Source organism: Pantoea sp. ACRSB (genome assembly GCF_022346905.1).
Classification (GTDB): domain Bacteria; phylum Pseudomonadota; class Gammaproteobacteria; order Enterobacterales; family Enterobacteriaceae; genus Pantoea; species Pantoea piersonii.
The window spans coordinates 287,620-343,951 of record NZ_JAKRNL010000003.1; the positions used below are offsets into that span (position 1 = coordinate 287,620).

A 56,332-nucleotide genomic window follows, 5' to 3' on the forward strand; every position below is an offset into this window, starting at 1 on the left:
GAGGATCGCCTCTCCGCTCGGCTTGTCGGCGACATATTTACGGATTAGCCAGGTGGCGGTTTGCGCCGCTTTCAGTTCGCAAACCAGATGGTCGGTCAGCAGCAGCGTCAGGTTTTCCGGTTTGCGCGCCTCGTCAATCCAGGCTTGCGGCGTGCGGCAGAGTAAAAACTGATAGATAGGCTCAAGCAGCGGTGCGTAGTTCATGTCGGTTCAAAAGGCAGAAGGCAGAAAGGCGGAGCGCGCGGCTCCGCCAGGGAAATCAGTGATGTACGCCGGTATCTTCGTCGCCGTCGATAATGTCGCCATCTTCGTCGTCATCTTCGTCTTCGGCGTCGGGATCTTCAAAGTAGGTGCCCCAGCCGTCGTAGTCGACGTTATATTTACCCACCAGATTAACCAGCTGCTCTACCTGCGCGTCGATCAGCTCAGGCTTCAGCGCCGACTCGCTCAGGATATCGACGCACATCACCGTGGTGCCATCCTCCAGCTCCAGCTCTTCCGGCTCGGTCACTTCATAACCCAGCTTGAACGCGTCGACCGCCGCTTTCTCCAGCGAGTCGAAGTTGTTGCAGGAGAGATGATGTTCAATGGTATAGAGCGCATCCGGATCGCTGCCGTCTTCCAGCAGCTCATCAATGATCAGGCGTGTCTCTTCACGCTGCTCTTCCAGCAATGCTTCATATGCCATGGCGAATTCCCCTCAGTGTTCGGCAATAAACAAGTATTTTCCCACACTGCCCAGCGCGCCACTACTCAAAACGGAAAGTTTCTTTACGCTGGGGTTGAAAATGAATATTCATACGTTTAAATTGAATTTTCATTCAACCGGAATGGATGCACTGGAGCCCGTTATGAGTCAGCTTTATCAACGCCACTTCCTTCGACTGCTGGATTTCACCCCGGCCGATATCACTTACCTGCTCGACCTCGCCGCTGAATTAAAACACGCTAAAAAAAACGGTAACGAAACGCCGCGCCTGAAAGGCAAAAACATCGCGCTCATCTTCGAAAAAGACTCGACCCGTACCCGATGCTCTTTCGAAGTTGCCGCATACGATCAGGGCGCTAACGTTACTTACCTTGGCCCGAGCGGCAGCCAGATCGGCCATAAGGAGTCGATGAAGGATACCGCGCGCGTGCTGGGCCGCATGTATGACGGCATCCAGTATCGCGGTTACGGCCAGGCGCTGGTGGAGACGCTGGCGGAATTTGCCGGGGTGCCGGTATGGAACGGCCTGACCACCGAGTTTCATCCTACTCAGCTGCTGGCCGACCTGCTCACGATGCGGGAGCACCTGCCGGGCAAAGCGCTGCAGGAGATGACGCTGGTCTACGTCGGCGACGCGCGCAACAACATGGGCAACAGCATGCTGGAAGCCGCGGCGGTAACTGGTCTGGATCTGCGTCTGGTCGCGCCAAAGGGCTGCTGGCCGGAGCAGGATCTGGTTGAGGCCTGCCGTCAGGCGGCGCAGAAAACCGGTGGTAAAATCACGCTGACCGAAGATATCGCCGAAGGCGTTAAGGGCGCGGACTTTATCTATACCGATGTCTGGGTCTCTATGGGCGAGGCGAAAGCGGTATGGGAAGAGCGCATCGCGCTGCTGCGCAGTTATCAGGTGAATCAGGCGATGCTGCAGCTGACCGGCAATCCGCAGGTGAAATTCCTGCACTGTCTGCCTGCGTTTCATGACGATCAGACCACGTTAGGCCGGCAGATGGCCGAACAGTACGGGCTGCACGACGGTATGGAAGTCAGCAACGAGGTCTTTGAATCAGAGCACAGCATCGTGTTCGACCAGGCGGAAAACCGTATGCACACCATTAAAGCGGTCATGGTGGCGACGCTTAGCCAGGCATAAGTCAGCAGGCGCTCCGCAAACGTTTTCCCTTGATGCAAAATGTCGGACGGGTATAATGCGCCCCAATTTGCCGGAGGAAGCATGCAACAGCGCAGCGTAAACATTCACGCGACATCACGCCTGAACGCAGGCGGCGCCCCTGTTTTTTCCGTCACCAACCCGATCGTAAAAAAAGCCCCTTAAGCAGGGGCTTTTTTTTGTCCGCAATTCGGTAGCGCAGAGGAGCGAGCTATGGCTAACCCGTTATATCGCAAGCATATTATTTCCATTAACGATCTCAGCCGCGACGAACTGGAGCTGGTGCTGCACACCGCCGCGCGGCTGAAAGCCAGTCCGCAGCCGGAGCTGCTAAAGCATAAGGTTATCGCCAGCTGCTTCTTTGAAGCCTCGACGCGTACGCGCCTGTCGTTTGAAACGGCTATTCATCGTCTTGGCGCGTCGGTGGTGGGTTTTGCCGACGGCAGCAATACCTCGCTCGGCAAGAAGGGCGAAACCCTGGCGGATACGATTTCCGTTATCGGCACCTACGTCGATGCCATCGTGATGCGTCATCCGCAGGAGGGCGCGGCGCGCCTCGCCACTGAATTTTCCGGCGGCGTGCCGATCCTCAACGCCGGGGACGGCGCCAACCAGCATCCGACGCAGACGCTGCTGGATCTCTTCACCATCCGCGAAACGCAGAGCCGCCTGGATAACCTGAGCATCGCCATGGTCGGCGACCTGAAATATGGCCGCACGGTGCACTCACTGACGCAGGCGCTGGCGAAGTTTGACGGCAATCGCTTCTACTTTATCGCGCCCGACGCGCTGGCGATGCCCGCCTATATCACCGACATGCTGGACGAGCGCGGCATCGTCTGGTCACGCCACGACAGCATCGAAGCGGTGATCCCGCACGCCGATATTCTCTATATGACCCGCGTGCAGAAAGAGCGTCTCGACCCGTCCGAATACGCCAACGTTAAGGCACAGTTTATCCTGCGCGCGGCGGATCTGGCTGGCGCGCGCGACAATATGAAAGTGCTGCATCCGCTGCCGCGCGTTGACGAGATCGCCACCGACGTGGATAAAACGCCCTACGCCTGGTATTTCCAGCAGGCGGGCAACGGCATCTTCGCGCGTCAGGCTCTGCTGGCGCTGGTACTCAACAGCGAACAGGATCTGTAAGGAGCAATCGCCATGACTCATGACAACAAACTGCAGGTAGAAGCGATCAAGCGCGGTACGGTCATTGACCATATTCCGGCGCAGGTCGGGTTTAAATTGCTGTCGCTGTTTCGCCTCACCGAAACCGACCAGCGCATCACTATCGGCCTCAACCTCCCTTCCGGCGAGATGGGCCGCAAGGATCTGATTAAGATTGAAAATACCTTTCTTACCGAGGATCAGATCAACCAGCTGGCGGTCTATGCGCCGCACGCAACGGTCAACCGTATCGACGACTACGAAGTGGTCGCAAAAATCGCGCCGACGCTGCCGGAGCGCATCGAGCGCGTGCTGACCTGTCCAAACGGCAACTGCATCAGCCGCAGCGAGCCGGTTTTCTCCAGCTTCGCGGTGAAAAAGCGCGACGACGAGGTGCAGCTGACCTGCAAATACTGCGAGAAAGCCTTTGCCCACCACGTGGTGCTCGGTCACTGGTAATCGCCCTGCCCGCCCCTATAATGGGGCGATGTTTCTCGCCAGCGGCGGCACGCCGCCGCTGCGTCACTCTTAAGGAGCAAGTATGTCTCGCGAAATCAGTACGGAAAAAGCGCCAGCGGCGATCGGGCCTTATGTGCAGGGCGTCGATCTGGGCAATATGATCATCACCTCCGGCCAGATCCCGGTCGATCCGGCGACCGGCGCGGTGCCGGAAGCGATCGACGCGCAGGCGCGTCAGTCGCTGGAAAATGTGAAAGCGATCGTCGAAGCAGCTGGCCTGCAGGTTGGCGACATCGTGAAAACCACGGTGTTCGTTAAAGACCTCAACGACTTCGCTACCGTTAACGCTACCTATGAAGCCTTCTTCACCGAGCATAACGCCAGCTTTCCGGCGCGTTCCTGCGTAGAAGTTGCCCGTCTGCCGAAAGACGTGAAGATCGAGATCGAAGCGATCGCCCTGCGCCGCTAACGATCGGCTGCGCGCGGCGACCGCAGCGCGCAGTTTGTTTGCCCCTCTCCTTTCCACCCTTTTGACGCAAATTTTCCTCTTCGCCTGGCTTTGCGCCGCGACCTTCTGTTCTTTGTTTCAGGTCAAAACAGCTGCGATTAAATTATCCCCATATCCATATGTAGTGATTAAAATCCAGCTAAGCACAACATATAGGGAATGGAGAGATCATGGCAAAGGTAGTGATGAAGCGCGACGGCTGTCGCTCGGCGTTTGACGCCGCGAGAATTGAGGCGGCAGTGTTGGCGGCGGCGCACGCGGCGCAGGTCGAAGATACGCAGTGGTGCGCCACGGTCGCCCGATGCGTCAGCGAGAAACTGGCCGACCGTGTTGAAGTCGATATTCGTGATATTCAGTTCGCGGTTGAAGAGACGCTGATGGGCGGCCCTTACCCTCAGCTGGCACGCGCCTATATCGAATACCGTCACGATCGCGACGTAGCGCGCGAGCAGCGCGGCAAGCTGCATCACGCCATTCGCGGCCTGGTCGATCAGACCAACGCGGCGCTGCTTAACGAGAACGCCAACAAAGACAGCAAAGTGATCCCAACGCAGCGCGACCTGCTGGCGGGGATCGTGGCGAAGCACTATGCGCAGCAGCAGCTTCTGCCGCGCGACGTGGTGCAGGCGCACGAGCGCGGTGAAATCCACTACCACGATCTCGACTATTCCCCCTTCTTTCCGATGTTCAACTGTATGCTGATCGATCTGAAAGGGATGCTGACCAACGGCTTTAAAATGGGCAATGCCGAGATCGAGCCACCGAAATCGATCGCCACCGCCACCGCGGTAACCGCGCAGATCATCGCGCAGGTCGCCAGCCATATTTACGGCGGCACCACCATCAACCGCATCGACGAGGTGCTGGAACCCTTTGTGCTGCTCAGCATGGAGAAGCATCGCGCCATCGCCGCCGAATGGCAGATTGCCGATGTGGATGCCTACGCGCGGACGCGCACCGAGAAAGAGTGCTACGACGCCTTCCAGTCGCTGGAGTATGAGGTCAACACGCTGCACACCGCCAACGGCCAGACGCCGTTCGTCACCTTCGGCTTCGGGCTCGGCACCAGCTGGGCGGCGCGGCTTATCCAGCAGTCGATCCTGCGCAACCGCATCGCCGGACTGGGCAAAAATCATAAAACCGCGGTCTTTCCCAAACTGGTATTCGCTATCCGCGAAGGGCTGAATCGCCGTCCGGGCGATATCAATTACGATATCAAGCAGCTGGCGCTGGAGTGCGCCAGCAAGCGCATGTATCCCGATATTCTTAACTATGACCAGGTGGTAAAAGTCACCGGCTCCTTTAAAACGCCGATGGGCTGCCGCAGCTTTCTTGGCGTCTATGAGGAGAATGGCGTCGAAATTCATGACGGCCGCAACAATCTGGGCGTGATCAGCCTCAATCTGCCGCGTATCGCGCTGGAGGCGCAGGGCGACGAGGCGCGATTCTGGACGCTGCTCGACGAGCGGCTGGCGCTGGCGAAGCGCGCGCTGATGACGCGTATCGCCAGGCTGGAGAAAACCAAAGCGCGCGTGGCGCCCATTCTCTATATGGAGGGCGCCTGCGGCATACGTCTCAATGCCGATGACGAGGTAGGGCCAATTTTCCGCAACGGCCGCGCCTCTCTTTCGCTGGGCTTTATCGGCCTGCATGAAACCCTTAACGCCCTGAGCGGCGGCGCGCGCCATCCTTATGACGATCCCGCGCTGCGCGCCAAAGGGATCGAGATTATCTCTCGTCTGCGCGCCGCGGCCGACGCCTGGAAAGCGGAAACCGGCTACGGCTTTAGCCTCTACAGCACGCCGAGCGAAAACCTTTGCGACCGCTTCTGCCGCCTCGATGCCGCACAGTTCGGCGTAGTGCCTGGCGTAACCGATAAAGGCTACTACACCAACAGCTTCCATCTCGACGTCGAGAAGAAAGTTAACCCCTATGAGAAGATCGACTTTGAAGCGCCCTATCCGCCGCTGACCAACGGCGGCTTCATCTGTTACGGCGAATACCCCAACGTGCAGCACAACCTCAAGGCGCTGGAGGATGTGTGGGACTACAGCTACGATCGTGTGCCCTATTACGGCACCAATACGCCGATAGACGAATGCTACGAGTGCGGCTTTACCGGCGAATTCAGCTGCACCAGCCGAGGCTTTACCTGCCCGAACTGCGGCAATCACGACCCGGCGCGCGTGTCGGTAACGCGCCGCGTCTGCGGCTATCTCGGCAGCCCCGACGCGCGACCGTTTAACGCGGGCAAGCAGGAAGAGGTGCAGCGGCGGGTCAAACATCTGGAGAGCGGGCCGCTGGGATGATGCGCTTTCATCGCTATTATGAGGTCGATATCGTTAACGGCCCCGGCACGCGCTGCACGCTGTTCGTGGCCGGATGTGAACACCAGTGTCGCGGCTGCTACAACCAGAGCACGTGGCGACTCGACTCCGGTGCCCCTTTTACGCTGGAGATGGAGGAGCGCCTGATCGCCGATCTTCAGGACACCCGCATTCCGCGTCAGGGACTCTCCCTGAGCGGCGGCGATCCGCTGCATCCGCATAACGTGCCCTATATCCGCCGGCTGGTGAAACGCGTGCGCGCAGAGTGTCCAGGTAAAGATATCTGGCTCTGGACCGGCTATCAGCGCGCCGAGTTAAGCGGTTCCCAGCGCGAGGTGCTGCACTATATCGATGTGCTGATCGACGGGCGCTTTGTAGAAGAGGAAAAAGACGCCACGCTGCTGTGGCGCGGCAGCCGCAATCAGGTTATCTGGGATCTGCGTAAAGAGCGCGGCTAGCGTGGGATTTGACCCGATTCGATAATCTCCACGCTGTCGCCGCCGGGCTGAAAGGCGCGCGCGAGCATGCACTCTGCCACCGCCTGCGCGGAGACCGAGCGCCAGTTGCCGGGCAATATCCCAAACAGCGGTGCCATCAGGCTTTCGCCGGTACGCTGGCGCGTGCGCTCGCCCAGCAGCAGAGAGGGACGAACCAGCGTCAGGCGAGGCCAGCCCTGATGGCGCAGCGCCGTCTCCATCTCGCCTTTTACCCGGTTATAGAAAAAAGGCGAATGGCGATTTGCGCCGTGGGCGCTGACGGCCACCATCTGTTTCGCGCCCAGCCGCAGCCCGTTCAGGCCAGTATCTACCACCAGCGTATAGTCAACGTGCAGAAACGCCTCTTTACTGCCCGCCTCTTTCCGCGTGGTGCCGAGACAGCAAAACACGCTGTCGATGGCGACGTTAAGCGGACGCAGCACGTCGGTCAGATCCGCCTCGACCAGATTTACCACTTTGTTCATTGGCGGCAGCTGACGACGCGTCGGCGCGATAATTTCGTCAACGCGCGTATCCGCCACCAGCAAACGCAGCAGATGCGCGCCCACCAGGCCCGTCGCGCCAGTCAGTAATACACGATGCATCTCGCCTCCCGCTAACCTGTTGCCATTACTCTGAAATATAGTCAGCTTTGGCCGCCCGGCTTGCATTTTCAGCACAAACAACCAGGCTTAACCTGTTCACCAGGAGAGCGCATCGTGCGCAAATCATCATGAGGAGGGGAAAATGAGCAAGAAGATTGCGGTACTGATTACCGATGAATTTGAAGACTCAGAATTTACCTCACCGGCTGACGCTTACAAGCAGGCGGGCTTTGAGGTGGTCACCATCGAGAAAGAGGCGGGTAAAACCGTTACCGGCAAACAGGGCGAAGCGCAGGTGAAGATTGACCGCGCCATTGATGAAGTAAGCCCGGCCGAATTTGACGCGCTGCTGCTGCCCGGTGGTCATTCGCCCGATTCGCTGCGCGGCGATGACCGTTTTGTCGCCTTTACCAAAGAGTTTGTTGCCAGCGGCAAGCCGATTTTTGCTATCTGCCACGGCCCGCAGCTGCTGATCAGCGCGAACGGCGTGCGCGGCCGCAAAATGACCTGCGTGAAGGCGATTGCTATCGACCTGCGCAACGCCGGCGCAGACTTCTATGATGAAGAGGTGATCGTGGATGACGATCGTCTCGTTACCAGCCGTACGCCGGACGATCTGCCCGCCTTTAATCGCGAGTCTCTGCGTATTCTGCAGGCGTCGTAACGCGCTGTTCCCTTTCCCTTAGGGGAAAGGGATTTCACTCTCTTCCCGCCGCCAGACGATTTTTTTACCAAATCCCAGCGCATTATCGGTCATCTTGATCTCATCCAGCCGGATCTCCCACAGCGGCGCAGAGACTTTGCGCGCCACAGGAAAACGTTTCTGATAGATCATTCGCGCCTGCGCTTCCGCTGCGTCCTCAAGCCGCGCGATTTTCCCGCGATACTGCACGCCTTTAATCAACAGCACAGTTTTCGGCTGACCATTTACGGTGCCCGCTACCTGCGGATTCGCCTGCAGCAGCGTGCCATGACGCGTATCAGGCTCGGTCATCAGCCAGAACGCCATGCTGGCTTCGTTAAAGACGTAAAAACAGTTGGCGCACCAGAGATCGCCGTCAGCCTGACAACAGAGAGAGAGCACATGCTGCTTTTTCAGGTAGCGCACCAGATGAGAATGGTCAGACACGTTCTATTGCTCCGTGCAAAAATCGCCGGATAGCCGCCGCGTCGCTGGCGCGCTACACTGCCCGGCAGTAAAGATTCAGGGATTCAGATTATGAATAAGGCGTGGCAGCTCTATATCGTCCAGACCGCGGCGGGCGTGCTCTACACCGGCATTACCACCGATGTGACGCGGCGCGTAGAGCAGCATGAAAGCGGACGCGGCGCGCGCGCGCTGCGCGGCAAAGGCCCGCTGGCGCTGGTCTATCGCTGCGACGCTGGCGACCGCGCCGCGGCGTCGCGGCTGGAATACCAGGTCAAACAGCTCAGCCGCCAGCAAAAGCTGCGGCTGGTGGCGCAACAGCCCGGCTGCCTCGCCAGCTGGCTTACGCAAGCCGGTTAAACGGCTCGGCAAAATCGATCTGACCTTCCGCGCCAACAAAAGCGTCATCGGCCAGTCGGTAGACCTGGAACGCCGCTTCGGCGCCCGGCCAGCGGCACTGCAGCCCGTGACGCGCCGCAGGTTCAAAGCCAAAGCGGTTGTAATAGGCGGGATCGCCTACCACCACCACCGCGCTGTAGCCGAACTCATTCAGCGTATCCAGCCCGGCGTAGATCAGCTGCTCGCCGATTTTCTGCCCGCGCACGCTCTCATCTACCGCCAGCGGCGCCAGGCCGACCCAGTTGCGGTCTTCGCCCTGCAAGGTCACCGGACTGAACGCGGCGTAGCCCAGCACCTGGCCTTCGTCGTCTGTCGCCACCACGCCCAGCGTCAATAATCCATCTTCCCGCAGCTGTTGAACCAGTTCCGCTTCCGCTTCGGTCTTGAAGCTGCGCCGTAACAAGCTGTCGATGCTTGCCGCATCCAACCCTATTTCTGTGCGAATTAACATACACTCTCCGCGCGCGCCTGTGCGGCCTTCGCGTCCTGTTTCATTCCCGCCTCAACAAACGCAGCCAGCTGCTGCAGTCCCGTGCGCAACGCCGTGGGCATGGCCTCAAGTTCCAGAGCATCCATCAGGTTTTTCACCTCCAGTCCCAGCTCCGTGTCGCCTTCGATCAGCAGACGACGTTGGAAAAACAACATATCCGGATCCGCTTTACGAGCGGCAACCAGCAGCAGATCGTTAGCATTGCCGCGAAACCAGACGTCCGCTTCTGCATGCTGTAAGACCTTTAGCTGGCCCTCTTCAATGGTGGTAATCCAGCGCAAACCCACATCCGCGATCTCAATACCCAGATGACGCGCCTGCAGAAAGTCTAACTCACCTTCCGCTAAAGCATGGCGAAATTGCCAGTTTAAGAGTTGTTGCAGAAAGGCCTTTTTTAACGGGAACGGTGTCAGAAAAATCGGTAAGGCGAGGAATCCTGGGCCTTTTTTCACTAACTCAGCACGTAACTGCTCGAACACGGGCGTCTCTCCCTTCAGAAAATTTCAGGTATATTGCCACATCCGCCGCCGCACGCCGCAGTCGAGATCAATAATTTCGCCGCTCCTTTAGGCGAATTTTCCGCTATCCCTCTTATCAACTGGCGATTCACTGCCTCAAATCAACATTTAGCGCCAGCCGTTTGCCTAGACTCGACGCCTTATCCTGTCGACGAGGGATCACTATGGAACTGCTGTGCCCGGCCGGTAATTTGCCCGCCGTACGTTCAGCGGTGGAGAATGGCGCCGATGCGGTGTATGTCGGACTGAAAGACGACACCAACGCGCGCCACTTCGCCGGGCTGAACTTCACCGATAAGAAGCTGGCGGAAGCGGCCCGCTATCTGCACCAGCATCGCCGTAAGTTACATGTCGCTATCAACACCTTCGCCCACCCTGACGGTATGGGCCGCTGGCGACGCGCCATCGACGTGGCGGCGCAGAACGGCGCGGACGCGCTGATCCTTGCCGATATCGCCACGCTGGAGTACGCCGCGCAGCGCTACCCTGAGATTGAGCGCCATCTGTCGGTGCAGGCTTCCGCCACCAATCTGGAAGCGGTGCGCTTTTACCATCGCCACTTCGCGCTCAGCCGCGTAGTGCTGCCGCGCGTGCTGTCGCTGCATCAGGTCAGGCAGCTGGCGCGCGAAACGCCGGTGCCGCTCGAGGTGTTCGCCTTTGGCAGCCTCTGCATTATGGCGGAAGGCCGCTGCTATCTCTCCTCCTGGCTGACCGGCGAGTCGCCCAACAGCGCGGGCGCCTGTTCGCCCGCGAAGTTTGTGCGCTGGCAGCAAACCCCCAAGGGTATGGAGTCCCGCCTGAATGACGTGCTGATCGACCGCTACGCGCCGGATGAGAGCGCAGGCTATCCCACGCTGTGTAAAGGACGCTATCAGGTGGACGGCCAGCGATATCACGTACTGGAAGAGCCCACCAGCCTTAACACCCTGACGCTGCTGCCGGATCTGCTGCGCGCTGGCGTCGCCTCGGTGAAGATTGAGGGACGTCAGCGCAGTCCCGCCTATGTGGCGCAGGTGGCGCGCGTATGGCGTCAGGCGATCGATCGCTGTAAGAGCGCGCCGGAAAACTTTGCGGTCAGCGACGCCTGGTCAGCAGCGCTGGATGAGCTTTCCGAAGGCTCGCAGACCACGCTTGGCGCTTACCACCGTGAATGGCAATAAGGAGAACAGGATGCAATACGCAATCGGTCCGGTGTTGTGGTACTGGCCGACAGAGCAGCTGGCGAGCTTTTATCAGCAGGCGGCGAACAGCAGCGCGGATATCGTCTATCTCGGCGAAGCGGTGTGCAGCAAACGGCGCGCAACCTCTTACCAGCGCTGGATGGAGCTGGCGCGCGAGCTGGCGGCCAGCGGCAAACAGGTGGTGCTGAGCACGCTGGCGCTGCTGCAGTCGCCTTCAGAGCTGAAAGAGCTGAAGCGCTACGTCGACAACGGCGAATTTCTGATTGAGGCGAACGACATCGGAACGGTGAATATGGCGGCCGAACGCAAACTGCCGTTTGTCGCCGGGCCTACGCTCAACGTCTATAACGTCGAGACCCTGCATCTGCTGGTAAAAGAGGGAATGACGCGCTGGTGTATGCCGGTGGAGATGTCGCGCGACTGGCTGCTGCAGCTGCTGCAGCAGAGCGAGGAGCGCGGTATTCGCGGCCAGTTTGAAGTAGAGGTGCTGGGCTATGGCTATCTGCCGCTGGCGCTGTCGGCGCGCTGCTTTACCGCCCGCGCCGAACATCGTGCCAAAGATGACTGCCAGACCTGCTGCATCAACTACCCTAACGGGCGACGCGTCCACTCACAGGAAGGGCAGCAGGTGTTTGTGCTGAACGGCATTCAGACCATGAGCGGCTACTGCTACAACCTCGGCAATGACTTAACCGGCATGCGCGGCTGGGTCGATATTCTGCGGCTGTCGCCGCAAAACAGCGCGACCCTGGACGAGATCGCCCGCTTCCGCGCCAACGAAGAGGGGCAGTCGCCGCTGATGATGGCGCAGGGTAACGATTGCAACGGCTACTGGCGTAAAGTCGCCGGCATGACGCTGATCTCCTCCTGAAAGGCACATACAGGCTAGTCGCCTGCCGTTGTTAGCAGTTTTAATATGGGCATTATTACGTAATACTGGTTGGTGCAGGTTAATCATCACCTGCGCCATACCCAACTGGAGTGCCCATGTCTGAGAAAAAACCCCTTCGTCTTTCTGTGCTGGATCTGGCACCGATTCCTCAGGGCTCAACCCCGCGCGATGCCTTTCACACATCGCTGGCGCTGGCGCGTCAGGCGGAAGCGTTGGGCTACGAGCGTTACTGGCTGGCCGAGCACCATAATATGACCGGCATCGCCAGCGCGGCGACATCGGTATTGATCGGCTATCTGGCGGCCAACACTACTACCCTGCATCTGGGATCGGGCGGCATTATGTTGCCTAACCATGCGCCGCTGGTGATCGCCGAGCAGTTCGGCACCCTGGCGTCTCTTTATCCCGGCCGTATCGATTTAGGTCTGGGCCGCGCGCCGGGTTCCGATCAGCGCACCATGATGGCGCTGCGCCGTCACCTCTCCAGCATCCATGCGGATACCTTCCCGGACGATGTGCAGGAGCTGATTAACTGGTTTGACGCCGACGAAGATGCGCAGCCGCCCGTTCAGCCGGTGCCCGGACTGGGCATGAAAATTCCGGTCTGGCTGCTTGGCTCCAGCCTCTACAGCGCCCAGCTGGCGGCGCAGCTCGGCCTGCCGTTCGCCTTTGCGTCACATTTTGCGCCCGATCTGCTGTTCCAGGCACTGCACCTGTATCGTGAAAAATTCCAGCCCTCGGCGCGTCTGGACAAGCCTTACGCGATGGTCTGCATCAACGTTGTCGCCGCTGACAGCGAGCGCGACGCACGCTTCCTTTTTACCTCGCAGCAGCAGCAGTTTATCAACCTGCGCCGCGGCAAGCCCGGCCCGCTGCCTGCGCCGGTGGAGAACATGGACAACCTGTGGTCACCGTCGGAACAGTATGGCGTGCAGCAGGCGCTGAGCATGTCGCTGGTCGGCGATACCGACAAGGTGCGCCATGGCCTTGCCGCGCTGATGCGCGAAACCCAGGCTGACGAGATCATGGTCAACGGTCAGATCTTTGATACCGAGGCGCGCCTGCGCTCCTTCGCTATTGCGATGGAAGCGGCCCGCTCGCTCTAGCGTGCGCGCGGTGGGCGCTACGCTTCAGGCCCCACCGCCAGCTGGCGAACGTCGCGTGCGGGAGACTGGCCGTAAAAACGGCTGTACTCACGGCTGAACTGCGACGCGCTCTGATACCCTACGCGATAACCCGCCGTTCCCGCATCCAGTTTATCCATCATCATCAGGCGGCGCGCTTCGTTAAGGCGAAGCTGCTTCTGATACTGCATCGGCGTCATTGCGGTTACCGCTTTGAAATGATGATGCAGCGAAGAGGGGCTCATGCCGACGCTGCTGGCGAGTCGTTCGATTTTCAGCGGCTGGTGAAAATTCTCACGCAGCCAGCGCGCCGCGCGCGCCACCTTGTTGCCGGGCCGCTCCGCCAGCGCCATATTGAGGATGCGGCCACCTTCCGGCCCGGTCAGCAGACGATAAAAGATCTCCTGTTCAATAAGCGGCGCCAGCGCGGCGATATCTTGCGGCTGATCCAGCAGGCGAATCAGACGGATCACCGCATCGACCAGCAGCGGCGAGACTTTGTGCGCGGCGATGCCGCGTTCGGTGCGCGCTTCCGCCAGCGATGAGGCCAGTGGAAAGCTGTCAAGATAGCGCATCAGGCGCGACTCGTTGATAGCGATGCCAATGCCGAGATTCGGCTTATCCGGCGTCGCGACGGTTACGCAGGAGCGCACCGGCATATCCATCGTTACCAGCAGCAGATCGCCAGGTCCGTAGTGAATCACCTCTTCCCCCATACGCAGCGCTTTTCCACCCTGTGCCACCAGCGCAAAGCTGGCCCACTGAGCATGGGAAGTTGGTTCGGTCGGTCTTGAGCTGCGGCCAAAAAAGAGAAAATCAATTGCGCTGTCGTGACGGCCATCTTCGACCGCATGACGGGCAATAAGCTGTGCCAGATGCTGTAGCTGCGCCGGTTCCGCCATATCCTCTCCTCTTTCTTCACGCGTGGGTTGTCGAGAATATGTTACCTGAACCATTCACAGACGCAGCCGTCTCTCCGCCAGATTTGCAGGATCGTGCAAGAGACTTGCAGGATTGCGCTACCGCCCGATCGGCGCAAAAGCGCATATTTTGCAAACGCGATATTCAGGTGGAGAGACAAGATGAAAGCACTTGATGGAAAAATTGCGCTGGTGACGGGCGCCTCGAAAGGCATCGGCGCAGCAATCGCCATGGCTTTTGCCGCGGCTGGCGCGCGCGTTGTCGTGAACTATCGTCAGGATGAGGTGGGCGCGGCCGATGTGGTCAGCGACATTCGCGCGCTGGGCAGCGAGGGGCTGGCGGTGCAGGCGGATATTTCCCGCCAGGCAGATGTCGAGCGTCTGTTCGAAACCGCAGAGGCGCACTTCGGCACGCCCGATATTGTGGTCAATAACGCTGGCCAGTTTCATCACGGCGAGTTTAGCGCCCTGAGCCTGCTGGAGATGCAGCAGCAGCTCAACGTAAATCTGATGGGCACGCTGCTGGTCTGTCAGCAGGCGGCGCGGCGCTTTCCAGCGCAGGGCGGCTGTATCATCAATCTGAGCGCGCTAAACAGCCAGCAGAGCACGCCGGGTTCAGTGCTCTGGGCAACGACAAAAGGCGCGATCGATACGCTGACGCAGGGGCTGGCGCGCGAGCTCGGCCCATGCAATATTCGCGTTAACGCGCTGGCGCCGGGCATCATTTTGACGGAAGGATTGCTGGCGGCGAAGAAGCTCAATCCACAGCTTAAAGCGCAGCTGCTGGCGGCGACGCCGCTCGGTCGTTTCGGGCTGCCGGAAGATGTGGCACAGGTGGCGCTGTTTCTCGCCTCTGAAGAAGCAGCCTACATTAGCGGCGAGCGCGTATTGATCGCTGGCGGCGCGTAAGGCAAAAAAAAGGCGCGTCACCATAACGCACCAGTAAAAAAGGGAAGCCCGGAGGCTTCCCTTTTTATTCATCAGCGAGGCTGATTATCAGAACTCACGACGACGCGGTGCTGCTGCTGCAGCGCCTTCTTCGCGACGTGGACCGCGACTGCCTTCACGGCTGAAGCTGCTGCGTCCGCCTTCACGACCGCCTTCGCGACGCTCGGAAGAGAAACGACGTCCGCCTTCACGACCACCCTCACGGTTGCCGCCACGACGCTCGCCGCCGAAGTCACGACCACCGCCACGACGTTCGCCGCGCGCATCGCTCTGCGGCTGCGCATCGCCCAGCAGCTGCATATTCATCGGCTTATTGAGAATACGCGTGCGGGTGAAGTGCTGCAGGATATCGCCCGGCATGCCTTTCGGCAGCTCGATAGTCGAGTGGGTGCCGAACAGCTTGATGTTGCCGATGTAGCGGCTGCTGATATCGCCTTCGTTAGCGATAGCGCCAACGATGTGACGAACTTCAACGCCGTCATCACGGCCAACTTCAATGCGGTACAGCTCCATTTCGCCAACGTCGCGACGTTCGCGACGCGGACGATCGCCGCCTTCGCGGTTGTCACGCGCTTCACGCGGGCTGCGGCGGTCGTCACGACGATCGTCACGATCGCGGAACTCACGACGCTGCGGACGCGGCGCATCCGGCTGCACGATCAGCGGACGTTCGCCCTGCGCCATTTTCAGCAGCGCAGCGGCCAGCGTTTCCATATCCAGATCGTCCTGCGGAGAAAGTTTCTCCAGCAGCGCGCGATACTGGTCCAGATCGCTGCTTTCCAGCTGCTGCTGTACGCGTCCGGCGAATTTCTCCAGACGACGGGTGCTCAGCAGTTCTGCGTTCGGCAGTTCCACTTCTGGAATAGTCAGCTTCATGGTGCGCTCAATGTTGCGCAGCAGACGACGCTCACGGTTCTCGACGAACAGAATCGCACGACCGGCGCGGCCCGCGCGGCCTGTACGACCGATACGGTGCACGTAAGACTCGGCATCCAGCGGGATGTCGTAGTTAACGACCAGGCTGATACGCTCAACGTCCAGACCACGCGCCGCAACGTCGGTTGCGATCAGAATATCGAGACGGCCATCTTTCAGACGTTCCAGCGTCTGCTCGCGCAGCGCCTGGTTCATGTCGCCGTTCAGCGCCGCACTGTTGTAACCGTTGCGCTCCAGCGCTTCGGCCACTTCCAGCGTTGCGTTTTTAGTACGCACGAAGATAATAGCGGCATCGAAATCTTCCGCTTCCAGGAAACGCACCAGCGCGTCGGTTTTACGACCGTACGCCGTCCAGTAAGACTGGCTGATGTCCGGACGCGTCGTAACGCTGGACTGAATGCGTACTTCCTGCGGATCTTTCATGAAACGCTTAGTGATGCGACGGATCGCTTCCGGCATGGTCGCTGAGAACAGCGCGGTCTGATGACCTTCCGGGATCTGCGCCATAATGGTTTCAACGTCTTCGATGAAGCCCATACGCAGCATTTCATCAGCTTCGTCCAGCACCAGGCCACGCAGGCTGGAGAGATCCAGCGTGCCGCGTTTCAGGTGGTCGAGCAGACGACCCGGGGTGCCCACCACGATTTGCGGGCCCTGACGCAGCGCGCGCAGCTGCACGTCATAACGCTGGCCGCCGTAAAGAGCCACGACGTTGACGCCACGCATATGTTTAGAGAATTCGGTCATCGCTTCTGCAACCTGCACCGCCAGCTCGCGAGTCGGCGCCAGCACCAGGATCTGCGGTGCGCGAAGAGAAGGATCAATGTTGTTTAACAGCGGCAGCGAGAACGCTGCAGTTTTACCACTGCCGGTCTGCGCCATGCCCAGTACATCACGGCCCGCCAGCAGGTGAGGAATACACTCAGCCTGGATCGGAGAAGGCTTAACATAGCCCATGCCGTTCAGTGATTCGAGGATGTCGGCGTTCAGGCCCAGGTCAGCAAAAGTGGTTTGAATATCAGTCATGTAGTACACGTGCCTCTTAGATTGCGGCGGCCAGTCTACATAACTCGTCGTGAAAATTTTCAGTCATTTTCATCAAAAAGTGTGAACCGGCTCAAATTAGAAGTTTCGACGAACAGAAAAGCCCTCATCCCGGAAGATGATGACTTAACGGGTAATTCAGGCAATAAAAGTTCGTCAGCTATTGCTGGTCAGATTCTGATAAATCGTCTTGTGTCTGGCCGAGTTGCGCCAGTTCCAACAATGCGTATCGGTGTTCAACAAAGTTATTGACGTTGTTGGCCACCGCCAGTTTGAACAGCGCTTTCGCGTTGTCCTTCTCCCCCAGACTTAGGTAGTGCTTACCTAAATAGAAGTTGGTTTCACTGAGATGTTCAGCGAGCGAGGTGTTATCCGTTGCGTCTGCCTTGAGACGTTCCATCAGCGTGCTTTCACTGATGTCGCCAAGGTAGAATTCGACAATGTTCCATCCCCATTGATCACGGGCCGCTTTGTCGTAACGCTGCTGCAGCGCAACTTTCGCCTTGTCAGCGTCCATCTCACGTTCGTCGAGATAGAGCCACAGGCTGCGGAAAGGATCGTTGGGATCGTCTTGATAAAACGCCAGCAGATCATCTTGCGCTAACTTGTATCGACCGCCGTAATAGAGGGCGATACCACGGTTTAAATGCGCATAATTGTAAGTTGGATCAAGCTCAAGTACAGAATCAAACGCTTCATAGGCAGCATCAAAATTGCCTGCCTGCGTTAAATATATGCCGAGATAGTTAAACACTTCCGGCATATCTGGTCTTATAGACAGCGCTTGCGAGAAATCGTTCCGCGCCAGTGCTCTCAGACCGAGACTATCATACAACACTCCGCGCTCATATAACAGCTGTGCGCGTTCATCATCGGTAAGGGCGCGACTGGCAAGAATTTGTTCCATGCGCGCCAGAATCACTTCCTGCTGCAGTGTGGGTTGTAGAGGTACTGCAAGAACTTCGTTCTTACGCCAATTGGAGTTGCTGCATCCTGCCAGCGTGATAGCTGTCGCAACAAAACACCAGCGCAAAAAAGGCTTCATTTCCCACTCCCGAATACAAACATTAGGATAACGCTCCTGTCATCCGCCTGCTGTGCACAAGGATTCCCGCCCTCGCGATGACACAAACGCCTCTCCCATCCACAATGGGATAAGGAGAGGCAAACAGGGAATTACTCTGCGTCTGGCGTGCTGGTCACGGCAGCTTCTTCGCCCTGAGGCTTAGACTCTGTCGCTTCTTTGATGCTCAGACGAACGCGGCCCTGACGGTCCACTTCCAGTACCTTAACCGGCACTTCCTGGCCCATCTGCAGGTAGTCAGTCACTTTCTCTACGCGCTTGTCCGCGATCTGAGAAATGTGTACCAGACCTTCCTTGCCGCCGCCGATAGCGACGAAGGCACCGAAGTCAACGATACGGGTGACTTTACCGCTGTAGATACGGCCCACTTCGATCTCGGCGGTGATCTCTTCGATGCGACGAATCGCCTCTTTCGCCTTCAGACCGTCGGTTGCCGCGATTTTCACGGTGCCGTCGTCTTCGATTTCGATGGTGGTGCCGGTCTCTTCGGTCAGCGCGCGGATAACGGAACCGCCTTTACCAATCACATCTTTGATCTTGTCTGAATTGATCTTGATGGTGTAAATGCGCGGCGCGAACTCAGAGATTTCCTGACGCGGCGTGCTGATCGCCTGCTCCATCACGCCCAGGATGTGCAGACGCGCACCTTTGGCCTGATTCAGCGCAACCTGCATGATTTCGCGGGTGATGCCTTCGATTTTAATGTCCATCTGCAGCGCGGTGATGCCTTCACGGCTACCGGCTACTTTGAAGTCCATGTCACCCAGGTGATCTTCGTCGCCGAGGATATCGGAGAGGACCACGAACTTCTCATCTTCTTTTACCAGGCCCATCGCGATGCCCGCAACGGCCGCTTTAATCGGCACGCCGGCATCCATCAGCGCCAGAGAAGCACCGCACACGGAAGCCATAGAAGAAGAACCGTTTGATTCGGTGATTTCAGAAACCACGCGAACGGTGTACGGGAACTCTTCCTGCTTCGGCATCACTGCCAGCACGCCACGCTTCGCCAGACGGCCGTGACCGATTTCACGACGCTTCGGCGAGCCGACCATACCGGTTTCGCCTACCGAGTAAGGAGGGAAGTTGTAGTGGAACAGGAAGCTGTCGGTACGTTCGCCCATCAGCTCATCCAGGTTCTGCGCGTCGCGCGCGGTACCCAGCGTCGCGGCAACCAGCGCCTGCGTTTCGCCACGGGTGAACAGCGCCGAGCCGTGAGTACGCGGCAGCACGCCGGTGCGCACGTCCAGACCACGGATCATATCTTTTTCACGGCCGTCGATACGCGGTTCGCCGTTCAGGATACGGGTACGCACCACGTTCTTTTCCAGGCTGTGAACGATGTCGCCGATTTCAGCGTCGTCCAGCGTTTCATCTTCGGCCAGCAGCGCAGCGATGGTTTCGTCTTTGATGACGCCAACCTGTGCGTAACGCTCTTGCTTGTCGGTGATGCGGTAAGCGTCGCTGATGCGCGCTTCAGCCAGCGCGGCAACGCGTGCGATCAGCGCGTTGTTAGCCGGCTCAGGCTGCCAGTCCCAGCGCGGTTTGCCCGCTTCTGCAACCAGAGAATTGATGTTTTCGATCACAACCTGCTGCTGCTCGTGGCCAAAGACCACTGCGCCCAGCATCTGATCTTCGGTCAGGATGTCCGCTTCGGACTCTACCATCAGTACCGCATTCTGCGTACCGGCAACCACCAGATCCAGACGAGACTGTTTGATTTCGTCAGCGGTCGGGTTCAGCACATACTGGTCGTTGATGTAACCGACGCGCGCGGCGCCGATCGGGCCGTTGAACGGAATGCCTGACAGCGACAGCGCAGCAGAGGCGCCGATCATTGCAACGATGTCCGGGTTAACCTGCGGGTTAACGGAGACTACGGTTGCGATAACCTGAACTTCGTTCACGAAGCCTTCCGGGAACAGCGGACGAACCGGGCGGTCAATCAGACGCGCAATCAGGGTTTCGCCTTCGCTTGGACGACCTTCGCGACGGAAGAAGCTGCCCGGGATACGGCCAGCGGCGTAGGTACGCTCCTGGTAGTTCACGGTCAGCGGGAAGAAGTCCTGACCTGCTTTCGCTTTTTTCTGGCCGACAACAGTAACGAATACGGCGGTGTCGTCCATGCTGGCCATAACGGCTGCGGTGGCCTGGCGCGCCATCATGCCGGTTTCCAGCGTGACGGTATGCTGACCATATTGGAATTTACGTACGATCGGGTTCAGCAAAATGAATTCCTTAACTTCGGGGCAACGCCTTTCTGGCGAGCCATGGATTACCGATCTTCAGCTGCATCCTCGCGACTAATGACAACCTTTAACCGAATCTGCGGTAAAGCCTCTCATTAGCCGCGCGAACCTCTGCAAACGAAGATCACTCACTGCAACAATACATGAGTTTGGTACGGATTGCTGCGCATTGCTCGAAAAAAGGGGCCGTAAAGGCCCCCTTTTCGCGAAACTCGCACGAATCTGATCGCAAGACGCGTTTTTTGCAAAGTCTCTGCACTACATCTTTGATCAGATTCTTCAGACTTAGCGACGCAGACCCAGGCTTTCGATCAGGCTGGTGTAGCGAGCAACGTCTTTACGCTTCAGATAGTCCAGCAGCTTACGACGCTGAGATACCATGCGCAGCAGACCGCGACGGCTGTGGTGGTCTTTTTTGTGCTCAGAGAAGTGACCCTGCAGGTGGTTAATCTGAGCAGTCAGCAGAGCAACCTGAACTTCAGTTGAACCGCTGTCGTTAGCGCCACGACCGTATTTGGCAACGATCTCTGCTTTAGCTTCTACGCTTAGAGACATAATAAACTCCAGTAATAAATGAATGTATGGGTGCCGATCTCTAATTCAGCTACCCGCTTTAAAGCCGCGCTATTCTACTCTTCGCCCGATAGCAACGCAAATGCGGCGTTGAGCAATGATTACGCGGGGTACTCCACCACCAGACGACGCGGCGCCACGCGCCCGTCATCGGCGATTTCCGCCATCCCGATAAACTTATGCGCATCCCCTTCGGTGACGCGCACCAGTCCCTGCTGCGGTGCATCCGCCGCCTGAACCGGCATGCCCTGTTTGAAAAAGGCAGCAACGGCAGAGGGCAAATTCACCAGAGGAAACGCTTCCGCCGGGCTATCCATTGGCAGCAAAAGCGCGTCGAGCGGCGCGTAATCGGGCGTTTCCGCCGCGTTTACCGTCGCCGCTACGGCCTGCAGTTGTTCCAGCGTCATCATCTTTTCGATTGGGTAGCGCGCCACCTGCAAACGACGCAGCATAATGACATGCGCGCCGCAGCCGAGCTTCTCGCCCAGATCGTCAATAATGGTGCGGATATAGGTGCCTTTGGAAACGTGAATCTCCAGCTCCAGCTCATCGCCTTCCCAGCGGATAAACTGCAGTTCGAATACGGTAATCGGACGCGCTTCGCGCGGCACAGTGACGCCTTCGCGCGCGTACTCATACAGTTTCCGGCCCTGATACTTCAGCGCCGAAAACATGGTCGGCACCTGCATCGTCTCGCCGCGGAAGCTCTCCAGCGCCGCGTCGAGTTCGCTCTGGCTAAAGGTCACCGGACGGGTTTCGACGATATTGCCGTCAGCGTCGGAGGTATCGGTACGTTCGCCGAGGCGCGCGATCACGCGATAACGCTTATCCGAGTCGAGCAGATACTGTGAGAACTTGGTGGCTTCGCCGAGGCAAATCGGCAGCATGCCGGTCGCCAGCGGATCGAGCGCGCCAGTATGGCCCGCTTTGTTGGCGTTAAACAGGCGCTTAACTTTTTGCAGCACATCGTTGGACGACGCGCCCTGCTGCTTATCGAGCAGAAACACGCCGTGGACGTCGCGACCGCGACGACGAGGACGACTCATCAGTCCTCCTTGTCATCTTCCGTCGGGTTCTCACCGCGACGCTCGACATCGTTCCTGATAACGTTAGAGACCAGGTTCGACATGCGCATACCTTCAATCAGCGAGTTGTCGTAGAAGAAGGTCAGCTCCGGCACAATGCGCAGACGCATCGCCTTGCCGAGCAGAATACGGATATAGCCAGACGCCTCTTTCAGCGCCTTCAGGCCGTTTTTCACCGCATCCTCGTCTTTATCGTTGAGGAAGGTGACAAATACTTTGGCATAAGCGAGATCGCGTGAAACTTCCACGCCGGATACCGTCACCATCATGCCGAGACGCGGATCTTTAATCTCGCGCTGCAGAATGATTGCGATCTCTTTTTGCAGCTCCTGCGACACGCGCTGTGGGCGGCCAAATTCTTTCGCCATAATCAACTCTCCAAAATAATTCGGGAGGCCAGCGGCCTCCCAAATTGCAACACATCGTCCAGTGCTTAGTCGATGGTGCGCTTAACTTCAATCACTTCGAACACTTCGATCATGTCGCCAACGCGAACGTCGTTGTAGTTCTTCACGCCGATACCACACTCCATGCCGTTACGCACTTCGTTGACGTCATCTTTGAAGCGACGCAGAGATTCCAGCTCGCCTTCATAGATAACCACGTTGTCGCGCAGTACGCGGATCGGATTGTGACGCTTGATGTTGCCTTCGGTGACCATACAGCCAGCGATCGCGCCGAATTTCGGTGACTTGAACACGTCACGAACTTCAGCCAGACCGATAATCTGCTGTTTGAACTCCGGTGCCAGCATACCGCTCATCGCTGCTTTCACTTCGTCGATCAGATTATAGATGACGGAGTAGTAACGCAGGTCAACGTTTTCAGCATCAATGACGCGACGCGCAGAGGCATCGGCACGCACGTTGAAGCCGAGAATGATAGCGTTGGATGCCGCAGCCAGGGTTGCGTCGGTTTCGGTGATACCGCCCACGCCAGAACCGATAATCTTCACCTTCACTTCGTCGGTGGAGAGTTTCAGCAGCGAGTCGGAGATCGCTTCCACAGAACCCTGGACGTCGGACTTCAGCACGATGTTCAGCTCGGAAACTTCGCCTTCGGTCATGTTGGCGAACATGTTTTCCAGCTTCGCCTTCTGCTGACGTGCCAGTTTGACTTCGCGGAACTTGCCCTGACGATACAGCGCCACTTCACGCGCTTTCTTCTCGTCACGTACAACGGTCGCTTCATCGCCCGCTGCCGGCACGCCGGAGAGACCGAGGATTTCCACCGGAATGGACGGACCCGCTTCCAGCACTTCGCGACCCAGTTCGTCACGCATCGCACGCACACGGCCATATTCGAAGCCGCACAGCACGATGTCGCCTTTGTTCAGGGTACCTTCGCGCACCAGAACGGTTGCTACCGGACCGCGACCTTTATCCAGGAAGGATTCGATCACGACGCCGCTCGCCATACCTTCACGGATAGCGGTCAACTCCAGCACTTCCGCCTGCAGCAGAATCGCGTTCAGCAGGTCGTCGATGCCGGTACCCGCTTTCGCAGAGACGTTGACGAACATGTTTTCGCCGCCCCACTCTTCCGGGATGATGCCGTACTGCGTCAGCTCGTTCTTCACGCGATCCGGATCGGCTTCTGGCTTATCGATTTTGTTGACGGCAACCACCACCGGCACACCCGCCGCTTTCGCGTGCTGGATCGCTTCGATGGTCTGTGGCATCACGCCGTCGTCAGCCGCTACCACAAGGATAACGATATCGGTCGCCTGCGCACCACGTGCACGCATCGCGGTAAACGCGGCGTGGCCCGGGGTGTCCAGGAAGGTGATCATGCCGTTGTCGGTTTCAACGTGGTAAGCACCGATGTGCTGGGTAATGCCGCCCGCTTCGCCAGAGGCGACTTTGGTCGAACGGATGTAGTCCAGCAGTGAGGTTTTACCGTGGTCGACGTGACCCATGATGGTGACGACCGGCGCGCGCGATTCCTGCGCAGCATCGGTATCGCGATCGCTCATTACCGCTTCTTCCAGCTCGTTCTCGCGGCGCAGGATCACTTTATGACCCATCTCTTCCGCTACCAGCTGAGCTGTTTCCTGATCGATCACCTGGTTGATGGTCGCCATCGCGCCCATCTTCATCATCGCTTTGATGACCTGGGAACCTTTCACCGCCATTTTGTTAGCCAGTTCGGCTACGGTGATGGTTTCGCCGATGATAACGTCGCGGTTAACAACCTGAGCAGGTTTGTTGAAGCCTTGCTGCAGCATGCTTGGCTTGCGGTGTTTGCCGCCTTTGCCGCCGCGAATCGCCGCGCGCGCTTCTTCGCGATCGGTTTTGGCTTCGGAATGCTTGTTGCCTTTTTTCGCCGGACGCGCCGCTTTAGCGGTAGTGCGCGCACGTGCGCGGCCCGCTTCTACCTGACGGTCGTTTTCGTCTTCAGCCTGACGGGCATGAGTTGAGGTAGTGACGTGATAGTCGCCTTTATCCTCTTCCTCAGGTTTTTCCCATTCAGCCGATTTCTCTTCAGCCAGGCGGCGCGCTTCTTCAGCAACGCGGCGTGCGTCCTCTTCCAGCTTACGGCGCGCTTCTTCTTCCGCTTTACGCTTCAGTTCAGCCGCTTCCGCTTCGCGACGGGCTTTGTCGGACTGCGCAGCCTTGGTCATATCGTCGGTTTGATGATTCGTCACTTTTTCTTTTTCCGCTGCTTCACGCTTCGCCTTTTCAGCGGCTTCGCGCTTGGCTTTCTCTTCGGCTTCACGTTGCGCTTTTTCTTCAGCTTCGCGACGGGCTTGTTCTTCAGCCTCGCGTTGCGCCTTTTCTTCCGCTTCACGCTGAGCCTGGGCTTCTGCTTCTGCCTGTTCAGCTTCCGCATCACCTTTTACGTAGGTGCGCTTTTTGCGGACTTCGATTTGCACCGATTTACTTTTACCCCCGGTGCCTGGGATATTCAAGGTACTGCGTGTCTTACGCTGCAATGTTAACTTGCTTGAGCCGGTCTGACCATGCTCGCGATTGAGGTGAGACAATAAAGTTTCTTTCTCTTGCTGCGTGACCGCGTCGTTCTCCGACTTGCGGATCCCTGCGTCAGCGAATTGCTGAACCAGGCGATCGACCGGGGTCTGAATCTCTGCGGCCAGCGATTTTACGGTTACATCTGTCATGCTGTTCCTTCCTGTTATTACGCGTCATCGCCGAACCAGCAGATATTTCGCGCGGCCATAATCAGCGCGCCGGCTTGCTCATCATTCAGCCCTTCAATATCCGTCAGATCGTCGACACCTTGCTCGGCGAGATCTTCCAGCGTGCAAACGCCTTTCGCCGCCAGGCGGTACGCCAGCGTACGATCCAGGCCGTCGAGATTCAGAAGATCCTCAGCGGGCTCCTGATTACCACGGCTCTCTTCTTTCGCCAGCGCCAGGGTGGTTAACGCATTTTTGGCTCGTTCACGCAGGGCTTCTACGGTCTCTTCGTCCAGACCATCAACGTCCAGCAGCTCGTTGATCGGCACGTATGCCAGCTCTTCCAGCGAAGAGAAGCCCTCTTCCACCAGTACGGTGGCGAACTCTTCGTCGATGTCGAGATGTTTAGTAAACATATCAATAGCAGCATGCGCTTCGGCCTGGTGTTTCGCCTGCAGATCATCGACGGTCATCACGTTCAGCTCCCAGCCGCTCAGCTGGGAAGCCAGACGCACGTTTTGGCCGTTACGGCCGATCGCCTGAGCCAGATTCCCGGCTTCAACAGCGATATCCATGGTGTGGTTATCTTCATCAACCACGATTGACGCCACGTCGGCCGGCGCCATGGCGTTAATAACAAACTGCGCCGGGTTATCGTCCCACAGCACGATATCGATACGCTCACCGCCCAGCTCGCTTGATACGGCCTGTACGCGCGCGCCGCGCATACCGACGCAGGCGCCAACCGGATCGATACGTTTGTCATTGGTTTTCACCGCAATTTTAGCGCGTGAGCCCGGATCGCGAGCCGCCGCTTTAATTTCGATGACTTCTTCGCCGATCTCTGGCACCTCAATGCGGAACAGTTCGATCAGCATTTCCGGTTTAGAACGGGTCACGAACAGCTGCGCACCGCGCGCTTCCGGACGTACGGCGTAGAGAACGCCGCGAATACGGTCGCCCGGACGGAAGTTTTCACGCGGCAGCATATCTTCGCGCAAAATCACCGCTTCGGCGTTGCTGCCGAGATCGAGAGTGATATTGTCGCGATTCACTTTTTTCACCACGCCGGTGATGATTTCGCCTTCGTGCTGGCGGAACTGATCGACCACCATCGCACGCTCAGCTTCGCGCACTTTCTGCACGATAACCTGCTTCGCGGTCTGGGTGGTGATGCGGTCAAAGGTGACCGATTCGATCTGATCTTCAACGTAATCGCCCAGATTGAACGCTTCATCCTCGAAGCGGGCTGCTTCCAGCGTGATCTCGCGCGTCGGCTGCGTGACTTCTTCTACGATTTCCCAACGGCGGAAGGTGTCAAAGTCGCCGCTTTTGCGATCGATGCTGACGCGAACGTCAATCTCTTGCTCATACTTCTTCTTGGTCGCAGTTGCCAGCGCGCTCTCCAGCGCTTCGAAGATTTTCTCACGCGGCAGGGCTTTTTCGTTAGAAACGGCTTCTACAACAGCTAAGATCTCTTTGTTCATCCTGGTTAGCCTCAATCCGGACTTTTAAAAGTGGGGGACCAGGTTCGCTTTCTGAATATTACTCAGCGCGAACACCTCATCTTTACCCTCAACGGTCACCGTCACCATCTCGCCTTCGACCGACTTGATGATGCCCTGCCATTTGCGACGGTTCTGTACCGCCATGCGCAGGACCAGACTGACTTCTTCGCCTGTAAACCGTACATAGTGTTCCGCGGTAAACATAGGGCGATCCAGTCCCGGTGAGGAGACTTCAAGGTTGTAAGCCACGGTGATGGGATCTTCCACATCCAGCACTGCGCTTACCTGGTGGCTGACATCCGCGCAATCATCGACATTGATGCCATCTTCACTATCAATATAGATGCGCAGGGTTGATGTGCGACCACGAACGAATTCAATACCGACCAGTTCATAGCCGAGCGCTTCTACCGGAGCCGATACCAACTCTGTCAATTTTTGCTCTAATGTGGACAAGCCCACCCCCAAGACATAAAAAAAGGGCTTAATAGCCCAGTGTTGCGATTTCCTGATAACAAAAAACCCCGAAAATTCGGGGCTTTTTGTGACTGGACCCTGTACGCCGCTAAGCGGCTCGGCACCGTCCAGAAGAATTTTTTTCAAAACTCGCTGCGATGCGCCCGTCGATGCACACAGTATATTTGAAAAAGAACTCTAAGGGAAAGTGGTTGCGGGGGCCGGATTTGAACCGACGACCTTCGGGTTATGAGCCCGACGAGCTACCAGGCTGCTCCACCCCGCGTCCGAAAACGTGACGAATGTTACGCCGATCTTGCGATTTTTGCAAGTAAAACTCAGATTTGGTACCGAGGACGGGACTTGAACCCGTAAGCCCAATCGGGCACTACCACCTCAAGGTAGCGTGTCTACCAATTCCACCACCTCGGCACTTTTCAGACCGCGACTTGAATCTGTCGCGTCGCAAGCATGACGAACTTATTTCGGGATATCGTTACCCGGCGTTGCCGGTTGTGCAGGCTGAGTCGATTGCGTTGACTGAGCCGGCGCTGACAGATTTTCCCACTCGCTTCCTTTTGAAGTCTTATTGATGTTCAGGTTACCCAGAACCAGGCTGATGATGAAGAACAGCGCCGCGAGAATGCCGGTAGTGCGAGTCATAAAGTTACCTGAACCCGTAGAACCGAACAGCGTTGCGGATGCGCCTGCACCGAATGAGGCTCCCATATCAGCGCCTTTACCTTGCTGCAGCATAATCAGACCCACAAGGGCGATGGCCACAATAAGGAAAATAACTAAAAGAGCTTCGTACATAATCAACCTGTTTCCTTGCGCGATAACCGCACAGTTAAGCTTCAGCCAGTATAGATGGGCCGTGTCGTCATCACCCATCAGAAGCGGGTGTGAATACTAACCAAAGGCGCATACCTCTGCAAGTGCAATTTTCTTTAACGCGACTGACTGCGGAAAAAAGCGCCATCATGATGATTTTAACGGCGGATCGGCGTAAAAACCGCCGCCGTTAGCCCCTTAAACCGCTTTCACCTGCTCGGCGATCCGGTGCGCCAGCTCGGTGACCTGTGCTTCATTCTCCCCTTCGACCATAACGCGGATCAGCGGCTCGGTGCCCGATTTACGCAGCAGCACGCGTCCACGTCCGCCCAGGGTCTTCTCAACTTCCGCCGTTACGCTTTTCACCGTTTCATTTTCCAGCGGGTCGTCGGAGCCGCTGAAGCGCACGTTGACCAGCACCTGCGGCAGCATTTTCATGCCGCTACACAGGTCGTGCAGGCTCATATGGTTGCGCACAATTGCAGTGAGCACTTGCAAACTTGCCACAATGCCGTCGCCGGTGGTGGTTTTATCCAGCAGGATAACGTGCCCGGAGTTCTCCGCGCCGAGACGCCAGTTTTTCTCCTGCATTTTCTCCAGCACGTAGCGGTCGCCCACTTTCGCCCGCGCAAAAGGAATACCAAGCTGCTTAAGCGCCAGCTCCAGGCCCATATTGCTCATCAGCGTGCCAACCACGCCCCCGCGCAGCTGGCCCTGACGCAGCCCCTCGCGCGCGATGATATAAAGGATCTGGTCGCCATCGACTTTTTCGCCCAGGTGGTCAACCATCATGATGCGGTCGCCGTCGCCGTCATAAGCCAGGCCGAGATCGGCCTTCTCCGCCAGCACGCGCTGTTGCAGCATACGCAGATCGGTCGCGCCGCACTCTTTGTTGATATTCATGCCGTCGGGCTGCGTGGCGATAGCGATTACGGTCGCACCCAGCTCGCGCAGCACGTTTGGCGCGATGTGATAGGTCGCGCCGTTAGCGCAGTCAACGACGATTTTCAGGCCGTTGAGGCTCAGCTCGCTGGGAAAAGTGCCCTTGCAGAATTCAATGTAACGGCCAGCGGCGTCCACGATACGGCTGGCGCGGCCCAGTTCGGCGGACTCCACGCAGGTCAGCGGCTTCTCCATCTCCAGCTCAATCGCCTCTTCGACTTCATCCGGCAGCTTAGTGCCCTCAGCAGAGAAGAATTTGATGCCGTTGTCGTCAAACGGGTTATGCGAGGCGGAGATAACGATGCCCGCTTCGGCGCGGAAGGTACGCGTCAGATAGGCAATCGCAGGTGTCGGCATCGGGCCGGTAAACGCGGCGGAGAGGCCTGCCGCCGCCAGACCCGCTTCCAGCGCCGACTCCAGCATATAGCCGGAAATGCGCGTGTCTTTGCCGATCAGCACCTTTCTTGAGCCGTGGCGCGCCAGTACTTTGCCCGCCGCCCAGCCCAGCTTCAGGACAAAATCAGGGGTGATTGGCGCTTCGCCAACCTTGCCGCGAATGCCATCTGTACCGAAATATTTACGATTACTCATGCCTTAATTATCCTTTTGCTCTCCGTGTCGCTTCGACAACGCGCATCGCCTCGACCGTCTCTTTAACATCATGTACGCGAATGATCTGCGCGCCCTGCATGGCGGCAATCACGGCGCAGGTCAGGCTGCCTGTCAGGCGCTGCGACGGCCCGACGTTCAGCAGCTGACCAATCATGGATTTACGCGACATACCCACCAGCAGCGGCAGCTCAAAACGGTGAAAATGGCTGAGGTGGGCCAGTAGCTCATAGTTGTGGCTGAGATTCTTACCGAAACCGAAGCCAGGGTCGAGCAGCAGATGTTCTTTTTTAATGCCCGCCGCCTGGCAGCGCGCAATTTGAGCCTCGAAGTAAGCGTCCACTTCGCTGACGACATCGTGATACTCAGGCGCCTGCTGCATGGTGCGCGGCTCGCCCTGCATATGCATCAGGCAAACCGGCAGGTCAGCCGCCGCAGCAGCTTCCAGCGCGCCAGGCTCTGACAGCGAACGGATATCATTGATGATGTGAGCGCCTGCTCGCGCCGCTTCACGGATGACCTCAGCTTTTGAGGTATCGACCGATATCCACACCTCAAAACGCTGCGCAATCGCCTCCACGACCGGGATCACGCGCGCCAGCTCCTCTTCGACGCTGACCTCATCCGCGCCTGGCCGGGTCGATTCGCCGCCAACGTCAATAATCGTTGCGCCTGCGTTAACCATTTCATTGGTGTGCGTCAGCGCCTCTACCATAGAGTTATGTTTTCCACCATCGGAGAAGGAGTCCGGCGTGACATTCAAAATACCCATCACATGGGGAAACGATAAATCGAGATGGGCATCACGGGCGTACAACTTCATAGGGGAAATCTCCTCTGATTACCTGATAACGGATGTAAAAAACCCCGGACCAGCCGGGGTTTTTGCAAGGGTGAACAGAACCCTGTTATTTATCGAACTGCTCTGACATGGTGTTGCCAGGATTCGGCGTGCGCGGTTCATCAACCGGACGCGGCGCCTTCGGCGTACCGTTGCTGTCAGAGTTGCTACCTGGATCTTCCCAACCCGCTGGCGGACGCACTTCGCGGCGCGCCATCAGGTCATCGATCTGCGGAGCATCAATGGTTTCATACTTCATCAGCGCGTCTTTCATCGCGTGAAGGATGTCCATATTTTCGCTCAGAATACGGCGAGCACGCTGGTAGTTGCTGTCGATCAGATGCTTAACTTCCTGATCGATAATACGCGCGGTTTCATCGGACATGTGTTTCGCTTTCGCCACAGAGCGGCCCAGGAACACTTCGCCCTCTTCTTCCGCATACAGCAACGGACCCAGTTTTTCCGAGAAGCCCCACTGCGTCACCATGTTGCGCGCCAGGTTAGTGGCCACTTTGATGTCGTTAGAGGCGCCGGTGGAAACGTGTTCCGCACCGTAGATAATCTCTTCAGCCAGACGGCCGCCGTACAGGGTCGAAATCTGGCTCTCCAGCTTCTGACGGCTGGCGCTAATCGCATCGCCTTCAGGCAGGAAGAAGGTTACGCCCAGCGCACGTCCGCGCGGAATAATCGTTACCTTGTGCACCGGATCGTGTTCCGGTACCAGACGGCCGATAATCGCGTGGCCCGCTTCGTGATACGCGGTGGATTCTTTCTGCGCTTCCGTCATCACCATGGAGCGGCGTTCCGCACCCATCATGATTTTGTCTTTCGCTTTCTCGAATTCAACCATCGATACCACGCGCTTGTTGCCGCGTGCGGCAAACAGCGCCGCTTCGTTCACCAGGTTAGCCAGATCCGCACCGGAGAAGCCCGGCGTACCGCGCGCGATGATGCCTGCGTCGATATCGGTCGCCAGCGGTACGCGGCGCATATGCACTTTCAAAATCTGCTCGCGGCCACGCACGTCCGGCAGACCGACGACGACCTGACGGTCAAAGCGGCCTGGACGCAGCAGCGCCGGGTCGAGAACGTCTGGACGGTTAGTCGCAGCGATGACGATAATGCCTTCATTGCCTTCAAAACCATCCATCTCAACCAGCATCTGGTTCAGGGTCTGCTCACGTTCATCGTGACCGCCACCGAGACCTGCGCCGCGCTGACGACCGACGGCGTCGATCTCATCGATAAAGATGATGCAGGGAGCCGCTTTCTTCGCCTGTTCGAACATGTCACGCACGCGAGATGCGCCGACGCCCACGAACATTTCCACGAAGTCAGAACCGGAAATGGTGAAGAACGGCACTTTCGCTTCGCCTGCGATAGCCTTCGCCAGCAGGGTTTTACCGGTACCCGGCGGGCCTACCATCAGCACGCCCTTGGGAATTTTACCGCCCAGCTTCTGGAAACGGCTCGGTTCGCGCAGATACTCGACCAGCTCACCGACTTCCTCTTTCGCTTCGTCGCAGCCTGCCACGTCAGCGAAAGTGGTTTTGATCTGATCTTCCGTCAGCATACGGGCTTTGCTCTTGCCAAAGGACATCGCGCCTTTGCCGCCGCCGCCCTGCATCTGACGCATAAAGAAGATCCACACGCCAATCAGCAGCAGCATCGGGAACCAGGAGATAAAGATCGAAGCCAGCAGGCTCGGTTCTTCCGGCGGTTCGCCAACTACTTTGACGTTTTTGGTCAACAGGTTATCGAGTAACTTGGGATCATTGACAGGAATGTAGGTCGTGTATTTATTACTGTCTTTCTTGATTACGTTAATCTCACGCCCGTTAATACGTGCCTCGCGGACCTGATCCTGGTTCACTTCCGACAGGAAGGTTGAATAATCAACCCTACGGCCATTCGACTCGCTGGGCCCAAAGCTCTGGAATACTGACATCAGCACGACCGCGATGACTAACCAGAGAATCAGGTTTTTCGCCATGTCACTCAAGGGATTAACCTCATATTACAACGGTGTTAACAGACAGCGTAGGGTACTATATATCCTTCATACATGGAATCGCGGCTGGTGGGCTGCAACTTCATCAATTGGGCTATAGTTTGCGCCCTGTCGCCACAATGTACACTTCGCGCGAACGTGATCGCGAAGCGTCCGGCTTACGAATTTTCACTTTCGTAAACAGGGAGCGAATTTCCCGCAGGTATTCATCGAAGCCATCTCCCTGAAACACTTTCACTACAAAACTGCCGCCCGGCGCCAGGATATCCCGACACATTTCGAGCGCCAGTTCAACCAAATACATCGACCGGGGAATATCTACGGCCGGCGTCCCGCTCATGTTGGGCGCCATATCTGACATCACCACCTGCACTTTTTGATCGCCTACGCGATCGAGCAGCGCCTTAATCACCGATTCTTCACGAAAATCGCCCTGAAGGAAATCGACGCCGACGATAGGATCCATCGGCAGAATATCGCAGGCGATAATGCGTCCCGAAGAGCCAATTTGCTGCACCACATACTGTGACCAGCCGCCGGGGGCCGCCCCCAGATCTACCACGGTCATACCGGGTTTGAAAAGCTTGTCACCCTGTTGTATTTCATCAAGTTTAAACCAGGCGCGCGAACGCAACCCTTTTTTCTGTGCCTGTTGCACATATTTATCGCTAAAGTGTTCCTGTAACCAGCGGCTGGAGCTGGCCGAACGCTTTTTACCCGTCATAATTTTCTCAACTAAATCGTCATCGCAGCGATAAACCTGCACGCAATGGGTTGCGTTGATTTGGTGATAACCCCGAGATGGCGGTAGAATGAACCGTTTTCAATCCCTGAGTAAGCAAAAAATACGATGAATCTAAGTACCAAACAAAAACAGCACCTTAAAGGCCTCGCCCATCCACTGAAACCGGTGGTGATGCTGGGCGGCAACGGCCTGACCGAAGGCGTGCTGGCCGAAATCGAATCCGCACTGGAACATCACGAACTGATTAAGGTGAAAATCGCCTCGGAAGATCGTGAAACCAAACAGCTGATCGTTGAGGCTATCGTGCGTGAAACCAAAGCCAGCAACGTGCAGGTAATCGGTAAAACGCTGGTGCTGTATCGCCCTTCTAAAGAGAGCAAGATCTCTCTGCCGCGCTAATGCGCGCGCCGTAAAACCGGCCAGAGAAAGTGCCATGCTCCCGCATGGGTTAAAAGGCCGCATCGCGGCCTTTTCCATTCTTTACATAATGCTTCCACGCTTTTCAAAGCGTAGCTGTCCCTTAAAGGTATTCCACTTTAAGGATTTCATACTCAACATCGCCGCCCGGGGTTTTGATGATGGTCACATCGTCCACCTCTTTTCCTACCAGACCGCGCGCCATCGGCGAGTTAACAGAAATCAAATTTTGCTTAAAATCCGCTTCGTCATCGCCCACGATGCGATAGGTCGACTCTTCGTCGGTATCGGTATTGAGTACGGTTACGGTCGCGCCGAAGATCACGCGGCCATTGTTCGGAATGGCGGTCACGTCGATAACCTGCGCGTTAGAGAGCTTGGCTTCGATCTCCTGAATACGGCCTTCGCAAAACCCCTGCTCTTCGCGAGCGGCATGGTACTCGGCGTTCTCTTTCAGATCGCCGTGTTCGCGCGCTTCAGCGATTGAGGCGATGATACGCGGGCGTTTGACGGTTTTCAGTTCGTTCAGCTCTTCGCGCAGCTTTTCGGCGCCCCTTAACGTCATCGGAATCTGATTCATTTAAGCTCCTCGCTCTCTTTCCTGTTTTAACGGCGTCATCCTGACCAGTGTCCACAGAAAAACCGGTTCTGCAGGGCCTGACCCTCGTTTTGCAAATAAAAGAATCCTGACCCGGAAAAGGTTCCAGGCCAGAAAGTGGTTTTGCATTTTGATACGTATTTTAACCCAGAGTTCCCTGCTGGTCATCGTTTACTTTGCACCACTGCGGGACGTAGTATTGACGGCTTCACCTGCCAGTTACCGCGAGATTATGCGATTTTCACGACTTGTTACCGGACTAACCTGTGCGTTTATGCTGCAGGCACAAGCAGCGCCCGTAGATGAATACATGCAGTATCTGCCTGATGGCACCAATCTGGCGTTGATGGTGCAGAAAGTGGGTGCCAGCGCCCCGATAATCGATTATCACGGCAAACAGATGGCGTTACCCGCCAGTACCATGAAGGTGATTACCGCGCTGGCGGCGCTGCTGGAGCTGGGCGGCGACTACCGCTTTCAGACCACGCTGGAGACCAAAGGCGCCATCAGCGATGGCACGCTAAACGGCGATCTGGTGGCGCGTTTTGCCGGCGATCCTACGCTGGGCCGTCAGGATCTGCGCAATATGGTCGCCGCGCTAAAGAAGCAGGGCGTAACCCATATTAAAGGCAACCTGGTGATCGATACCTCGGTGTTCGCCAGCCATGACATGGCGCCGGGCTGGCCGTGGAACGATCTGACGCAGTGCTTCAGCGCACCGCCGGGCGCGGCAATTGTGGATAAAAACTGCTTCTCCGTCTCGCTCTATAGCGCCAGCACCCCAGGCGAAACCGCTTTTGTGCGCATCGCCTCTTACTATCCCGCTCATATGTTCAGTCAGGTGCGCACGATTGGCCGCAACAGCGGCGAAGGGCAATATTGCGAACTCGACGTGGTGCCAGGCGAACTTAACCGCTATACGCTGACCGGCTGTATGCGCCAGCGCGCAGAGCCGCTGCCGCTGGCGTTCGCGGTACAGGATGACGCCGCCTGGGCTGGCGAGATCCTGAAGCAGGAGCTGCGCCAGGCCGATATCGATTACAGCGGCCATCTGGTGCGCCAGACGCAGGTCACTTCGCCGGGCACCGTACTGGCCTCAACCCAGTCGGCGCCGCTGCATTCGCTGTTGCATACTATGCTGAAAAAGTCGGACAACATGATTGCCGATACGGTATTCCGCACCATAGGCCATCATTATTTCAACGTGCCTGGCACCTTCCGCGCCGGTTCGGACGCTGTCCGCCGCATCCTGCGCGAGAAAGCCAACATTGATTTAGGCAACAGTATCCAGGTTGATGGTTCGGGGCTGTCGCGCCACGATCTTATCGCGCCGGATACCATGATGCAGGTGCTGCAGTACATTGCGAAAAACGACGCGACGCTGGACTACATCTCCATGCTGCCGCTGGCGGGCCATGACGGCACGCTGCAGTATCGCGGCGGTCTGCATGAGGCGGGCGTCGACGGCAAAGTTTCAGCCAAAACCGGCTCTTTGCAGGGCGTCTATAATCTGGCGGGCTTTATTACCACCGCCAGCGGCGCGCGCGTCGCCTTTGTGCAGTACCTGTCGGGCTATGCCGTACCGCCGCAGGATCAACGCACGCGGCGCGTTCCGCTGGTACGCTTTGAGAGCCGACTCTATCGGGATATCTATCAGAACAATTAGCGCATGAAAATATTGATCGTTGAGGACGATGTACTGCTGCAGGCGGGCCTGACTCAGGCCCTGAGCAGCCAGGGTTACGCCGTTGACTGCGCCGCCAGCGCCGCCGAGGCGGATGCGTTGCTGCACAGCGCGCAGTACAGCCTGATCGTGCTGGATCTCGGCCTGCCGGATCGCGACGGTGGCGATCTGCTGCGTCAGTGGCGGCGATCCGGCGTCGACCTGCCGGTGCTGATCCTGACCGCGCGCGATGCACTCCAGGATCGCGTGGAAGGACTCGACGCCGGTGCCGACGACTATCTGGTTAAGCCGCTGGCGCTGGTAGAGCTGCAGGCGCGCGTACGCGCGCTGATCCGCCGCTATCAGGGTCACAGCGATAATCTGCTGCGCCAGGGCGATCTGACGCTCAACCTCTCTTCGCAACAGGTGCTGCTGGAGAACCAGCCGCTCGACGTCACGCCCAAGGAGTTCGCGCTGCTGACGCGTCTGCTGATGCGCATTGGACAAAACGTGCACCGCGAAACCCTGCAGCAGGATCTCTACAGCTGGCAGGATGATACCGGCTCTAACACGCTGGAAGTGCATATTCATAATCTGCGCCGCAAGCTGGGCAAGGACCGGATTAAAACCGTACGCGGCGTCGGCTATCGTCTGGAGAACCGCGAATGAACAGTATGCGTCAGCGCTTACTGATTATGCTGGCGCTGATTCTGCTGACCTGCCAGATCATGAGCGCGTTCTGGCTGTGGCACGAAAGCCGTGAACAGATCGGCTTTCTTGTTAACGAAACCCTCTCCGCTAAGGCGCGCAACGATCGCGTTGAAAATGAGATCCGCGAAGCGATCGCCTCGCTGCTGCTGCCCTCTGTCGTGATGGTCGGCCTGACGCTGGTGCTCTCTTTCTGGGCGATTAGCTGGATCGTGCGTCCGCTACGCGCGCTGCAGACCAGCCTGGCGCAGCGCTCCGCCGATAACCTCACGCCGCTCGACATTCATTCCGATATGGAAGAGATCGTCTCGGTTACCGGCGCAATTAATCAGCTGCTGGCGCGCCTTGACCATACGCTGCAGCAGGAACGTCTGTTTACGGCAGACGCAGCCCATGAGTTGCGCACGCCGCTCGCCGGCCTGCGCCTGCATCTTGAGCTGTTGCAGCAGCAGGGCGTGCCGCACAGCGAGATGCTGGTGGCGCGCATCGATCAGCTGATGCACACCGTTGAACAGCTGCTGATGCTGGCGCGCGCCAGCCAGGCGCTGGCCAGCGGGCTTGCTCAGCCTGTTCACTGGCTGACTGAAATCCTGCAGCCGCTGCAGCCAGAGATGCGGGAGCTGGTCGATGCGCGCCAGCAGCAAATTATCTGGCCGAAAAAAGCGGTAGCGCAAAGCCAGGGCGAGCCGGTATTGCTGCGTCTGCTGCTGCGCAACCTGCTGGAGAATGCGTCGCGCTACAGCCCAACGGGCAGCCTGATAGAGATAACCCTGGAAGAGAGTGACAGCCACATTATTCTCAGCGTTATTGATGAGGGGCCGGGCATCGATCCCGAGGCGGCGGAAGAGTTGACTAAAGCGTTTCGCCGTCGCGATCAGCGCTACGGCGGCAGCGGTCTGGGACTGAATATTGTCCTGCGCATTTTGCAGATGCACTACGGCGAGCTGAAGTTAATCAATCGCAGCGATCGCAGCGGGCTGATTGCCCGCTGCGTACTGCCGTTGCGTCTTAACTGATCAGAAATGGGTATTCAGGCTGATATAATAAGTACGGCCTGATTCATTGTAGGTATTCGCGCCCGCGCCATAGAGATAAGCGCCCGTCGTGGAATTGCCGGTGGTCTGCGCGTTGCCCTGCCGGTAGTGACGCTTGTCAAACAGGTTGTCGATACCGACCGTTACGCTGGCGTATTTATTCACGTCATAGGTGCCGCTTAGCCCGATGATGGAGTAAGGACTTACCTGTTTCGTCGCGCTGCCGGTTACGGCATTGCCTTTGTAGTCATACTTTTTCGGTACCTGTTTGCCGTACCAGGTGAAGGTGGTTTGCAGCGACAGATCCTGCGTCGCCTGCCAGCTCAGCGTGGAGTTGAGCGTGTATTCAGGAATAATCGACAGGCGATCGCCGGTCTCTTTATTCTTGCTCTGCAGCATGTACGTGAAGTTGTTATTCCACGCGATGCTGTCAGTCACAGGAACGTTCACCGTTCCTTCCAGCCCCTCGACCACCGCTTTCGGCACGTTCTCCCACTTATAGATGTCAGTGGTGCCGTTAGAGGCTTTGCCGGACGGCGCATAACCCGCCTCAATCTTGTTGCGGTAGTCGTTGCGGAACCAGGTCAGCCCTGCCTGATAACCTTCATGCTTCCACTCCAGCCCAATCTCTTTGTTGATGCTGTTTTCCGCTTTCAGATCGCTGTTGCCCTGCAGGTAGCAGGAGCCGGTGCTGGCGGCGCAGCCCTGCCCTTTACTGTAGAGCAGATAGTTCGGGTTGGTCTGGTAGAGGCTCGGCGCTTTATAGGCGCGGCCGATGCCCATCTTCAGCGTAAAGTCATCGCCCAGGCCCTGAGACAGGTTAAGCGACGGGCTCCAGTTGTCGCCGACGATAGAGTGGTGATCGAAGCGCAGGCTGGGCGTCAGCATAGTGCTGTCGGTCAGCTCCAGATTGTCTTCGGCGAACATTGAGAAGATCTCCGCCTGCGAATAGGGGCTGCGCCCGCTGCTGGAGATGCCGGGCACTGCGCCGTCAGAGGCGGCCTGGGTGGTGGATGAGGGATCTTTCATACGCTGCTGGTTCCACTCGACGCCGAGGGTGGCGGTCTGGTTCACCAGCAGTTCGAACGGCACGCTGATTTCGCTATGCAGCAGCACATCGTTCAGCTCAATCGTATTGAAGCCGCTGTTAGAGAAGATGCCTTCGGTACCACCGGCCAGCCCTTCGTTGATGCGTGAGTTGCGCGTGTTTTCATAGCGCGCGTAGCTGTTGGTGCTGACGCCGTTATCCCAGGCGCCGGTCCACTTCACCGCAAAGTTCTGGCGGTAGAGCCGGTTGGTCTCTTTGCCATAGAAGCTTTTCACCAGATCGCTGGTATTGGTGTTCTGGGTATCGCCGGAGTAGAGATTGCCTTGGCGGCTATAGCCCGCCTGAAACTCCAGCGCCTGCATCGGCGCGAACGCCCAGCGCAGCATGGCGTTAATATCCTTATTGATTACCCCTTCGCGACCCGCCGGATAGCTTCCGGCGTAGGTACCGGTACGTTCCGCCGCATGCCCTTCGTTGATGTCGTAAGCGTCCGCCTGGGTTTTCGCCAGGTTGCCATAGAGACGGAAGCTGACATCATCGCCCAGCGGCCCTTCCAGACTGAAGTTAGTGCGCCGGGTCGCGCCCTCATCTTTATGCTCAGGCACGTTGTAGTAGGCGTTCCAGGAACCATGCCACTGCTGGTCGTCATATTTTTTGGTGATGATATTCACCACGCCGCCCGCCGCGCCGTTGCCGTAGCGTACCGCCGCCGGGCCGCGAATGACGTCAATGCGTTCGATCATCTCCGGCGGCACCCAGTTGGTATCGCCGCGCGTGTCACGCTCGCCGCGCCAGCCCAGACGCACCGAGTTACGGCTGGAGACCGGGATGCCATCTATCAGAATCAGGGTGTTTTCCGGCCCCATGCCGCGAATATCGATCTGGCGATTATTGCCGCGCTGGCCGCTGGTGGAGTTGCCGGTCAGGTTGACGCCCGGCATGGTGCGAATAATTTCCGACACGTCGCGCGCAGGCGGACGCTTTTTAATCTCGTCGGCGGTGATAGTCGAAACGCCTGGCGCCTGCAGATTCTGCTGCGCCGCGCTGACTACCAGCGTGTCGCCGCCGCTGGAAGCAGAGGTAGTGCTGCTGTCTGCGGCCTGTACGCTGGTAGCAGTCAGGCCGAGTTCAATCAAAATGGCTAATGACAAACGGGATAATTTAAGCATTTTTATATTCCTGGATTGCCAGCGGAAACCTGTTCGTCTCCTGCGGGCGCGCCGGTGAAAGAGTCTTTCCTTGCAAGCAAGCATTCCAGCCGCACCCAGGCTTTCCATCGCGGAACATCCGTCTGACAACACAGGCTAATGAGGCTGGCGGAACGCGCGCGCTCCTGATGTCGGAGCGGGAAACACCCTATTGCAAATGCAAATAATTATCAATAGTATTATTCATAACATCTGTGAAACTTTGCGCGCATCTGGCCCAGTAAATACTCTATTTATGACGTGGTTAACCAACGAAACCGGCAGTGAATCCTGGTGGCACACCTTAAGGCAGCAGGGTCTTCCCTTAATTGAACTGGTCGGTAACGGCGAATGTGGCGTGACCTTTTTCTGGCGCGATCCGCAGGGGAGTGAAGCCACCTCCCCTGTCCGCCGCGTCTGGATCAATATTACCGGCGTCACCGACCATCATCAGCGCACAACGCCCCGCTCGCTCAGCCGTATTGCAGGCACCGACGTCTGGTTCTGGCGCACGCAGCTTCCCGTCAGCTGGCGCGGTAGCTACTGCCTGATACCCGACAGCGATCCCGCCTCATTTGCGGGCGAGCCAGATATGCAAACCCTGCGCGCCTGGTGGAGCAAGAAGTTTTCCACCGCGCAGAACGATCCACTCAATCCGCTGCGCGGCTGGGCGGGCGGGCGCGGTATGCGTGTGTCGCCGCTGCATCTGCCCGAAGCGCCCGAACAGCATGTCTGGCAGGCGGTGGACAGCGGCTGCGCGCCTGTGCTGCCACTGCAGCACTATATCTGGCAGAGCGCGCGCCTCGGCAATCACCGCTCAGTGTGGGTCTACGCGACCGGCGAGGCACAGCCGAGCGAGCGCCCGCTGGCGCTGCTGCTGGATGGTCAGTTCTGGGCCAACAGCATGCCGATCGCCTGGCCGCTACAGCAGTTGACCGACGCCGGCGAACTGCCGCCAGCGGTCTACGTCATGATCGATATCATCGATCGCGAACATCGCAGCCGCGAGCTGACCTGCAACGCCGATTTCTGGCTGGCCCTGCAGGAAGAGCTGCTGCCGCAGCTGCAGGGTTGGGCGCCGCATCGCGCCAGCGCCGCCGAGACGCTGGTGAGCGGGCAGAGTTTTGGCGGGCTGTCATCCGTCTGGGCGGCGCTTAACTGGCCTCACCATTTCGGCGGCGCCATCAGCCTTTCCGGCTCGTTCTGGTGGCCGGAGCGCGGCCAGGCCAACGGCAGGCTGATCCAGCAGCTGCAGCAGGGCGACTACCGTCTTTCGCCGTCGCGCTTCTATCTGGAAGCCGGACGCCGCGAGCATCTGATCTTCAAAGCAAACCAACAACTCCAACAAGACCTCTCCGCAGCGGGACATCAGGTCATTTTCCACCCGGTCGACGGCGGCCACGACGCGCTCTGCTGGCGCGGCGGGCTGCTCAATGGACTGAAAGCAATGTGGCAGCATCTTCTTTAAATCGCCTGGCTAGCCCGGCTGGTGCGGGCAGGAGACCGATATGCAACCTAATCCCTTTGACGATCCACAGCAGGATTGTCTCGTGCTGATAAACGCTTGTCAGCAATACAGCCTCTGGCCTGCTTTCCGCGCGCTGCCCGCCGGCTGGCGCAGCGTATTCGGCCCCCGGCCGCAGGCGGAATGTCTGAGCTGGCTCAATGCAAACTGGCGCGATATTCGCCCGGCTTACCCGAACGCGAACCGGAGCGACCATGTCTGAGACCCTGATGAATCCCCTTCATACCGACCAGAAAATCCTGCCGCTGGTTGCGGCGCAGCCCGGCATCTGGATGGCCGATCAGCTGTCGCAACAGGCTAATGCCTATGCGGTCGCGCATTTTGTCGAGCTGCGCGGCGAGCTGGACAGCGCGCTGCTGCGCAAGGCGATTGTCGCCGGAATGCAGGAGGCCGACACGCTGAATATGGCCTTTGGCGAACATGAGGGTGAAGCGGTGCAGTGGCTGTCGCCGCAGGCCTTTACGCTGCCTGAGGTTGTCGATTTGCGCCAGGAGGCGGATCCAGAAGCCGCCGCGCGCGCCCTGATGCGCGCCGACATGTCCGGCGATCTGCGCGTGCTGAGCGGCGCGCCGCTGTGGCATCACCAGCTGATGCGCCTCGGCGAGCAGCACTGGTTCTGGTATCAGCGTTATCACCACCTGGTAGTAGACGGCTTTAGCTTTACCGCCCTGACGCGCCGCATCGCCAACCTCTACAGCGCGTGGATGCGCAACGAAACGCCGGAGCCGACCCCGTTTGTGCCTTTTAGCGACGTGGTTGAGGAGTACCAGCGCTATCAGGCGTCACCGACCTGGCAGCGAGACCGCGACTTCTGGCGTGAGAAGAGCGCGCAGCTGCCGCCGCCCGCTACCCTTTCCGCACTGCCGCTGGCTGGACAGAGCGCCAGCACCGCGCTGCTGCGCCATGCTATTTCGCCGGACCGCGCGCTTTTCCAGACGCTGACGCAGCAGATGGCCGTCAGCGCGGCCGACGCCGCCTTTGCGCTGGTGGCGCTCTGGCTGGCGCGCCTGAGCGGCCAGAGTGATTTCGCCGCAGGCTTTATTTTTATGCGCCGCATCGGCTCGGCGGCGCTCTGCGCCACCGGCCCGGTGATTAACGTGCTGCCGATGGCGGTGCACTACGATCCCGCTCAGCCGCTTAGCGCGCTGGCAAACCAGCTGGCCGCCGAAGTGAAAAAGATGCGCCGCCATCAGCGCTTCGACGCCGAGCAGGTTCAGCGCGACGCAGGCCGCCTCGGCGATAGCGATCCGCTCTACGGGCCGGTTATCAACCTGAAGATGTTTGACTATCAGCTCGATTTCAACGGCATCGAGGGCATAACGCATCAGCTCGCTTCCGGGCCGGTGCGCGATCTGGAGATCGCTATCTATATCAGCGAACAGGGCGAGCTTACGCTGGAGCTGCTGGCCAACGCCGAACGTTATCAGGAGAGCGTACTGGCACAGCACGCCAGCCGTTTCGATCTGCTGCTGCAGCAGCTGGCGGCGCAGCCGGAGCGTCCCTGCGGCGAACTGGATCTGCTCACCCAGGCGGAGCATCAGCAGCTGGATCGCATCAACCAGACCGCCATAATGCTGCCGGAAGCGACGCTCAGCAGCCTGCTGCAGGCGCAGGCGCTGCGCACGCCGGACGCGCCCGCGCTGGCGGACAGCCGTCACCAGCTGAGCTACCGCGAGATGCGTCAGCAGGTCGAGGCGCTGGCGCAGCAGCTGATCGCCAGCGGCGTGCAACGCGACGATATCGTCGCCGTGGCGCTGCCGCGCTCGATCTTTCTGTCGCTGGCGCTGCAGGCGATCGTCAGCGTCGGCGCGGCGTATCTGCCGCTTGATACCGGCTATCCCGACGATCGCCTGCGAATGATGCTGGAGGACGCCGCGCCGAAGACCTTGATCACCAGCCGCGAGCTGGCAGCGCGTTTCGCCGCGCTTTCGCCTGTCGCGCCGCTCTTTTATGACGCGCTGCTGCCAGCGGTTGCCGAGCGCGAGCACTCTCAGCATCCGCGTCCGCAGGACGGCGCCTACATTATCTATACCTCCGGCTCGACCGGGCGACCAAAAGGGGTGCTGGTCGGCCATGAGGCGATCGTTAACCGGCTGCTGTGGATGCAGCAGAGCTATCCGCTCTCCGCCGACGACGTGGTTTTGCAAAAGACTCCCAGCAGTTTCGACGTCTCCGTCTGGGAATTTTTCTGGCCGCTGCTGACGGGTGCGCAGCTGGTAATGGCGCCGCCGGACGCGCACCGCGATCCCGACGCGCTGCAGCAGCTCTTCGCGCGCTGGCGCGTCACCACTACGCACTTTGTTCCCTCAATGCTGGCGGCGTTCGTCGCCTCATTACAGGATGACGAAGCTGTGGCGCGCTGCGCCAGCCTGCGCCGCGTCTTCTGCAGCGGCGAAGCGCTGCCTGCCGAGCTGTCGCGCCAGTGGGAGGCCCTGACCCGGGTGCCGCTGCACAACCTCTACGGCCCGACCGAGGCGGCGGTAGACGTCAGCTATTACCCCGCTTTCGGCCCCGAACTGGCGGCGGTAGAAGGTGCCAGCGTGCCGATCGGTTTTCCGGTCTGGAACACCGGCTTACGCATTCTTGATGCGCGCCTGCAGCCGGTTCCGCCGGGCGTCGCTGGCGATCTCTATCTCACCGGCGTGCAGCTGGCACACGGCTACCTTGACCGCCCCGATCTGACCGCCAGCCGCTTTGTCGCCGATCCCTTCGGCAACGGCACGCGCATGTACCGCACAGGCGACGTGGCGCGCTGGCTCGCTAACGGCGCGGTGGAATATCTGGGCCGCAGCGACGATCAGCTAAAGATTCGCGGCCAGCGTATTGAACTGAATGAGATTGACCATGCGCTGGCGTCGCTGCCCGGCGTTCTGCAGGCGGTAACGCACGCAGTGGTGCTGGGCAACGCCAGCGCGCAGCAGGGCGACGCGCGCCAGCTGGTAGGCTATGTCGTGGCAGATCGGCCGGTTGATGCCGAGGCGATACGCGCCGCGCTGGCGCAGCAGCTACCCGCGCATATGGTGCCGGTCGCGATCGTCGAGCTGGAGGCACTGCCGCTCAGCAGCAACGGTAAGCTGGACCGCAAAGCCCTGCCGCTGCCGCAAAGCCGCGCGAACGACGCGGGCCGCGCGCCGCTGCCGGGACTGGAGACGCAGCTGGCGGAGGCGTTCGCCGCGCTGCTGGCGCGCGACAGCGTCGGCGCACAGGAGGACTTCTTTGCGCTGGGCGGTCATTCGCTGCTGGCGATGCGTCTGGCAGCGCAGCTGCGGCGCGAACTGCAACTGCCGGTTTCCGTCGGTCAGATTATGGTCGCCTCTACGGTTGAGAAGCTGGCGGCCCTGCTGAGCGACGCGCAGGCGGCGCAAAACGCCGGTTTCGAGCCGGTGCTGCCGCTGCGCCAGGGCAGCGGGCCAACGCTCTTCTGCTTCCATCCGGCGTCAGGCTTCGCCTGGCAGTTCAGTGTTCTGCAGCGCTATCTTGACGCGCGCTGGTCAATTGTCGGCATTCAGTCGCCCGACGCCAGCGGCCCGCTCAGTCAGGCGGCGCATCTGGACGCGGTTTGCGACGCGCACCTTGCCACGCTGCGCCAGCAGCAGCCGCATGGTCCTTACTATTTCCTCGGCTATTCGCTGGGCGGCACCCTGGCGCAGGGCATCGCCGCGCGGCTGGAGGCGCTTGGCGAAGAGGTGGCGTTCCTCGGCCTGCTTGATACCTGGCCACCTGAGACGCAGAACTGGGACGAGAAACGTGGCGAGAACCAGCTGGATCCGGCGGTGTTGGATGAGGTTAACCGCGAACGTGAGCAGTTTGTCGCCGCGCAGCGTCAGCAGGCGGGCGAAGGGCTGGAAGCGATGTTCGATGCGATTGAGGCCAACTACGCCAGTTCGGTACGCCTGCTGGCGACGGCGCGCAGCGCGCGCTTCAACGGCCGCGCGACGCTGTTCCTCGCTACCCAGACGCAGCAGCCGGGTCAGGATGCGCGCCGCGCCTGGGCACCCTATGTAGGCGAGCTTGAGGTTCGGCCGCTGGCGTGCGCCCACGTAGAGATTATCTCGCCGCGCATGTTTGCGCAGATCGGCCCGCAGCTGCAGCAGTTGCTGGCAAAGTTTGCCTGACGCCCTTTTATACAGGCAGCTGATTAGCCTGAAAAGCGGGTGAGCGGGCCCGAAGAGCAAAGCGTCCCGCGACAGGGATGTCGCGGGCCGAGCGAGCAAGGATGCCTTGAGCGACTTTGCGATCGGGCCCGCTCACCCGCTTCGGCGCTCCTCTCTTCAGAGCTTACCGCGCCCCAGCGGTACAATCATCGGCGTATGTGCCACCGGGTCCTGCACAATCATGCAGCGCAATCCGTACACCGCCTCAATCAGTTCCGGCGTAACAATCTCCGAAGGCTTGCCCTCGGCAATAATCTCGCCGCTGCGCATCGCAATCAGATGAGTGGCGTAGCGACACGCCTGATTGAGATCGTGCAATACCACCACCAGCGTGCGGCCATGCTGCTGATTCAGATCCTGCATCAGCTCCAGCAGTTCAATTTGATGGGTAATATCGAGCCAGGTCGTGGGTTCGTCCAGCAGCAGCAGCGGCGTTTGCTGCGCCAGCACCATAGCGATCCAGACGCGCTGGCGCTGACCGCCGGAGAGCTGATCCACAGGCTGCGCAGCGATATCCGCCACGCCGGTCGCCTGCATCGCCTGCTGTACAGCCGCTTCATCCTCATCGCGCCAGCGACCAAACAAAGGCTGATGCGGATAGCGGCCGCGCGCCACCAGTTCGCTGACGCTGATGCCCGACGGCGCCTGCGAGCTTTGCGGCAGCAGACCGAGACGCCGCGCCACCTCTTTGGTAGAGAAACGCGAAATCGCCTCGCCGTCGAGCAGCACCTGCCCCTTGAGCGGCGGCGCCAGACGGCTCAGCGCCCGCAGCAGCGTCGATTTGCCGCAGGCGTTGGGGCCGATAATCACCGTCAGTTCACCATCAGGAATCGTTACCGACAGCGCCTCCGCCACAATTTTCTTCTCGTAGCCCAGCGTCAGCGCTTCGCCCTGCAGGCGAGCAATTTTCTCTGTCATTGGCGTCGTGCCTCCCGAACCAGTAGTGCAATCAGATAAAGCCCGCCGAGGCTGACGGTAATCACGCCAACCGGCAGCTGATAAGGCAGGAAAAGGTGCTGCGCCGCGTAATCCGCCGCCAGCAGCAGCAGCGCGCCACACAGCGCCGCCAGCGGCAGTGCGCCTTTGATGCCGCCGCACAGGCGACGAGCGATCTGTGGCGCCAGCAGCGCAACGAATGAGATGGGGCCAGCCAGCGCGGTCGAAGCGGCGGTCAGCACCACGCCGAGCAGCATCAGCCACAGCCGACTGCGCTCCACCGACACGCCCAGCGCGCAGGCGGTATCATCGCCCATCTCCATCAGACGCATACGCCGCGCCATTAGCGCGGTCATCAGCAGTGCCGCCAGCAGCACGACGATTACCGGCGTCGTTTTCGCCCAGGTGATGCCGTTGAGCGATCCGGCGCTCCACAATCCCGCGCTGAGCGCCGCCTCCAGCGAGGCGCTGATAATCAACCAGCCGTTGAGCGCCATCAGCAGCGCACGCACGCTGATCCCGACGATAATCAGTCGGAAGGTCTCGACGCCGTTGCGCCAGGCAAAAAGATAGACCACGCCTGCGGTAAGTACGCCGCCCAGCAGCGCCGCCAGCGTTATCGCTTCGCTGTGCTGGTGAAACAGCACCAGCGCCACCAGCACGCCGCTGTAGGCGCCGGTATTGAAGCCGAGTATGTCGGGGCTGCCGAGCGGATTGCGCAGCAAAGACTGAAAAATTGCGCCGCTGACGCCCAGCGCCGCGCCGATCAGCAACGCCATTGCCACGCGCGGCAGACGCCACTCCAGCACGATCAATTGAACGTTGCGCGCCGCCTCGCCGGTGATTAGCTGCCAGAGCTGCGCGCCCGTAATCGGCAGCGCGCCGCGGGTGACGCCAAAAAACGCCAGCAGCGCGCAGGCCGCCAGCAGCCAGATTGTATGCCTCATCGCCCGGCTCATACCTGCCCTCTCCCCAGCTTGCGGCGTACCAGCACAATCAACATCGGCGCGCCGAGCAGCGCGGTAACGACGGCGACACGCAGCTCGCCGGGCACCATCAGACGTCCAAGAATATCGGCGGCCAGCAGCAGACAGGGCGTAATCAGCAGCGTGCCGGGCAGCATCCAGCGATGATCGTTGCCCCACAGCCAGCGGGCCAGATGCGGCGTCATCAGCCCGACAAAGGCGATCGGGCCTACGGCGGCCGTCGCGGCGCCGCTCAGCAGGGCGATAGCCAGCAGTCCCAGAATCTGCGTTCGCGCCACCCGCGTACCGAGCGCTGTCGCCAGGTCACCACCCATGCTCAGGCTGTTGAGCGAGCGCGACAGCAGCAGCGCAATCAGCACGCCCACAGCCACAGCCGGATACGTCACGCGCAGTACGGCAAAGCTGCGAATATCCAGCGAGCCGCTGTGCCAGAAGCGCAGATGATCGTAAATATCGGGGTTCAGAAGAGAAAGACCGGAAGTCAGCCCTTCCAGCACAGCGCCCAGCGCCACGCCCGCCAGGGTCAGACGCACAGGATTGACGCGGCCGCCGCCGAGCGCGCCGGTCAGCGCCACCAGCAGCGACGCCAGCAGCGCGCCGCCAAAGGCGAAGCCGAGCCAGTCGGCGGGCGAATCCGCGCCGAACAGGGCGATGCCGAGCACCACGGCGAAACCTGCGCCCGCATTAACGCCCAGGATACCGGGATCGGCGAGTGGATTACGCGTCAGGCTCTGCATCAGCGCGCCTGCCAGCCCCAGCGCGCAACCCGCCATCAAACCTGCAAGAGTACGCGGCAGGCGCGCTTCGCGCACAATTATGCAGTCGGCGCCGCCGCAGCGTGTGGTCAGGGCAAGATAAACATCATGGATGGCGATCGATTTAGCGCCGAGCATCAGGCTGAGCGCGAGCAAGAGCAACAGCAGCATCCCTGAGGCGGCTATTGCGGTGAGTTGGCGCATAACGTTCCGAACCTTCACTGTTCACTGACGCGTCTGGCGCATCAATTTGATAATGATACTTGTTATCGTTATTACTCGTATTTTGTATGTTACCATGATTCGCCTCGACCATAACGAGGAAAACCGCAGCAAAAGGCATAGAAATGACCAAACCCTCCCACCTGATCGATCTCAGCCTGTTGAAGACCCACCCCGCTTTCCGCGCGGTTTTTATCGCTCGCTTTATCTCTATTGTCGCGCTCGGCATGCTGGCAGTTGCCGTTCCGGTGCAAATCCAGCAGCTGACCCGCTCCCCCGCGCTGGTCGGGCTGGCGGTTACCCTGGCGGGCGCAGGCATGTTTATCGGGCTGCTGATCGGCGGCGTACTGGCGGATCGCTACGAGCGCAAGCGTTTGATCCTGATTGCGCGCTCCACCTGCGGCCTCGGCTTCGTGGCGCTGGCCGTTAACGCTTCACTGCCGACGCCTTCGGTCAGCGCGGTTTTCCTGCTGGGCTTGTGGGACGGTTTTTTCGGCGCGATCGGCGTCACCGCGCTGCTGGCGGCGACCCCGGCGCTGGTAGGACGCGAAAACCTGATGCAGGCGGGTGCCATTACCATGCTGACGGTGCGCTTCGGCGCGATCCTCTCGCCCGCCATTGGCGGCGTGGTGCTGGCGCATGGCGGCGCGGCGTGGAACTACGCGCTCGCTGCCTTCGGTACGCTGCTCACCGTGTTGACCCTGCTCAGGCTGCCCGTGATGCCGCCGCCGCCCCAGCCGCGCGAGCATCCGCTCAGGGCGCTTGCCAGCGGCGTGCAGTTTCTTTTCGCCGCGCCGGTGGTCGGTATGGCTGCGCTGATCGGCGCGCTGGTTACGCTGGCGAGCGCGGCGCGCGTGCTCTATCCGGCGCTGGCGCCGCACTGGCAGATCAGTCTTGATGAGCTGGGCCTGATGTATGCAGCTGTGCCGCTCGGCGCGGCGCTGGGCGCGCTGACCAGCGGACGCCTGACGCAGTCGCCGCAGCCTGGGCGGCTGATCCTGGGCAGCGCCGTCGCCGCCTTCCTTGCGCTTGGGCTGTTTAGCCTGATGCCGCTGTTCGCGCTCAGCCTGGCGTGTCTGGCGGCGTTCGGCTACTTCAGCGCCATTAACAGCCTGGTGCAATACACGCTAATCCAGTCGCTGACGCCTGATGCGCTGCTGGGGCGCATCAACAGTCTCTGGACGGCGCAGAATGTTACCGGCGATGCAGTCGGCGCGGCGCTGATCGGCGCGATGGGGGCATGGCTGCTGCCGCAGCAGGCCACCGCGCTTTTCGGTTTCGGCGCGGCGCTGCTGGGGTTAGTGATGTGGCTCCTGATGGCGAGGCTGCGACGCTATCAGCCGCCAGCGCCGACGCTGGCGGACGAGGCGTTATGACTTAACGAACAGCTGCTCCAGACGCGTCAGCAGATGGCTGGCGCTGTAGTAGTCGAGCCGGAAAGTATCCGCGCCCAGCGCATAAACCTGCCGCTGCTTCACCGCTGCGGTTTGCGCCAGGAAAGGGTTTTGCATCAGCTGCTGCGCGGCCTGATCTTCTGCGGCAAACAGCAGGAAGCTATTGCCGTTCAGACCGCTGGCGACGTTTTCGCCAGAGAGCTGAATAATATCTTTGCGCTGGCCCATGCTGTGCGTCTGCTGCAGGTTGGCGGGCGGCACAGCGAGCGTAAAGCCGAGCTGCTCCAGCAGCTTGCCCTGCGCTGATTCGCTGGTCCAGAGGTTTACCGCGCGGCCGTCGCCGTTAAACACCATGGCGGAAACGGGCTGCGGCGGCAGCGTGATTTTCTGCTTCAGCGCCGCCTCCTGCTCATCAAACGCTTTAACGCGCGCCGCCGCGTCAGCTTCGTGGCCGGTCGCTTCGCCAAGCAGCGTCACCAGCTGCTGCCAGCTTTTATCGTCATAGTTCACCACCAGCGTCGGCGCAATGGCCGAGAACTGATCCACCAGCTTGATGGCGGAATCGTTGCCGGTAGCGCTGACGATAATCAGATCCGGCGCTTCGGCGGCTACTGCTTCAGCGCTGGGTTCGCCGATATAGAGACGCTTGACGTTTCTGCGCTTCGCTACGTCGCCCCACTGACGGAAAAAACCCTGATCGTCGGCCAGACGGCTGCCTGGGGCGGTAGCGCCGCTGGCGATTACCGGCGCGTCGATCGCCAGCAGCGAGCCGGTCAGCGTCAGGCTGGTCGAGACGATACGCTGCGGCGCTTTTGGCAGCGTCACGCTGCCGTGGGCGCTTTGCAGCGTGCGCGGCCAGCCGTCTTCGGCCCGCGCGTCCGGGTTAGTCAGCAACGTGACGAAAACCAGCGCGGCCACCGTCATAAAAGTCCGCTTAAACATAAGATTCAGTCCACCTTTTACTGTAAGACAAGGCCCTGCCACCTTTCTGAAAGATGCGGAGATTGCGCGCTCAACGCCGCGAATTTATTGACACTCCGGCCCAATCAACGTAGGTTACAGAACCACAATACAAATGATAATCATTATTAATTATCTTATCATTTATAGGTGAAAATTATGGTTGAAACGTTGACGTTTGGAAATCCCCTGCTTGAGGATTTCTCCGCGCTGTGTCGGGGTTTTATCTTCACATCTCCGTGGCGCAGTATCGCTACGCAAGGCTGCTACACCACCGTCACCACCCCGGTGACCGATGGCGATGCGCTAAACGGCGATTTTCAACAGCAGTTGCGCCGCCACTTCGCCGCGGCAAAAAAACAGGGTATTGCCCATCCGATCCTGGTTGGCGCTATTCCCTTCGACGTCACGCAGCCCGCCGCGCTGTTTATTCCTGAATCGCATCAGACCTTTGACCGCGCCGATTTACAAGGTGCGCTGCCAGCCGTTCAGCCGCCGCTGCCGCAGGTGCGTCGCCGCGCCGCCATACCGGAGCACGACGCTTTTACCGCGATGGTGGCGCAGGCCGTTACGGCCACGCAGCGCGGTGAACTGGATAAAGTGGTGCTGTCGCGCCTGATGGATATCGTGACGGAACAGCCGGTGGATATCGCCGCGCTGATGCAGCGCATCGTGGCGCAAAACCCTGACAGCTATCACTTTCACCTGCCGCTGCCGCAGGGCGGTTCGCTGGTCGGCGCCAGCCCGGAACTGATGCTGCGTAAAAAGGGACGTGATTTCAGCTCCTGTCCGCTCGCCGGATCTGCGCGTCGCGACGCCCTTGCCGAGCGCGACCGGGCAGCCGGCGACGCTCTGATGCAGTCAGCGAAAGATCGCCACGAGCATAAGCTGGTGACGGACGCGATGCGTGAGGTGCTGCAGCCGCGCAGCCGCCTGCTCTCGGTTCCCGCTACCCCTTCTCTGCTGACGACCGCCACGCTGTGGCATCTGGCGACGCAGATCGACGGCGAAGCGCTCGACGAACAGGAGAACGCGCTGTCACTCGCCTGTCTGCTGCATCCGACGCCAGCCCTGAGCGGCTTCCCGCATCAGCGCGCGCAGCAGCTGATCCAGACGCTGGAGCCGTTTGACCGTCGGCTGTTCGGCGGAATCGTCGGCTGGTGCGACGATCAGGGCAACGGCGAATGGGTCGTGACCATCCGCTGCGGTACCGTACAGGGCGCGCGGGTGCGCCTGTTCGCTGGCGCGGGCATTGTGGCGGATTCGCAACCGGAATCAGAATGGCGCGAGACCGGTGTCAAGCTCGACACCATGCTGCGCGCTTTTGGACTGCAATAAAGGAAATACCATGTCGATCCCATACCACCGCTGGCCAGACGATCTGGCGGCGCGCTACCGCGAGAAAGGTTACTGGCTGGATGTGCCGATGACCGATATCCTGGAGCGTCATAAAAACAGTGACGCCATCGCCGTTATTGAGGGCGATCTGCAGCTGAGCTACCGTCAGCTGGCGCAGCGCAGCGACAACCTCGCCGCCGCGCTACAGCGCCGCGGGTTGAAAAACGGCGATACCGCGCTGGTACAGCTCAGCAATGTTGCCGATTTCTACGTCACCGTCTTCGCCCTGTTTAAGCTGGGCGTCGTTTCAGTCTATGCGCTGTTCAGCCACCAGCGCACCGAGCTGCAGGCCTATGCCGCGCAGATCGAACCCGCGCTGCTGATCGCCGATCGCCGCCATGCGCTGTTCGCCGACGATAGCTTTATCGACGCGCTGTGCACTGCCCAGCCGTCGCTGCGGCAGGTGATCCTGCGCAATGACAGCCAGCCGGAAAATACCCTGGAAGCGCTGATGGCCGAAGCGGCGGGCGACTACCGGCCAACGCCGACCGCCGCCGACGAAGTGGCTCTTTTCCAGCTCTCTGGCGGCAGCACCGGTACGCCGAAACTCATCCCGCGCACCCATAATGACTACTACTACAGCATTCGCGCCAGCGACGAGATCTGCGCAGTCACGGCTGAAACGCGTTACCTGATCGCCCTGCCCGCGCCGCATAACTTTGCAATGAGTTCGCCCGGCTCGCTGGGCGTCTTCTATGCGGGCGGCCAGGTGATTCTGGCCGAAGATCCCAGCGCGACGAACTGCTTCCCGCTGATCGAAAAGCATCAGGTGACCGATACCGGCCTGGTGCCGCCCGCCGTCAGCCTCTGGCTGCAGGCGATCAATGAGTGGGGCAGCAATAAGGCGCTGGCGTCTCTGCAGCGTATGCAGGTCGGCGGAGCCAAGCTGAGCGAAACCATCGCGGCGCGCATTCAGAGCGAGATCGGCTGCAGGCTGCAGCAGGTGTTCGGCATGGCGGAAGGCCTGGTGAACTACACCCGCTTTGACGACGACGAGAAAACCATACTCACCACCCAGGGCCGTCCGATTTCGCCGGACGATGAGGTCTGGGTGGCAGACGAAAACGGCAATCCGCTGCCAACCGGCGCTATTGGCCGTCTGATGACGCGCGGCCCCTATACCTTTCGCGGCTATTACAAAAGCCCGGAGCACAACGCGGCCAGCTTCGACGCCGAGGGTTTTTACTGCTCGGGCGATCTGATCGAGATTAACCCGCAGGGCTACATCACCGTACAGGGCCGTGAAAAAGATCAGATCAACCGCGGCGGCGAAAAGATCGCCGCAGAGGAGATTGAAAACCTTCTGCAGCGCCATGCCGATGTGATCCATGCGGCACTGGTGTCGATGCAGGATGAGCTGATGGGTGAAAAGAGCTGCGCCTTTATCGTTTCCCGTCAGCCGATCAAGCCGGTGGCGCTGCGACGCCACCTGCGCGAACTGGGCGTCGCCGAATATAAATTGCCCGACCGTATTACCTGCGTGGATGAACTGCCGCTGACGCCCGTCGGCAAAGTAGACAAGAAACGCCTGCGCCAACAGCTTGCCGATCAACAAGCACAAGCCTGACCTGTTCCGGAGATTTTATGGCTATTCCAAAACTGACCTCATATCCGTTGCCTGCCGCCGCCGAGCTGCCCACCAACAAGGTGAAATGGACGCTGGAGCCGCAGCGCGCCGCGCTGCTTATTCATGATATGCAGGCCTATTTCCTTAACTTCTGGGGCGAAAACAGCCCGCTGGTTAATCAGGTGGTGGAGAATATCGCCCGCCTGCGCGCCTGGTGTAAGGAGCAGGGCATTCCGGTGTTCTATACCGCGCAGCCCAATCAGCAGAGCGATGAAGATCGCGCGCTGCTCAACGATATGTGGGGGCCGGGCCTGAACAAACATCCGGAGCAGCAGAAGATCGTGGATGCGCTGGCGCCCGATGCGGAGGATCAGGTACTGACCAAGTGGCGTTACAGCGCCTTTGTACGCTCGCCGCTGGAGTCGATCCTGCAGGAGATGGGCCGCGACCAGTTGATCATTACCGGCGTTTATGCGCACATCGGCTGCCTCACTACTGCTACCGACGCCTTTATGCGCAATATTCAGCCCTTTATGGTGGCGGATGCGCTGGCTGACTTTAGCCGCGAAGAGCATATGATGGCGCTGACCTATACCGCCGGACGCAGCGGCAAAGTAGTGATGACCGCCGATCTGATGCCGCTGCCGCTCAGCAAAGACGATCTGCGCGCGCTGATCCTGCCGCTGCTGGAGGATGACGACGTGCCGGAAGATAGCGAGAACCTGATCGACTACGGTCTGGATTCCGTTCGCATGATGGCGCTGGCGGCGCGCTGGCGTCAGGTACACGGCGATATCGACTTCGTTAGCCTGGCAAAAAACCCGACCATCGACGGCTGGTGGACGCTGCTGTCGCGGGAGCCTGCACAATGAGCCAGCACTTCGACTTCAGCGGTAAAATCGTCTGGGTAACCGGCGCAGGCCAGGGCATCGGCTATCATACCGCGCTCGCTTTCCATGCGGCGGGCGCGCAGGTTCAGGGCTTCGACCTGCGCTTTCACGACCATGACTACCCTTTCGCCTGCCACAGGCTGGACGTTGCGGACCCGGAGCAGGTGAAAGCGACGTGCCAGCCTCTGCTGGCGCAGCAGCCGCGGCTCGACGTGCTGGTAAATGGCGCGGGCATCCTGCGCATCGGCGCGACCGATGAAATCTCATTTGAAGATTTCCAGGCCTGTCTGGCGGTCAATGTCGGCGGCGCCTTTAATATGTTTCAGCAGACGCTGCCGCTCTTTCGCCAGCAGCGGGCGGGTGCCATCGTTACTATCGCCTCTAACTCGGCGCACGCGCCGCGTATTGGCATGTCAGCTTACGGCGCGTCGAAAGCCGCGCTGCGCAGCCTTGCCCTGACGGTGGGCCTGGAGATGGCGCCTTATGGGGTTCGGTGCAATATCGTTTCGCCCGGTTCGACCGATACCGAGATGCAGCGCAGCCTGTGGCATACGCCGACCGCCGAACAGGAGATGATCGACGGCTTCCCGGATCAATATAAGCTTGGGATCCCGCTGCGTAAGATCGCCAGACCGCAGGAGATCGCCCATAACGTGCTGTTCCTCGCCTCGGATCTCGCCAGCCATGTCGTGCTGCAGGATATCGTGGTCGACGGCGGCGCAACGCTGGGAGCCTGACCGATGGCGATCTGGAAACGCGAAACCGATCTCGACGCGCTGAACGCTATCGGCGAGAACTCGCTGGTGGCGCATATCGGCATCCGCTTTACCGCGATCGGCGACGACTATCTGGAAGCGGTGATGCCGGTTGACGCGCGCACCCATCAGCCTTTCGGCCTGCTACACGGCGGCGCGTCGGTGGTGCTGGCGGAGTCGATGGGATCGATCGCTGGCTACCTCTGCACCGAAGAGGGAAAAAGCGTGGTCGGCATTGAGGTGAACGCCAGCCACCACCGCTCAGTCTCCAGCGGCGAAGTGCGCGGTATCTGCCGTCCGCTGCATATCGGCTCACGCAATCAGGTGTGGCAGATAGAGATCCGCAACGCGCGCGGCCAGCTCTGCTGCTCGTCGCGTCTGACGGTGGCGGTGCTGGGATAAACAAAAAGGGACAGCTTTCGCTGTCCCTTTTTTTCCGGCATTAACGCTGGTAGATGATTTCGACGCCTTCGTCGTCATCTTCGTCCCAGTCGTCATCCCATTCTTCATCTTCTTCTTCAACCGCGCTTTCCATCGCTTCACGGTGGTAATCATCCCACATGAATTCGACTTTCTCGGGTTTCTTCTCTTCTTCTTCCGCTTCTTTCGGGTTGGCGTTGATGAAACTCATCACGTCCCAGCAGAGATCCTGAACGCCCTGGCGGCTTGCCGCAGAGATCAGGTAGTACTTCTCTTCCCAGCCCAGTGCCTCAGCAATCGCTTTGGCGCGCGCCTGCGCTTCCTCTTCGCTGATCAGGTCAACTTTGTTGAACACCAGCCAGCGCGGCTTGTTGAACAGCTTGTCGCTGTATTTTTCCAGCTCGCCGAGAATAATACGCGCGTTTTCCACCGGATCGGACTCGTCAATCGGCGCGATATCGATAAGGTGCAGCAGCACGCGGCAGCGCTCCAGGTGCTTCAGGAAGCGGATGCCGAGGCCAGCGCCTTCGGCAGCGCCTTCAATCAGGCCCGGGATATCGGCAACCACAAAGCTCTGCTCGCTGTCCATACGCACCACGCCCAGGCTCGGCACCAGCGTGG

Annotated in this window: 54 protein-coding genes and 2 tRNA genes (2 of these 56 running past the window's edge); 25 read left to right on the plus strand and 31 right to left on the minus strand. The window is 59.3% G+C overall.

The genetic code is table 11. The features are described from left to right. Positions 1–204, minus strand: the 5' portion of a protein-coding gene (gene miaE / locus MHZ89_RS12150; protein ID WP_311783199.1) for a tRNA isopentenyl-2-thiomethyl-A-37 hydroxylase MiaE. The gene continues 558 nt to the left of window position 1, outside the view; 204 of the gene's 762 nt are visible here — the first part of the coding sequence; it begins with the start codon at positions 202–204; its stop codon lies off the left edge, out of view. Positions 205–259: 55 nt separating this feature from the next. Continuing rightward, the gene (rraB, locus tag MHZ89_RS12155; RefSeq protein WP_311783200.1) at positions 260–688 is read right to left on the minus strand and encodes a ribonuclease E inhibitor RraB; all 429 of its coding nucleotides are present in this window, start codon (positions 686–688) and stop codon (positions 260–262) included. 163 nt (positions 689–851) lie between these two features. Between rraB and argF the strand changes: the two genes are divergently transcribed. From argF to nrdG, 6 genes are all read left to right on the plus strand, one after another. Next, a complete protein-coding gene (gene argF / locus MHZ89_RS12160; RefSeq protein WP_311783201.1) occupies positions 852–1,859 on the plus strand; it encodes an ornithine carbamoyltransferase in 1,008 nt (335 codons plus the stop codon). Between the two features lie 231 nt (positions 1,860–2,090). Beyond that, positions 2,091–3,026 carry an aspartate carbamoyltransferase gene (gene pyrB / locus MHZ89_RS12165; protein ID WP_120455450.1) on the plus strand — a complete coding sequence of 312 codons (936 nt, stop codon included), beginning with the start codon at positions 2,091–2,093 and terminating at the stop codon, positions 3,024–3,026. A 12-nt stretch (positions 3,027–3,038) separates the two neighbouring features. After that, on the plus strand, positions 3,039–3,503 hold the full coding sequence (gene pyrI / locus MHZ89_RS12170) for an aspartate carbamoyltransferase regulatory subunit (protein WP_311783202.1): 465 nt from the start codon (positions 3,039–3,041) through the stop codon (positions 3,501–3,503). Positions 3,504–3,585: 82 nt separating this feature from the next. After that, positions 3,586–3,972 (plus strand): 2-iminobutanoate/2-iminopropanoate deaminase, encoded by a 387-nt coding sequence (ridA, locus tag MHZ89_RS12175; RefSeq protein WP_311783203.1) that lies wholly within the window; start codon positions 3,586–3,588, stop codon positions 3,970–3,972. Between the two features lie 209 nt (positions 3,973–4,181). Further along, positions 4,182–6,320, plus strand: a complete 2,139-nt coding sequence (gene nrdD, locus MHZ89_RS12180; protein WP_311783204.1) for an anaerobic ribonucleoside-triphosphate reductase — start codon at positions 4,182–4,184, stop codon at positions 6,318–6,320. Further along, on the plus strand, positions 6,320–6,796 hold the full coding sequence (gene nrdG / locus MHZ89_RS12185) for an anaerobic ribonucleoside-triphosphate reductase-activating protein (protein WP_311783350.1): 477 nt from the start codon (positions 6,320–6,322) through the stop codon (positions 6,794–6,796). The genes nrdD and nrdG overlap by 1 nt, the downstream gene beginning before the upstream one ends. Here nrdG and MHZ89_RS12190 read toward each other — a convergent pair. Next, a complete protein-coding gene (locus MHZ89_RS12190) occupies positions 6,793–7,419 on the minus strand; it encodes an NAD(P)H-binding protein (protein WP_311783205.1) in 627 nt (208 codons plus the stop codon). The two genes, nrdG and MHZ89_RS12190, sit on opposite strands and share 4 nt — an antisense overlap. Positions 7,420–7,561: 142 nt before the next feature. On the opposite strand from MHZ89_RS12190, the gene MHZ89_RS12195 reads away from it, so the two are divergent. Continuing rightward, positions 7,562–8,083, plus strand: coding sequence for a type 1 glutamine amidotransferase domain-containing protein (locus MHZ89_RS12195; RefSeq protein ID WP_120455440.1), 522 nt, complete (start codon positions 7,562–7,564; stop codon positions 8,081–8,083). A gap of 18 nt (positions 8,084–8,101) precedes the next feature. Here MHZ89_RS12195 and MHZ89_RS12200 read toward each other — a convergent pair whose 3' ends face one another. Then, entirely contained in the window at positions 8,102–8,548 is a 447-nt protein-coding gene (locus MHZ89_RS12200; protein ID WP_311783206.1) for a YhbP family protein, read from the minus strand. A gap of 90 nt (positions 8,549–8,638) precedes the next feature. Here MHZ89_RS12200 and MHZ89_RS12205 point away from each other — a divergent pair, with 90 nt between their 5' ends. Then, positions 8,639–8,926: a GIY-YIG nuclease family protein gene (locus tag MHZ89_RS12205; protein ID WP_311783207.1), complete on the plus strand. Its 288-nt coding sequence runs from the start codon at positions 8,639–8,641 to the stop codon at positions 8,924–8,926. Here MHZ89_RS12205 and MHZ89_RS12210 read toward each other — a convergent pair. Continuing rightward, positions 8,910–9,416, minus strand: a complete 507-nt coding sequence (locus tag MHZ89_RS12210; protein ID WP_311783208.1) for an N-acetyltransferase — start codon at positions 9,414–9,416, stop codon at positions 8,910–8,912. The two genes, MHZ89_RS12205 and MHZ89_RS12210, sit on opposite strands and share 17 nt — an antisense overlap. After that, on the minus strand, positions 9,410–9,934 hold the full coding sequence (locus MHZ89_RS12215) for an SCP2 domain-containing protein (protein ID WP_311783209.1): 525 nt from the start codon (positions 9,932–9,934) through the stop codon (positions 9,410–9,412). Before MHZ89_RS12215 ends, MHZ89_RS12210 begins: the two co-directional genes overlap by 7 nt. A gap of 203 nt (positions 9,935–10,137) precedes the next feature. On the opposite strand from MHZ89_RS12215, the gene MHZ89_RS12220 reads away from it, so the two are divergent. From MHZ89_RS12220 to MHZ89_RS12230, 3 genes are all read left to right on the plus strand, one after another. Continuing rightward, entirely contained in the window at positions 10,138–11,133 is a 996-nt protein-coding gene (locus tag MHZ89_RS12220) for a peptidase U32 family protein (protein WP_311783210.1), read from the plus strand. Positions 11,134–11,143: 10 nt separating this feature from the next. Then, entirely contained in the window at positions 11,144–12,025 is an 882-nt protein-coding gene (locus MHZ89_RS12225; protein WP_311783211.1) for a U32 family peptidase, read from the plus strand. Positions 12,026–12,141: 116 nt separating this feature from the next. Further along, positions 12,142–13,152, plus strand: coding sequence for a luciferase-like monooxygenase (locus MHZ89_RS12230; protein ID WP_311783212.1), 1,011 nt, complete (start codon positions 12,142–12,144; stop codon positions 13,150–13,152). Positions 13,153–13,169: 17 nt separating this feature from the next. Here MHZ89_RS12230 and MHZ89_RS12235 read toward each other — a convergent pair whose 3' ends face one another. Next, positions 13,170–14,072 (minus strand): AraC family transcriptional regulator, encoded by a 903-nt coding sequence (locus tag MHZ89_RS12235; protein WP_311783213.1) that lies wholly within the window; start codon positions 14,070–14,072, stop codon positions 13,170–13,172. Positions 14,073–14,252: 180 nt separating this feature from the next. Between MHZ89_RS12235 and MHZ89_RS12240 the strand changes: the two genes are divergently transcribed. After that, positions 14,253–14,999, plus strand: coding sequence for a glucose 1-dehydrogenase (locus MHZ89_RS12240; protein WP_311783214.1), 747 nt, complete (start codon positions 14,253–14,255; stop codon positions 14,997–14,999). An 87-nt stretch (positions 15,000–15,086) separates the two neighbouring features. Here MHZ89_RS12240 and MHZ89_RS12245 read toward each other — a convergent pair whose 3' ends face one another. The 17 genes from MHZ89_RS12245 to rlmE form a co-directional block, all read right to left on the minus strand. Beyond that, positions 15,087–17,000, minus strand: coding sequence for a DEAD/DEAH family ATP-dependent RNA helicase (locus tag MHZ89_RS12245; protein WP_311783215.1), 1,914 nt, complete (start codon positions 16,998–17,000; stop codon positions 15,087–15,089). A 16-nt stretch (positions 17,001–17,016) separates the two neighbouring features. Then, the gene (gene yrbN / locus MHZ89_RS22700) at positions 17,017–17,073 is read right to left on the minus strand and encodes a protein YrbN (protein ID WP_100229640.1); all 57 of its coding nucleotides are present in this window, start codon (positions 17,071–17,073) and stop codon (positions 17,017–17,019) included. 105 nt (positions 17,074–17,178) lie between these two features. Next, entirely contained in the window at positions 17,179–18,063 is an 885-nt protein-coding gene (gene nlpI / locus MHZ89_RS12250) for a lipoprotein NlpI (RefSeq protein ID WP_033749316.1), read from the minus strand. 131 nt (positions 18,064–18,194) lie between these two features. Next, positions 18,195–20,330 (minus strand): polyribonucleotide nucleotidyltransferase, encoded by a 2,136-nt coding sequence (gene pnp, locus MHZ89_RS12255; protein WP_311783216.1) that lies wholly within the window; start codon positions 20,328–20,330, stop codon positions 18,195–18,197. 306 nt (positions 20,331–20,636) lie between these two features. Next, positions 20,637–20,906, minus strand: a complete 270-nt coding sequence (rpsO, locus tag MHZ89_RS12260; protein WP_010615981.1) for a 30S ribosomal protein S15 — start codon at positions 20,904–20,906, stop codon at positions 20,637–20,639. Positions 20,907–21,025: 119 nt separating this feature from the next. After that, positions 21,026–21,970 (minus strand): tRNA pseudouridine(55) synthase TruB, encoded by a 945-nt coding sequence (gene truB / locus MHZ89_RS12265; protein WP_311783217.1) that lies wholly within the window; start codon positions 21,968–21,970, stop codon positions 21,026–21,028. Then, positions 21,970–22,377 carry a 30S ribosome-binding factor RbfA gene (rbfA, locus tag MHZ89_RS12270; protein ID WP_120455418.1) on the minus strand — a complete coding sequence of 136 codons (408 nt, stop codon included), beginning with the start codon at positions 22,375–22,377 and terminating at the stop codon, positions 21,970–21,972. The genes truB and rbfA overlap by 1 nt, the downstream gene beginning before the upstream one ends. A 65-nt stretch (positions 22,378–22,442) precedes the next feature. After that, entirely contained in the window at positions 22,443–25,130 is a 2,688-nt protein-coding gene (infB, locus tag MHZ89_RS12275) for a translation initiation factor IF-2 (protein ID WP_120455416.1), read from the minus strand. Positions 25,131–25,147: 17 nt separating this feature from the next. Then, positions 25,148–26,635 (minus strand): transcription termination factor NusA, encoded by a 1,488-nt coding sequence (nusA, locus tag MHZ89_RS12280; RefSeq protein WP_081136885.1) that lies wholly within the window; start codon positions 26,633–26,635, stop codon positions 25,148–25,150. 24 nt (positions 26,636–26,659) lie between these two features. After that, positions 26,660–27,112: a ribosome maturation factor RimP gene (gene rimP / locus MHZ89_RS12285; RefSeq protein WP_147402108.1), complete on the minus strand. Its 453-nt coding sequence runs from the start codon at positions 27,110–27,112 to the stop codon at positions 26,660–26,662. 209 nt (positions 27,113–27,321) lie between these two features. Further along, positions 27,322–27,398, minus strand: a tRNA-Met gene (locus MHZ89_RS12290). A gap of 59 nt (positions 27,399–27,457) precedes the next feature. Then, positions 27,458–27,544 (minus strand) — tRNA-Leu (locus tag MHZ89_RS12295). A gap of 48 nt (positions 27,545–27,592) precedes the next feature. Further along, the gene (gene secG, locus MHZ89_RS12300; protein ID WP_311783218.1) at positions 27,593–27,928 is read right to left on the minus strand and encodes a preprotein translocase subunit SecG; all 336 of its coding nucleotides are present in this window, start codon (positions 27,926–27,928) and stop codon (positions 27,593–27,595) included. Between the two features lie 216 nt (positions 27,929–28,144). Beyond that, positions 28,145–29,479, minus strand: coding sequence for a phosphoglucosamine mutase (gene glmM, locus MHZ89_RS12305; RefSeq protein WP_311783219.1), 1,335 nt, complete (start codon positions 29,477–29,479; stop codon positions 28,145–28,147). Between the two features lie 7 nt (positions 29,480–29,486). After that, positions 29,487–30,320, minus strand: a complete 834-nt coding sequence (gene folP, locus MHZ89_RS12310) for a dihydropteroate synthase (RefSeq protein WP_311783220.1) — start codon at positions 30,318–30,320, stop codon at positions 29,487–29,489. An 85-nt stretch (positions 30,321–30,405) separates the two neighbouring features. Beyond that, positions 30,406–32,331, minus strand: a complete 1,926-nt coding sequence (gene ftsH / locus MHZ89_RS12315) for an ATP-dependent zinc metalloprotease FtsH (protein ID WP_033749306.1) — start codon at positions 32,329–32,331, stop codon at positions 30,406–30,408. A 112-nt stretch (positions 32,332–32,443) separates the two neighbouring features. Continuing rightward, positions 32,444–33,073, minus strand: coding sequence for a 23S rRNA (uridine(2552)-2'-O)-methyltransferase RlmE (rlmE, locus tag MHZ89_RS12320; protein WP_311783221.1), 630 nt, complete (start codon positions 33,071–33,073; stop codon positions 32,444–32,446). A gap of 126 nt (positions 33,074–33,199) precedes the next feature. On the opposite strand from rlmE, the gene yhbY reads away from it, so the two are divergent. Continuing rightward, a complete protein-coding gene (yhbY, locus tag MHZ89_RS12325) occupies positions 33,200–33,493 on the plus strand; it encodes a ribosome assembly RNA-binding protein YhbY (RefSeq protein ID WP_120455410.1) in 294 nt (97 codons plus the stop codon). Positions 33,494–33,614: 121 nt separating this feature from the next. Here the strand turns inward: yhbY and greA are convergent, their stop codons facing one another. After that, positions 33,615–34,091: a transcription elongation factor GreA gene (gene greA, locus MHZ89_RS12330; RefSeq protein WP_120455408.1), complete on the minus strand. Its 477-nt coding sequence runs from the start codon at positions 34,089–34,091 to the stop codon at positions 33,615–33,617. 250 nt (positions 34,092–34,341) lie between these two features. Between greA and dacB the strand changes: the two genes are divergently transcribed. From dacB to pmrB, 3 genes are read left to right on the plus strand one after another with little or no spacing between them, the layout of a single operon-like run. Beyond that, positions 34,342–35,775: a serine-type D-Ala-D-Ala carboxypeptidase gene (gene dacB / locus MHZ89_RS12335; protein ID WP_311783222.1), complete on the plus strand. Its 1,434-nt coding sequence runs from the start codon at positions 34,342–34,344 to the stop codon at positions 35,773–35,775. Positions 35,776–35,778: 3 nt separating this feature from the next. Then, the gene (pmrA, locus tag MHZ89_RS12340) at positions 35,779–36,441 is read left to right on the plus strand and encodes a two-component system response regulator PmrA (RefSeq protein ID WP_311783223.1); all 663 of its coding nucleotides are present in this window, start codon (positions 35,779–35,781) and stop codon (positions 36,439–36,441) included. Then, entirely contained in the window at positions 36,438–37,496 is a 1,059-nt protein-coding gene (pmrB, locus tag MHZ89_RS12345; protein ID WP_311783224.1) for a two-component system sensor histidine kinase PmrB, read from the plus strand. The genes pmrA and pmrB overlap by 4 nt, the downstream gene beginning before the upstream one ends. On the opposite strand, the gene MHZ89_RS12350 is transcribed toward pmrB, so the two are convergent. Beyond that, a complete protein-coding gene (locus tag MHZ89_RS12350) occupies positions 37,497–39,731 on the minus strand; it encodes a TonB-dependent siderophore receptor (protein WP_311783225.1) in 2,235 nt (744 codons plus the stop codon). It lies immediately after the preceding gene. Between the two features lie 274 nt (positions 39,732–40,005). On the opposite strand from MHZ89_RS12350, the gene fes reads away from it, so the two are divergent. Genes fes through MHZ89_RS12365 form a run of 3 tightly spaced genes read left to right on the plus strand, consistent with a single transcriptional unit; the run spans position 40,006 to position 45,389 of the window. Continuing rightward, positions 40,006–41,217, plus strand: coding sequence for an enterochelin esterase (fes, locus tag MHZ89_RS12355; RefSeq protein WP_311783226.1), 1,212 nt, complete (start codon positions 40,006–40,008; stop codon positions 41,215–41,217). A gap of 40 nt (positions 41,218–41,257) precedes the next feature. Further along, positions 41,258–41,476, plus strand: a complete 219-nt coding sequence (locus tag MHZ89_RS12360) for an MbtH family protein (RefSeq protein ID WP_311783227.1) — start codon at positions 41,258–41,260, stop codon at positions 41,474–41,476. Continuing rightward, positions 41,469–45,389, plus strand: a complete 3,921-nt coding sequence (locus MHZ89_RS12365) for an enterobactin synthase subunit F (RefSeq protein ID WP_311783228.1) — start codon at positions 41,469–41,471, stop codon at positions 45,387–45,389. The genes MHZ89_RS12360 and MHZ89_RS12365 overlap by 8 nt, the downstream gene beginning before the upstream one ends. A 156-nt stretch (positions 45,390–45,545) precedes the next feature. On the opposite strand, the gene MHZ89_RS12370 is transcribed toward MHZ89_RS12365, so the two are convergent. Genes MHZ89_RS12370 through fepD form a run of 3 tightly spaced genes read right to left on the minus strand, consistent with a single transcriptional unit; the run spans position 45,546 to position 48,309 of the window. After that, positions 45,546–46,346, minus strand: a complete 801-nt coding sequence (locus tag MHZ89_RS12370) for an ATP-binding cassette domain-containing protein (RefSeq protein WP_311783229.1) — start codon at positions 46,344–46,346, stop codon at positions 45,546–45,548. Further along, positions 46,343–47,311, minus strand: a complete 969-nt coding sequence (gene fepG, locus MHZ89_RS12375) for an iron-enterobactin ABC transporter permease (RefSeq protein ID WP_409373268.1) — start codon at positions 47,309–47,311, stop codon at positions 46,343–46,345. The genes MHZ89_RS12370 and fepG overlap by 4 nt, the downstream gene beginning before the upstream one ends. Before the next feature lie 8 nt (positions 47,312–47,319). Then, positions 47,320–48,309, minus strand: a complete 990-nt coding sequence (gene fepD, locus MHZ89_RS12380) for a Fe(3+)-siderophore ABC transporter permease (RefSeq protein WP_311783231.1) — start codon at positions 48,307–48,309, stop codon at positions 47,320–47,322. A gap of 143 nt (positions 48,310–48,452) precedes the next feature. Here fepD and entS point away from each other — a divergent pair, with 143 nt between their 5' ends. After that, complete coding sequence (gene entS / locus MHZ89_RS12385; protein WP_311783232.1) at positions 48,453–49,703, plus strand: enterobactin transporter EntS; 1,251 nt, start codon at positions 48,453–48,455, stop codon at positions 49,701–49,703. Here the strand turns inward: entS and fepB are convergent. After that, the gene (fepB, locus tag MHZ89_RS12390; RefSeq protein ID WP_311783351.1) at positions 49,698–50,645 is read right to left on the minus strand and encodes a Fe2+-enterobactin ABC transporter substrate-binding protein; all 948 of its coding nucleotides are present in this window, start codon (positions 50,643–50,645) and stop codon (positions 49,698–49,700) included. The two genes, entS and fepB, sit on opposite strands and share 6 nt — an antisense overlap. A gap of 195 nt (positions 50,646–50,840) precedes the next feature. Here fepB and MHZ89_RS12395 point away from each other — a divergent pair, with 195 nt between their 5' ends. Genes MHZ89_RS12395 through MHZ89_RS12415 form a run of 5 tightly spaced genes read left to right on the plus strand, consistent with a single transcriptional unit; the run spans position 50,841 to position 55,693 of the window. After that, positions 50,841–52,019, plus strand: coding sequence for an isochorismate synthase (locus tag MHZ89_RS12395; protein ID WP_311783233.1), 1,179 nt, complete (start codon positions 50,841–50,843; stop codon positions 52,017–52,019). A gap of 10 nt (positions 52,020–52,029) precedes the next feature. Continuing rightward, positions 52,030–53,646: a (2,3-dihydroxybenzoyl)adenylate synthase gene (locus tag MHZ89_RS12400; protein WP_311783234.1), complete on the plus strand. Its 1,617-nt coding sequence runs from the start codon at positions 52,030–52,032 to the stop codon at positions 53,644–53,646. A gap of 17 nt (positions 53,647–53,663) precedes the next feature. Beyond that, positions 53,664–54,518, plus strand: coding sequence for an isochorismatase (locus MHZ89_RS12405; RefSeq protein ID WP_311783235.1), 855 nt, complete (start codon positions 53,664–53,666; stop codon positions 54,516–54,518). Next, positions 54,515–55,273 carry a 2,3-dihydro-2,3-dihydroxybenzoate dehydrogenase gene (gene dhbA / locus MHZ89_RS12410; RefSeq protein ID WP_120455380.1) on the plus strand — a complete coding sequence of 253 codons (759 nt, stop codon included), beginning with the start codon at positions 54,515–54,517 and terminating at the stop codon, positions 55,271–55,273. The genes MHZ89_RS12405 and dhbA overlap by 4 nt, the downstream gene beginning before the upstream one ends. Positions 55,274–55,276: 3 nt before the next feature. After that, a complete protein-coding gene (locus tag MHZ89_RS12415; protein ID WP_096072476.1) occupies positions 55,277–55,693 on the plus strand; it encodes a hotdog fold thioesterase in 417 nt (138 codons plus the stop codon). A gap of 40 nt (positions 55,694–55,733) precedes the next feature. Here MHZ89_RS12415 and cgtA read toward each other — a convergent pair whose 3' ends face one another. Beyond that, positions 55,734–56,332: the 3' portion of an Obg family GTPase CgtA gene (cgtA, locus tag MHZ89_RS12420; RefSeq protein ID WP_120455378.1), read on the minus strand. The gene runs 574 nt beyond the window's last position; the window shows 599 of its 1,173 coding nt (coding positions 575–1,173); its start codon lies off the right edge, out of view — the gene reads right to left on this strand; the stop codon is at positions 55,734–55,736.

Excerpts from the sequence above, each read along its gene's own strand:
- rraB (WP_311783200.1), bottom strand. The coding sequence starts at position 688 with ATGGCATATGAAGCATTGCTGGAAGAGCAGCGTGAAGAGACACGCCTG.
- argF (WP_311783201.1), top strand. The coding sequence starts at position 852 with ATGAGTCAGCTTTATCAACGCCACTTCCTTCGACTGCTGGATTTCACC.
- pyrB (WP_120455450.1), top strand. The coding sequence starts at position 2,091 with ATGGCTAACCCGTTATATCGCAAGCATATTATTTCCATTAACGATCTC.
- pyrI (WP_311783202.1), top strand. The coding sequence starts at position 3,039 with ATGACTCATGACAACAAACTGCAGGTAGAAGCGATCAAGCGCGGTACG.
- ridA (WP_311783203.1), top strand. The coding sequence starts at position 3,586 with ATGTCTCGCGAAATCAGTACGGAAAAAGCGCCAGCGGCGATCGGGCCT.
- nrdD (WP_311783204.1), top strand. The coding sequence starts at position 4,182 with ATGGCAAAGGTAGTGATGAAGCGCGACGGCTGTCGCTCGGCGTTTGAC.
- nrdG (WP_311783350.1), top strand. The coding sequence starts at position 6,320 with ATGCGCTTTCATCGCTATTATGAGGTCGATATCGTTAACGGCCCCGGC.
- MHZ89_RS12190 (WP_311783205.1), bottom strand. The coding sequence starts at position 7,419 with ATGCATCGTGTATTACTGACTGGCGCGACGGGCCTGGTGGGCGCGCAT.
- MHZ89_RS12195 (WP_120455440.1), top strand. The coding sequence starts at position 7,562 with ATGAGCAAGAAGATTGCGGTACTGATTACCGATGAATTTGAAGACTCA.
- MHZ89_RS12205 (WP_311783207.1), top strand. The coding sequence starts at position 8,639 with ATGAATAAGGCGTGGCAGCTCTATATCGTCCAGACCGCGGCGGGCGTG.
- MHZ89_RS12210 (WP_311783208.1), bottom strand. The coding sequence starts at position 9,416 with ATGTTAATTCGCACAGAAATAGGGTTGGATGCGGCAAGCATCGACAGC.
- MHZ89_RS12220 (WP_311783210.1), top strand. The coding sequence starts at position 10,138 with ATGGAACTGCTGTGCCCGGCCGGTAATTTGCCCGCCGTACGTTCAGCG.
- MHZ89_RS12225 (WP_311783211.1), top strand. The coding sequence starts at position 11,144 with ATGCAATACGCAATCGGTCCGGTGTTGTGGTACTGGCCGACAGAGCAG.
- MHZ89_RS12230 (WP_311783212.1), top strand. The coding sequence starts at position 12,142 with ATGTCTGAGAAAAAACCCCTTCGTCTTTCTGTGCTGGATCTGGCACCG.
- MHZ89_RS12235 (WP_311783213.1), bottom strand. The coding sequence starts at position 14,072 with ATGGCGGAACCGGCGCAGCTACAGCATCTGGCACAGCTTATTGCCCGT.
- MHZ89_RS12240 (WP_311783214.1), top strand. The coding sequence starts at position 14,253 with ATGAAAGCACTTGATGGAAAAATTGCGCTGGTGACGGGCGCCTCGAAA.
- MHZ89_RS12245 (WP_311783215.1), bottom strand. The coding sequence starts at position 17,000 with ATGACTGATATTCAAACCACTTTTGCTGACCTGGGCCTGAACGCCGAC.
- nlpI (WP_033749316.1), bottom strand. The coding sequence starts at position 18,063 with ATGAAGCCTTTTTTGCGCTGGTGTTTTGTTGCGACAGCTATCACGCTG.
- rpsO (WP_010615981.1), bottom strand. The coding sequence starts at position 20,906 with ATGTCTCTAAGCGTAGAAGCTAAAGCAGAGATCGTTGCCAAATACGGT.
- truB (WP_311783217.1), bottom strand. The coding sequence starts at position 21,970 with ATGAGTCGTCCTCGTCGTCGCGGTCGCGACGTCCACGGCGTGTTTCTG.
- rbfA (WP_120455418.1), bottom strand. The coding sequence starts at position 22,377 with ATGGCGAAAGAATTTGGCCGCCCACAGCGCGTGTCGCAGGAGCTGCAA.
- infB (WP_120455416.1), bottom strand. The coding sequence starts at position 25,130 with ATGACAGATGTAACCGTAAAATCGCTGGCCGCAGAGATTCAGACCCCG.
- nusA (WP_081136885.1), bottom strand. The coding sequence starts at position 26,635 with ATGAACAAAGAGATCTTAGCTGTTGTAGAAGCCGTTTCTAACGAAAAA.
- secG (WP_311783218.1), bottom strand. The coding sequence starts at position 27,928 with ATGTACGAAGCTCTTTTAGTTATTTTCCTTATTGTGGCCATCGCCCTT.
- glmM (WP_311783219.1), bottom strand. The coding sequence starts at position 29,479 with ATGAGTAATCGTAAATATTTCGGTACAGATGGCATTCGCGGCAAGGTT.
- folP (WP_311783220.1), bottom strand. The coding sequence starts at position 30,320 with ATGAAGTTGTACGCCCGTGATGCCCATCTCGATTTATCGTTTCCCCAT.
- ftsH (WP_033749306.1), bottom strand. The coding sequence starts at position 32,331 with ATGGCGAAAAACCTGATTCTCTGGTTAGTCATCGCGGTCGTGCTGATG.
- rlmE (WP_311783221.1), bottom strand. The coding sequence starts at position 33,073 with ATGACGGGTAAAAAGCGTTCGGCCAGCTCCAGCCGCTGGTTACAGGAA.
- yhbY (WP_120455410.1), top strand. The coding sequence starts at position 33,200 with ATGAATCTAAGTACCAAACAAAAACAGCACCTTAAAGGCCTCGCCCAT.
- greA (WP_120455408.1), bottom strand. The coding sequence starts at position 34,091 with ATGAATCAGATTCCGATGACGTTAAGGGGCGCCGAAAAGCTGCGCGAA.
- dacB (WP_311783222.1), top strand. The coding sequence starts at position 34,342 with ATGCGATTTTCACGACTTGTTACCGGACTAACCTGTGCGTTTATGCTG.
- pmrA (WP_311783223.1), top strand. The coding sequence starts at position 35,779 with ATGAAAATATTGATCGTTGAGGACGATGTACTGCTGCAGGCGGGCCTG.
- pmrB (WP_311783224.1), top strand. The coding sequence starts at position 36,438 with ATGAACAGTATGCGTCAGCGCTTACTGATTATGCTGGCGCTGATTCTG.
- MHZ89_RS12350 (WP_311783225.1), bottom strand. The coding sequence starts at position 39,731 with ATGCTTAAATTATCCCGTTTGTCATTAGCCATTTTGATTGAACTCGGC.
- fes (WP_311783226.1), top strand. The coding sequence starts at position 40,006 with ATGACGTGGTTAACCAACGAAACCGGCAGTGAATCCTGGTGGCACACC.
- MHZ89_RS12360 (WP_311783227.1), top strand. The coding sequence starts at position 41,258 with ATGCAACCTAATCCCTTTGACGATCCACAGCAGGATTGTCTCGTGCTG.
- MHZ89_RS12365 (WP_311783228.1), top strand. The coding sequence starts at position 41,469 with ATGTCTGAGACCCTGATGAATCCCCTTCATACCGACCAGAAAATCCTG.
- MHZ89_RS12370 (WP_311783229.1), bottom strand. The coding sequence starts at position 46,346 with ATGACAGAGAAAATTGCTCGCCTGCAGGGCGAAGCGCTGACGCTGGGC.
- fepG (WP_409373268.1), bottom strand. The coding sequence starts at position 47,311 with ATGAGGCATACAATCTGGCTGCTGGCGGCCTGCGCGCTGCTGGCGTTT.
- fepD (WP_311783231.1), bottom strand. The coding sequence starts at position 48,309 with ATGCGCCAACTCACCGCAATAGCCGCCTCAGGGATGCTGCTGTTGCTC.
- entS (WP_311783232.1), top strand. The coding sequence starts at position 48,453 with ATGACCAAACCCTCCCACCTGATCGATCTCAGCCTGTTGAAGACCCAC.
- fepB (WP_311783351.1), bottom strand. The coding sequence starts at position 50,645 with ATGACGGTGGCCGCGCTGGTTTTCGTCACGTTGCTGACTAACCCGGAC.
- MHZ89_RS12395 (WP_311783233.1), top strand. The coding sequence starts at position 50,841 with ATGGTTGAAACGTTGACGTTTGGAAATCCCCTGCTTGAGGATTTCTCC.
- MHZ89_RS12400 (WP_311783234.1), top strand. The coding sequence starts at position 52,030 with ATGTCGATCCCATACCACCGCTGGCCAGACGATCTGGCGGCGCGCTAC.
- MHZ89_RS12405 (WP_311783235.1), top strand. The coding sequence starts at position 53,664 with ATGGCTATTCCAAAACTGACCTCATATCCGTTGCCTGCCGCCGCCGAG.
- dhbA (WP_120455380.1), top strand. The coding sequence starts at position 54,515 with ATGAGCCAGCACTTCGACTTCAGCGGTAAAATCGTCTGGGTAACCGGC.
- MHZ89_RS12415 (WP_096072476.1), top strand. The coding sequence starts at position 55,277 with ATGGCGATCTGGAAACGCGAAACCGATCTCGACGCGCTGAACGCTATC.